Raw genomic sequence first — 57,671 nt, forward strand, 5'->3', positions numbered from 1 at the left:
AGCAAGTGGAGAAAGTGGCTTCGGGTTCTGTCACGCCACGCTCGGTTCCCGCCAGTTTGCTGGTGTAGCCGGACAGAAAATGGTACATGGCTTGCTCCGGTGTCAGTTTGGAGATCGGGGGCAGAACGCCAAAAGCATCGGCGGTTAAAAACAGAATCACGCTGGGATGCCCGCCGCGCCCCTCTTTTACCGCTCCCGGGATATAATCAACCGGATAGGCAGCACGCGTGTTTTCCGTAAGTGTGTCATCCTTGTAATCCGGGGATCGGTCTGCTGTCAGCACCACATTTTCCAGCACTGTGCCAAAACTTACGGCATTCCAGATCTGCGGCTCTTTCTCGGGATTTAAACCGATGCACTTGGCGTAGCAGCCGCCTTCGATGTTAAATACGCCCTGGTCTGACCAGCCGTGTTCGTCGTCTCCGATCAAAAAACGCTCCGGGTCAGCGGACAAGGTGGTTTTGCCGGTGCCGGAAAGCCCGAAGAAGAGAGCGACATCTCCGTCTTTTCCCATGTTGGCGGAGCAGTGCATCGGCATTACCCCGTATTCCGGCAGCAAATAGTTCATAACGCTGAAAATCGACTTTTTCATTTCCCCTGCATATTCCGTCCCGGCGATCAGCACCATGCGACGGGCAAAGCTGATTGCGATGACTGTTTCCGAGCGGGTTCCAAAGACGGCCGGGTCTGCTTTAAAACCGGGGGCGCAGATGACGGTAAATTCCGGGTTATGCTGTTGCAGCTCTTCTTTTGTCGGTCTGACAAACAATTGATGAACAAACAGATTATGCCAGGCGTATTCGTTGATCACGCGTACCGGAAGGCGGTAGGTTGGATCTGCTCCGGCAAATCCGTCGAAAACAAAAACATCTTTTTCCATTAAGTAATCTTGCATGTGTTTGAAAAGAAGTGCAAATGTTTCCGGTTCCATCGGCTGGTTGACCGGTCCCCAGTCAATCTGTTCCTTGATTGATTCGTCCGCTGCGATATATTTATCCTTGGGGGAACGTCCGGTAAAAGAGCCAGTCGTGGCCCGTAAGGCACCGTTCGCTGTGAGAACCGCTTCATTTCGCTTGAGTGCTTGCTCGACCAGTTCGGCGACAGTCAGCTGATAGTGCACTTTGGCGCCAAGCTTAAAGGTTGAGCCGCTGTTTGCGGGAATTACCATACTCATACGTAACATCCACCTTTTTTATTTTTGCAATTTTATGTTGGAATCGCGATTTATGATATACCGAATCAATAAATAGTATAACATAATGGTATACAGATGGTGAATATGTTATTTTTAATTGCCGCTGATTCCGAATCGTGATGAACCAAATGCCGAATCGGGCGATGCTTGAAAAAACGTTTATATTTAATTGGTTTGGGAATAAGATGGAAGTAATATGTGGAGATTGTCATAAAGCTTAAGGAAATTGTTTCTAGGTATTAATACCCATTGACTTTTACAAAAATAAATGGTACCTTTGTACAGAATGAATTCCACTTCGGGAGTGTTATAATGAGCGAGTTAAAGGAAGGGGCCGTCGTACAGGGAGAGGTGATCTCTACCAAACCATTTGGTGCGTTCGTCAAGCTTGAGTCGGGTGAAACCGGTTTGGTTCACATCTCTCAGATCTCGACAAAGTATGTAGAAAAAGTTGAAGACGAATTGCAGGTCGGTGCGGTAGTCAAAGCAAAAGTGCTTTCGATTGATCCGTCAGGAAAGATTTCCTTGTCGATAAAGGCGCTCCAGGATGACCGTCAGCGGGAACGCAGAGGCGGCGATCGTCGCGGTGGACGGAAAAGCCCTGCTGATTTCGAAGATATGATGAAAAAATGGATGAAGAGCAGCGAAGAACGCTTGAGCGCACTTGCGGCGAAGCAAAGAAGAAACCGATAGAAATTAAGAGAGCAACATCTTCCAGAGGGGAAGATGTTTTTTTATGCCTGCATCCTTGCCGGGAGAATCTGAACTTTACATCGGAAGCGCCGCACAACCCCGGATGGAAGTTCAGGCAATCGCAAAAGGGGAAGAGGTGCCTCTCTGCTGACTGACCGTTCGGAACGCAGTGATGTTCAGGGAGGCACCATGACCTGGCCTGCAACATGCTTTCACGGGCCTGGAATGGGAGGGACCGAACTGATTTGCTTCATTTATCGGGTTTACCTCTTTTCGATTATGACCAGCGAAGGGGCTTGCTTCCGATTGATCAGCTGTTGCCACAGCACTTGATAGGATTTCGGACATAAGCCTGTGGCAAAACGGATGACGTGGTCCGCTTCCTCCTGGCCGCCGGGATGTCCGGTATACAGTGCACAGGTGAGAATGCCGCCGGATTTGAGCCAATCCAGTGCCGTTTGCAAGGCGGGAATGGTTGTTTCTTTCCGGGTGATGACGGATGAATCCCCGTGTGGCAAGTAGCCGAGATTAAACATGGCGGCATGAATCTTTCCTTTCAATCGGGGGGGAAGTTCCTCTCCCATCCGATGATGGCTGGCATGAAACAAACGAACCTGTTCCAGCTGTCCCGCTTTTTCCAGACGGCACCTTGCTTGTTGCAGGGCGGCTTGCTGAATGTCAAAGCCGAATACGGCTCCGGACGGCCCGGTTGTTTCAGCCAGAAAAAGGGTATCATACCCGTTGCCGACCGTTCCGTCAATCGCGAAACCGCCGGGAGGCAAGGCTTGTTTTATGTAGTGGCGGGCGCTTTGCAAAATGGAAGGGAGGATCATGACGGATCACTCCCTGATGTTGCCCGGAAGCTGAATGCCCCGCCGCGGCTGTGCTTTTTTCCCTTGCCAGGTATTGCGGCGTTTCAACTCATCGTCGATCGCGTTGAGTACTTCCCATTTTTTTGTGCTCCACATCGGACCGATGAGAAGGTCAGGTGGTCCGTCACCGGTCACGCGGTGAATAATCACGTCGGGAGGAAGGATCTCCAGCGAATCGACAACAAGGCGAACGTACTGGTCTTTTTCCAGGAATTGCACCAGCCCTGCTTCGTATTGCTTCACCATCGGCGTGTTCTTCAACAGATGGAGCAAATGGATTTTAATGCCCTGAATATCCATATGGGCACAGGCTTCCACCGTCTGCATCATCATCTCTTCTGTTTCCCCCGGCAAACCGTGGATGATGTGGGCGCATGTATAAATGCCGTGGCGCCGGAGTTTTTCCACACCTTCGACGAAGCAGGCAAAATCATGACCGCGATTGATGAGCTTTGAGGTGGATTCGTGGATGGTTTGCAGACCCAGTTCGACCCAAAGATAAGTGCGTTGATTCAGTTCAGCCAGATATTTCACGACATCATCCGGGAGGCAGTCGGGGCGGGTGGCAATGGCCAGACCGACCACTCCTTCCTGCTCCAGGATCGGCTCGTACATTTCTTTTAAGACTTCCACCGGGGCATACGTGTTGCTGAATGCTTGAAAATAGCCGATATATTTGGCGTCCGGCCATTTGGTGTGCATTCGGTCTTTCACTTCTTGAAACTGTTTTAATAAATCATCGCGCCGGTTGCCGGCAAAATCACCGGAACCGCGGGCACTGCAGAAGGTGCAGCCGCCGATGGCCACTTTTCCGTCGCGGTTGGGACAAGTGAAGCCGCCATCCAGAGCCACCTTGAACACTTTTTGCCCGAACAGGCTGCGCAGATGATGGTTCCATGTATGGTAACGTTTATCTCCCCACAGACGAGGAGCGGTTGTTGGCATCTCTTCGTGCATGACGATCATCCTTTATTCTTCTGAATCTGTTCCTATTATACATGATTTGCGGCTGGCATGCTTCTTCATCAAGTTCATGATCGTTTTTGGAAATTGAGTTACAATATAGATTCGGGTGACTCACTAACATCGAGGGAGTGAAGAGCGTGGTTAAACTGGTTGTCAGTGATTTGGACGGAACCCTTTTAAATGAGGAAGGAAAAGTCAGTGAGGAAAATAAACGGGCCCTTCGTTTGGCTGAGGAACACGGCGTGCAGGTGATGATTGCGACGGGCCGTCCCTACCGCTCGGCCATGGAAGTGGTCGAGGAAGCGGGATTGAAATGTCCCTTGATCTTCTTAAACGGTGCCTGTATCCAAACCCGGGACGGAGAGAGGATTCAATCGATTCCGCTGGGTCGGGAACAGGCGGAAATGCTGCATCAAAGGTTTGAAGAGATCGGCATTTACCATCAGGCTTATACGGATCAGGGATTATATGCCAGCCGTCGAGGCTTTGATCTTTTAAAAGTGGAACTGGATCGGGTGAAGAGCGCAAACCCTGAGGTTGACCCGGATGTTTTGAAATCAGCGACCATTGACCGCTTGAAACATTATTGTGTGTCCGGGGTACATGTTGAAGATGCTCTGCAAAACCCCGATGCGTCAATCTATAAAATCCTCGCTTTTTCCATGGAACCGGATAAGCTGGAGCAAGCCCGGAAAAAGGCGGAAGAACTAAGCGGCGTCATTGTGACCGCCTCTGCCGAAAATAATATCGAGGTGAACCATCCCGAGGCGCAAAAAGGAAAGGCAGTGGCTCTCTATGCCGAAAAGCTGGGGATTCCGCTTGAACAGGTGATGGTGATCGGAGATAACCGCAATGATTTGTCGATGATGAAGATTGCCGGTTACAGCGTGGCCATGGGCAATGCCGATGATGAAGTGAAACGCGTCTGCAAATACGTAACCAAGTCCAACTCGGAACACGGAGTCGCCTATGCCATCGAAAAGTGGGCGCTTGCCAAAGCGTAAACCATATTGGAACGCAGATACACCACCTGAAAACACTCAAGGCTGGGTCCGCGGGTTCCTGATCCCGGCTGCATTGACTTCACAGAAAAAATTCACACCGCCGACTTCCGGAAACGAGCGATCCGGCGGGCGGCGGTGTTTTATCACTTCACGAGAAAGAGACCTGTGACTTCAGTTTGGGGGATGAGAGAACTTCAGGCGGGGATGTTTCCACTCTCAAAGCCTGACATCCTTGTTCCAAATGACAATGGATAAGATTAAATCTCACCTTCGGTTGTGATTGTGAATTGTGAGATGTATTTATGTATTTATTTACGTTGCCATCATATCTTAACATCAAGAGGAAAATTACCGCCCTGTGTCGTTCGCCGATTGGGGCGGCGATTTCTTTCTTCGAATGAACTGAATCCCATTCAGACGGGTCCTTTTTTGTTTGCTCTGTTTTTGAACAGAGGAAATCAACCAGCCCGGCCCAGAGGCAGAAGGCAGGAATGAATCTTTCTGCCGAAGTTAATATTTTTCTTGTCAGCGTGTTTCTATATAATAGATAGAAAGGTAGATTTTCATCTGCTCCATTTTCATTTTTCATTTGTCTGGGAGGAAGGCAAAAATTGGATGATGTTGCCAGTAGTCTGATACGTTTGTTTTTCGTTGTCCTGCTCGTCTTATTAAACGGTTTTTTTGTGGCGGCTGAATTTGCGATCGTCAAAGTGAGATCAACCAGGATCGCACAGATTGAGAACCGGAGGGGGAGAGTGGCGCAACGGGTTCTGGCCAATCTCGATGCCTATCTGTCGGCTACCCAACTGGGGATTACGCTTGCTTCCCTGGGGCTCGGGTGGATCGGAGAACCGGCCGTCGCCAAACTGATTTCGCCGGTGTTGGCGTATGTGGGCGCCCCGGATTGGCTTATTCATACAATTGCGATTGCGATGGGTTTTTCCATTATTACCTTTATGCATATTGTGCTTGGGGAAATGGCGCCGAAGTCGATCGCGATTCGCCAAGCGGAATCGATTACCCTGTGGACCGCAGTCCCGCTTCATTTATTTTACCGCTTGTTCAAACCGTTTATTTTCATTCTGAATTACAGTGCCAACCTGGCATTAAAAGCGTTTGGCATCGAATTCAACGAAACGCAGCAGGCACATACGGAAGAGGAGATTCGCATGTTGATCGCACAGAGCCACAAAAGCGGTGTGATCGACCAAACAGAGTTGACATTGTTTGATAATGTCTTCGATTTTACGGAACGGGTCGCCCGTGAAGTGATGGTTCCGCGGGTAAAGATGGAGTGTTTGTTTCAGGATAATACGTTTGAGGAGAACTTTAATATTATTAAGAACAGCTATCATACCCGCTTTCCGCTGTGCGGGCGTGACAAGGATGATATACAAGGGATTATTCACATACGGGATGTTTACAATAAATTATCTGAAGGGAAAACACCGAACCTGAAAGAGCTGGCTCGCCCGGTGACGGTTGTTCCGGAAACGATGGAATTGAAGGATATTTTGGTCAACCTGCAAAAGAACCGGGGAGGGATGGCCATCGTCGTCGATGAGTACGGAGGAACGGCGGGCCTGGTGACAACAGAGGATATCATCGAGGAGATTTTCGGGGAAATCCAGGACGAATTTGATAATGAAAAACCGCAGTTCCAGAAGCGAGGGGAGAATACTTCCATTGATTCGCGCCTGCTGATCGAAGATGTGAATGAGTATTTTGATATCAATATAGAAGATCCCGATAATGACACCATCGGAGGATGGCTCTTTTCCGCATTGGGCAAAGTCCCGGAAGTGGGGGACCAAGTGCCCTATGACGGATGGATGTTTACAGTGGAGGAGATGGATCAGTTGCGCATTTCGCGCATTTTCGTTTCTCCGCATCTGACCCGGAACGAGGAGAGCGAGGAAAAGCTGTCGCTGCCGCGATAGATTGATTGGATATATAGGGGGACGATTTGGTCGTCTCCTTCTTTTTATGGTCTTGTAAAAGAAATAAACTCAGGTGTTGGGACCTGAGTCTGCATCAATGAGATTGATGAAAGGAGATTAGCTGCTGGGAGGATCCGCAACAAAACAGCTGTACATCCGGGTCACCTCTTTTAATTTTACTGCTGCCATTTTCGCTTTAAATCATTGTACTCTAAATGCTGAGTTATTTTCAATATAAAGGGTATATTGCTATTGATATAAATATTTTATTAGTTCGTTCCAGTTGAACGATTTGTGTTAAGTAAAAAATATTTTCATAAAAGCTGTGGCCGGGGGGATATAATAGACCGTTAATTCCGTATTTAATGAGAATTTTTATTTTCAATTTTTCATAAAGGGGATTTTGATTCGGGGGTAATATAAAAGAGAATCAACAGCCTGGTTCAAAGAAAGACAGCCAACCATTGGCAGAACGTAAATTTTGAGTGGCGAAATTTGTCCACACCGCGCATTTTCACCGGGTTTCACGGGGAGGAGAGCGATGGTAGGCCAGCGAAATAACCGGAAGGTTCATTGACAAATTTTCGTGGAGTTGTATTATTGAAGAAAGGCCATTTGTTTCATTGGGGAAAGTGTTAATAAAATCAACAGATTTAAAATGATTTGTAACACTGTTTTAAAACAGAACTCATAATTAGTTATAACAGTGAAACGCTTTCACGACCGCTGATACTTATACTGATTGAGGTGAGTAAAACCATGGCCAAAACCAAACAGCGTGAAAAGGGGTATGGAAACGCAGAGGTTCGCCTTGAGCGGATCGAGCCGTTTTCCATCCTGTCGGTAGAAGGGAAAGTAATCAACAAGGATCAAATGCCGAGGCTGAGTGATGAACAGCTTCGGGAATTGATGAGAAGAATGGTCTTTACCCGTGTATGGGATCAACGTGCCGTAGGATTGGCGCGGCAAGGACGGCTGGGCTTCTATGCTCCGGTTTCCGGACAGGAAGCAACCATGATCGGCAGTGAGTTTGCGCTGAACAAAGATGACTACATCCTGCCGGGTTACCGTGACATTCCGCAGCTCTACTGGCATGGTTATCCGATGTATCAGGCGTTTCTGTGGTCGCGTGGCCATCAGCACGGAGGAGAAATCCCGGAAGATGTTCATGTCCTGATGCCGCAAATCATCATCGGGGCGCAATACGTGCAAACCTCCGGTGTGGCAATGGGGCTGAAACGCCGTGGCAAGAAACAGGTGGTCATTACCTTTACCGGTGACGGCGGAAGCTCGCAAGGTGATTTCTACGAAGCGATGAACTTTGCCGGCGTTTACAAATTGCCTGCCATTTTTGTCGTGCAAAATAACCGTTATGCCATTTCCACACCGTTCTCCAAACAGACGGCGGCGGAAACCGTTGCCCAAAAAGGTGTCGCCGCAGGAATCCGCAGCATCCAAGTGGATGGCTTTGACGTATTGGCTGTGTACAAAGCGGTGGCCGATGCCGCTGAACGCGCGCGCAACGGAGAAGGCCCGACCTTGATCGAGGCACTCAACTACCGTCTTGGACCTCACTCGATGTCCGGGGATGACCCGACCCGTTACCGTTCCAAAGATGAACCTTCTGAGTACGATGAACGGGAACCGTTGGTACGTTTCCGCCGCTTCCTTGAAGCAAAAGGCCTGTGGACGGAACAAGATGAAGAAAGTGCGATTGAAGAAGCAAAACAAGCAGTGGCGGATGCGGCGAAGAAAGCGGATAAATTTGAGAAAATGACCATTGCCGGCCTGATCGACAGCATGTACGAAATCACGCCTCCGCATCTGGAAAAACAGAAAGCAGAGTATACGAAGGAGGGCAAATAAACCATGCCAAAGATGACAATGGTAAAAGCAATCAACGATGCCCTGCGCGTGGAATTAAAACGGGATCCGAACGTGCTCGTATTCGGTGAAGACGTAGGGGTTAACGGGGGTGTGTTCCGCGTTACCGACGGCTTGGCCAAAGAGTTCGGGGAAGACCGTGTGTTTGACACTCCTTTGGCTGAGTCTGGAATCGGCGGTTTGGCCATCGGTTTGGCTACCCAGGGATTCCGTCCTGTTGCGGAAATCCAATTCATCGGTTTTATTTTTGAAGCGATGGATTCCATCTGTGTCCAAGCTCCGCGGATGCGTTACCGTTCCGGCGGCCGTTACCAAGCACCAATCGTATTCCGCGCTCCGTTTGGTGCCGGGGTGAAACCACCGGAACTTCACGGGGACAGCTTGGAAGGTTATCTCACGCAAACACCGGGATTGAAAGTCGTTTGCCCGTCCAATCCATATGATGCCAAAGGATTGCTGATTTCGGCCATTCGTGACAACGATCCCGTTTTCTTCCTCGAACATCTGAAATTGTATTTCTCTCTCAAGGATGAAGTGCCGGAAGGAGAATACACTGTTCCGATCGGGAAAGCAAACGTGGTTCGCGAAGGTTCCGATGTGACCATCATCACCTACGGCGCCATGGTTCACACCTCTTTGAAAGCCGCTGAAATTGCGGAAAAAGAAAGAGGAGCCAAAGTGGAAGTAATCGACCTGCGGACGCTCAGCCCGCTCGATACCGAAACCATTATCAACTCGGTTGAAAAAACCGGCCGTGCGATCGTTGTGCAGGAAGCTCCGCGCAGTACCGGTATTGCTGCCGAAGTGATTGCGCAAATTAATGAAAATGCCATTTTGAAACTGGATGCACCGGTCAAACGCGTTGCTCCGCCGGATACGGTCCTCGCCTTCCCGCTGATTGAGGAAGAGTGGATTCCGGATGCTTCCCGCGTTGTGAAAGGCATCTACGAAGTTCTTGATTTTTAATGATTTGTCTTCCCATGACGGCTGTGTAGTTCGGGCGGACACAGTCTATCCGCGGTGACTTCCGGTTTGGTCACCGCCTCCTTTTGCCCGATGATCTGAAGTTAGAACAGGAGGAACTATCGTGGCAGCATATCAGTTTAAGTTGCCGGATGTGGGTGAAGGGATCCACGAAGGCGAAATCGTGAAGTTGCATGTCAAAGAAGGCGATCGGATTCAAGAATTCGATATTTTTGCCGAAGTTCAAACCGATAAGGCGGTAGTGGAAATTCCCTCCCCGGTGACAGGGGTTGTGAAAGAGATTAAAGTAAAAGAAGGCGAGATCGCCTTGGTTCATTCCACCATCGCCGTCATTGATGCCGAAGGTGTAGCAGAAGAAGAGGCTGCCGGGGAACAAGCGGCAGAATCGGTTGAAACGAAAGAGGAAAAACCGGCAGAAGCGAAACAGGAAGCACAAGCGGAAGCGCCTGCCGCCAAACGCGGCAATGTGAGCGCCATGCCGTCCGTTCGCAAACTGGCGCGTGAACTGGGTGTTGACATTACACAAGTGACAGGTTCCGGCAAAAACGGGCGGATTTTGGCCGAAGACGTCAAACGCTTTGCCGAGGGAGGCGCGGTTCAACCGGCTACAGAGCAAAAAGCGGAAGCACCGGCTCCGGAAGTGCCCGCGGCAGCACCTGCGCAAAAAACACCGATCGAAACGACCGGAAACGAGGAACGGATTCCGCTCAAAGGCATTCGCCGCACGATTGCCACGCGCATGGTCGAGAGCAAACATACGGCTCCGCATGTTACCCTGATGGACGAATTCGATGTAACCGAACTGATCGAATTGCGCAAATGGGGCAAATCCGTTGCTCAAGAGCGCAACATCAAACTTACTTATCTACCGTTCTTCATCAAAGCGGTCGTGGCCGCCCTGCGTGAGTTCCCGACTCTGAATGCATCCATTGACGATGAAAAACAGGAGATTGTGATCAAACATTACTATCATATCGGCTTGGCCACGGCAACGGACAATGGCCTTATGGTTCCTGTCATTCGCGATGCCGACCGCAAATCGATGTTTGATCTGGCCAAAGAAATTGCCGACAAGGCTGCACGCGGCCGCGAAATGAAGCTGGATCCGAGTGAACTGAAAGGCAGCACCTTCACCATTTCCAGCCTCGGCGGTTTTGGCGGTGAATTCTTCACACCGATCATCAATTATCCTGAAGTTGCGATTCTCGGTATCGGGGCAATCAAAGAGAAACCGGTTGTTCACAATGGCGAAATTGCCGTTCGTTCCATCCTGCATGTATCTTTGAGCTTTGACCATCGCCTGATCGACGGGGATGTTGCTGCACGGTTTATCGGACGTTTGAAACAAGTCTTGGAAAGCCCGAAATTGTTAATGATGGAGATGTGATAACATGGTAGTGGGAGATCTTGCTCAAGAAGTAGATGTTCTCGTCATCGGCGCGGGCCCCGGCGGATATGTGGCCGCCATTCGCGCCGCCCAATTGGGACGTTCCGTTGCAATCGTGGATAAAGGAAATCTCGGGGGCGTTTGTCTCAATCGCGGATGTATTCCCTCCAAAGCGATCATCTCGGCTTCTGAACGGTATACCGGGATCAAGGAAGCGGGCGAAATGGGGATCGAAGTTTCCGGCGATGTGACCGTCAATATGCCCAAACTGATGGAATGGAAAAACGGAGTGGTGAAAAAGCTGACCGGCGGCGTAAAATCGCTCCTCAAAGGAAACAAAGTGGAGATTTTAAGCGGTGAAGCATTTTTCAGCGGTCCCAATTCCGTTCGTGTCGTAACCGACGATTCCAGCCAAACCTATAAATTCAACGATGTGATCATCGCGACCGGTTCCCGTCCGGCTGAGCTGAAAATCCTGCCGTTTGACGGCAAACGGATTCTCTCCTCGACGGAAGCACTCAATCTGCAAGAAGTGCCGAAGCGTCTGATCGTGGTCGGCGGCGGTTATATCGGATTGGAACTGGGGACGGCTTATGCCAAACTGGGTGCGGAAGTAACCATTCTCGAAGGAACCAAATCTCTCCTTCCGGGAACCGACCCGATGCTGACCAAAGTTGTCAGCCGCAAATTGAAAAAAACCGGTGTGAACGTCATTACCGAAGCGATGGTGCAAGGCGGCGAAAACACGGGCGATGAAGTTGTCGTTCGTGCGCAGGTGAACGGGGAAGAACAAACGTTTACCGCTGACTATTGCCTTGTTGCCGTTGGCCGCAAACCCAACACCAATGAGCTCGGTCTGGAATATGCGGGTGTCGAACTGGATGAGCGCGGATTTATCAAAATCGATAACCAATGCCGCACCAATGTGGAACACATCTATGCCATCGGTGACTGCGCAGGCGGTGCGCTGCTGGCCCACAAAGCGAGCTACGAAGGCAAAATTGCCGCCGAAGCGATTGCCGGGCTCAACAGCGTCATCGATTATCAGGCCATGCCGTTTGTTATCTTCAGTGATCCTGAAATCGCCTATACCGGCTTGACCGAAGCGCAAGCGAAAGAACAAGGTTATAACCCGGTTGTCAGCCGGTTTGCCTTCCAAGCCAACGGACGCGCGTTGTCCATGAATCATGCCGAAGGTTTTGTACAAATCGTTGCTGATTCCGAAACCAAACAAGTACTGGGTGTACAAATGGTTGGTCCGGAAGTTTCCTCGTTGCTCGGCGAAGCAGTATTTGCCGTGGAAATGGGAGCAAATGCCGAAGATCTGGCCCTCACCATCCACGCGCATCCGACCTTGCCGGAAACGATTATGGAAGCAGCGGAAGGCATTCTTGGACATGCGATTCATATGGTAAATAAATAATTTCTTGCAACCCCCCTTAAAACGCTTTTTGAGCATTAAGGGGGGTTGTTTTGTGGAAATATGACAGAAATTTAAAAATAATCTTTCTGCTGTCTGATTTGCCTCCGATTCATAATATAATAGTCGTGTAGTTTGCATGATGACCGCAGTGCTTTTTTATTGCAAGAAGACGAAAGAGCTTTTATCAGGAGCATGCAAATTTTAACAAAAATTATTATTTTAAATTTCGTTAAATTGAAGGAATTTTAAGGGGTTACATGGAAATGATTAAATCCCTCTTTTATAAGTGGCTGCAACCGATCATCGTGATGAGGAGAATGGGGGAGAATGCGTTTGTCACAGGGATGACAGCGTGTTTAAGGAGGCATGGGTTGATGAAAATGGGCGATATCATTCCGGCGTTGAAAAAGATGAATGTCAGTCTTAAGCATGAAAAACCGGGTGATATGACAAACGGGCAGCTTCATGCCGTTTTTCGGATTGTGGGCGAAATTCTGGGAGATCAACCGACGGTTACGATCGAAGATGAAGAAGCGTGGATGAAATATAAAAACAATTTTTTAACGCGGCGGGTGTTGCACGCCTGGGCGAAAGCCCGGTTTAAAATTTATTTGAATTCAACATCTGCAACAGAGAAAACAGAAATTATGGCTGAATTGTTTGAACAGATCAAGCCGGTGCTTTTTAAGTGTTTTATTGAAGAGTACGGGGTGGAAGGGCTGCCGTTAAATCCGCTGACCTTCCGTGCCTTTGTATGGAATCAGGCGTACATTGCCAGGAAGTTTCATTGTTATAAAGATGAACAATACTGGAATGAAATGATAGACATGATCGATACGCTGAAAGAAGAGTGTTTTGCCGACCGGTGGAAAAATATTTATTTAAGCGATGTGTGAACTGGGGAGGGAGAAGATGAAAACCTCAATTCAGATTGAAGTGCGGCCAACGGAAATCGATGTGATGGGGCACGTCAATAATGCAAAATATCTGGAATACATGGAATGGAGCCGTGAGGATTGGTATAACTGTACGGGATTGCCTTTTGACGTGTTTACGGAAATGGGAGTGGGGACCGTTACCGTCAATATCAATATCAACTATCGGAAAGAAGCGAAACTGGGGCAGAAACTGACGATCTCCACGGAGCCGATTCGCAAGGGGCGCACCAGTTTTGTATTGAAGCACGAAATCTATAACGAGCAGAACCAGCTGGTGGCTGATGCGGAAGTGACATGTTGTACCATCGACCTGAAAGCGCGCAAATCCGTTCCGCTCCCCAAAGAACTGGCGGCACACTTTGCCTAGCGGAGCGGGGTACATACTTTTGCGGTGAAAGTGGCTGTGCAGACAAGTCATGGATTGTCAAGAAGACAGCGGGCAAGAAGTGGGACGCTGCTTTATGCCCGCTGCCTTCTCTTATTTTTGCCGCAGATCGCGCAGTTCTTCCAGGATGCCTTCGATCTCCATCATGGTCAGCTTTCCCTGCTTTTTTTCAATCAACTCATAGATCTCACGGATTTCCTCATATTGACCGAGATTGAAATCGTTTGGGTTGATCAGAGCGGCATTGACCAACTTGAGCTTCGCTTTGATCTCATTGATGAGATATTCCAGATTGGCCTCGGTTGCCTTTTCCAAATTCACCGTTTCCATCCTCTCTTTGTATGACATTCCTTATTATTGTAACGAAAAAAGGCCGAAAAACCCAGTATGATCGCAGCAATGCTCCGAAAGGCCGGGTGTTTGAGGAATGTGACTTCCTGCGCCCCGGCAGCATTATCCGGCTATTTTTTTAACAATTGTTGCTTGACCAGCGCCAAGCATTCACGCGCTTTGTGATAGGGAACGAACAGAACCTTCGAGTGAACGGGAGAAGGATCGGCCTTGATCCCGAACCATTTGGCATACTGCAAAGCGCGGTACATATGGTAATCGTGTGTGATGACCGTGATGGATGCAAAGGGTTTCTGCTTCAGAATGGCGGCGGAGTATTGCATGTTTTCCTTGGTGTTGGTCGATCGCTTTTCAAGAATGATCCGGCTGCCCGGAACCCCGTGGGCAACCAGGAATTGTTTCATGCTTTCCGCTTCCGTTATTCCTTCCTCTTCCGGTCCTCCGGATAAGAGAAGATAATCCACTTTTCCTTGTTGGTACAGCATGATGGCCGTTTGGCAGCGCTCCTTTAAAGCGGGGCTTGGCTTGCCATCCCACAGTGCGGCACCCAGTACAATACCGAGCTGATAATGGCCCGTTCCGGGTTGGACATCATCATAGCGCGAGACGCAATTCCAGAATACGGCTACGGGGAGGAGGATCAGGAGCGCCATCAAGGCGGTCGCGAATAAGATCCACTTTTTAAACTGCATGGTTTCTCTTTCCTTTTGCGGAGAAATTGATCTTCTGTTTACCTTCATTCAAAAGGGCATTCCGGCATGGATGGCGGGTGTGGATGAAAGATGGAAAATTTCCCGTTTTCCGGATTGAGGTCGATGATGACCCCGTCCAGCCATTCCCGCTCATCGCCGCGCCAGACAAAGGGGACGCCGTTGACAGAAACGGTTTCCATGCGCGCGTCAGCCTCGGTTATTTCCAAGGCGAACGAAAGGCTGTTGCAACCGGTGGTGAGCGGAATAATGCGAACAGCCAGGGAATGGCCGCCGGATTTTTTTTCTTCATAAAGAAGCAGATGCAGTTTGGCCGCGGCGCGGGGGCTGAGATTGATGTTCATGATTTCATCTCCGTCCAGTGAAATTCCAACGGTTCCGAGCAGAGTTCACAAAGAAATATATCAAAAAACAAGGGGTCTGAAAAGAAAGGCATGACCCGGCCTGCATTCGAGTCTGCGTCATTGCGCTAAATCACTAATACAGTCGCTTGCTCCTTGTTTTTATTCAATGTTAATGTAAAAACGAGAAGTTGTTAAATTAAAAAATTTTATTTTTATCTGTCGCCTTGGTATTTAGCCGGTCGTGAAATATCATTTGCCTTTATCGTTCCGAAAGTTCTAAACCGATGTCAGAAGGGGGACGGGCTATGCGTGACTGGAGCCGGGAAGTGATTCGTGCACCCCGGGGAACGAAGCTGACGGCCAAAGGATGGATTCAGGAAGCGGCACTGCGAATGCTCATGAACAACCTTGATCCGGATGTGGCCGAAAAGCCGCAGGATCTGGTCGTTTATGGCGGCATCGGCAAAGCGGCGCGCAACTGGGAGGCATTTGCGGCGATTGTGGATACGCTGACCAGACTGGAAGATGATGAAACGCTGTTGGTCCAATCCGGCAAACCGGTTGCGGTGTTCCGAACGCACCGGGATGCGCCGCGGGTGCTGTTGGCCAATTCCAATCTCGTTCCGGCCTGGGCAAACTGGGAGACGTTCCGCGAACTGGAGCAAAAAGGGTTGATCATGTTCGGGCAGATGACGGCGGGAAGCTGGATCTATATCGGAACACAAGGAATTTTACAGGGAACGTATGAAACATTTGCCGAAGCGGCCCGGCAACACTTTGGCGGTTCGTTGCGGGGAACCGTCACCGTGACGGCAGGACTCGGCGGAATGGGCGGGGCTCAGCCGCTGGCGGTGACCATGAACGGCGGAGTGATCATCGCTGTTGAATGTGACCCCGCACGGATCGAGCGCCGTTTGGCTACCAGGTATCTGGATATGAAAACGGATTCGCTGGATGAAGCGTTGCAATTGGCCCAAGCGGCAAAACGCGAGGGGCGTCCGCTCTCCATCGGATTGTGTGCCAATGCGGCTGAAATCCTTCCCGAGATGGTCCGGCGCGGATTTATTCCTGATCTGGTCACGGATCAAACTTCGGCGCATGACCCGTTAAACGGCTACCTCCCGGAAGGAATGACTCTGGAAGAAGGGGACCGCTTGCGAGAGATCGATCCCGATGCGTATGTGAAGGCGGCCAAGGCGAGCATGGCCAGGCATGTAATGGCGATGCTGGACATGCAAAAACGCGGCGCTGTCGCTTTCGACTACGGTAATAATATCCGGCAAATGGCTTATGAGGAAGGGGTGAAGGAAGCGTTTAACTTCCCCGGATTTGTGCCGGCTTTCATCCGTCCGCTGTTCTGTGAAGGCAAAGGGCCCTTCCGCTGGGTTGCCCTGTCGGGGGATCCCGAGGACATTTATAAAACGGATGAAGTGATCCTGCGCGAATTTGCCGACAATCAGCATCTGGTGCGCTGGATCAAACTGGCGCAGGAAAAAGTGCAGTTTCAGGGGCTGCCGTCCCGCATTTGCTGGCTCGGCTACGGGGAACGGGCAAAATTCGGGCGCATTATTAATGACATGGTCGCTTCCGGGGAGATTAAAGCACCGATCGTGATCGGGCGTGATCACCTCGATTGCGGATCGGTCGCTTCGCCCAACCGGGAGACGGAAGGGATGAAAGATGGCAGCGATGCCGTTGCCGATTGGCCACTGCTCAACGCCATGATCAATGCCGTCGGCGGAGCCAGTTGGGTTTCCCTGCATCATGGCGGGGGCGTCGGAATGGGTTATTCAATCCATGCAGGCATGGTGATCGTGGCCGACGGAACACCGGAAGCGGGCAAACGGCTGGAACGGGTGCTGACCACCGATCCGGGCATGGGCATTGTCCGCCATGTGGACGCCGGTTATGAACGGGCGATCCGGACAGCGAAAAAACACGGGATTCAGATTCCGATGATGGAGTGAGGAACGATGAACCGATGGCTGATTCACGGCGCGAGCCAGCTCCTCACCTTGAAGGGGGCCAGCGACCGGCCGAAGCGCGGCAAGCAGATGTCCGAATTGGGCATCATAGAGCAGGGCAGTCTGGCCATTGAAAATGAGCGGATTCTCGCGGTTGGCAGCAGGGAAGAGGTGGAGCGGGAGGTCCGATTGCGCTGGGGCGGGCTTGACGGGGTCCGGGTGCTGAATGCCGCCGGCAAAGTGGTGATGCCGGGATTGATCGACCCCCACACGCATCTGGTCTTTGCCGGAACGAGGGAATATGAGCTGGAGATGAGGTTAAACGGCCGCACCTATTTGGAAATTTTGCAAGCAGGAGGCGGCATTCTGGCCACCACGGCCATGACGAGAAGCGCGACGGAAGAGGAACTGACGGAACAGACGCTGAAGCGGTTGGATCGCTTTTTGCTCCACGGTGTCACCACGGTTGAAGCAAAAAGCGGCTACGGGCTGACGCTGCAGGATGAGTTGAAACAATTGCGCGTGGCCAGGCGGGTTCATGAGGAACATCCGGTCGATGTTGTTCCCACTTTTATGGGAGCCCACGCGATTCCAGAGGAATATAAGCATGATCCCGAAGAATATGTGCGCCTGGTGATCGGGGAAATGATCCCCCGTGTTGCCGGGGAAGGTTTGGCGGAGTTTTGTGATGTTTTTTGTGAGAAGGGTGTTTTTTCGCTTGAGCAAACGGAACGCATTTTAACGGAGGCCAAAAGGTGGGGATTGGTGCCGAAATTGCATGCCGATGAGCTGGAACCGATGGGTGGCGCTGAATTGGCCGCGCGGATCGGAGCGATTTCCGCAGACCATCTGCTGAAGGTTTCCGATCGCGGGATTCGCGCCATGGCGGAAGCGGGGGTCGTCGCCGTTCTGCTGCCGGGCACCGCTTTTTTCCTGATGGCTCCCTGTGCCCGGGCTCGCGACATGCTGGAAGCGGGTGTGCCGGTTGCGCTTTCCACCGATTTTAATCCCGGTTCATCACCGACGGTTTCGCTGCCGGTCATCATGAATCTGGCTTGTTTAAACATGAAGATGACGCCGGCCGAAGTGATTGCCGCTGCGACGATCAACAGCGCCCACGCCATCGGCAAAGCGGGAGAGATCGGCAGTCTTGAGCCGGGCAAACAAGCGGATATTTTGATCCTGGATGCTCCGAACTACGCCCATCTTTCTTATCACTACGGAGTGAATTTGACTGATTCGGTCTTTAAAAAAGGGGAATTGGTTGTGCAGGGAGGGAGACGATGCGATCTGCCCATCTGAATCCGCCGCCGTTCATCCATCAAACGGGTGGAAGCGATCCCTTTGATCCCAAGGTGAGCGGTTGGATTTTGCCGTGGGATGGCAAAGAGGAAATGGATGTAGGGTTTATCGGGGTTCCGCTTTCGCGTTCCTCGATCAGCGCTTCTGCCGCCAGTGAAGCGCCGATGGCCGTCAGACAGAGCTGGCGCAGTTTTTCCACCTACGATGTGGATCACGATGTAGACCTGTTTCCGCTTAAGGTGCGGGATCTTGGCGACATTCGCATGCATGTGACGGATATTTCGCTGTGCCACCGCCACATTGAACAAGGGATGAAAGACGTCTATGAGGCGACTGCCCGTTTTCCTGATTTTCTGCCGGTGATCATGGGCGGGGATCACTCGATTACCTGCCCGTCCGTGAAAGCTTTTGCGCAGTTTCATTCGGGAAAAAAGATCGGGCTGTTGCAGTTTGACACCCATTTTGATGTGCGGAGCCTGGAGAGCGGGGGGCCGAGTAATGGCACGCCGATTCGCGGATTGATCGAGTCAAGTACGATTCAGGGGGAAAACATTGTGCAGATCGGCATTCACGGTTTTGCCAACGCAGCGGTTTACCGGCGATATGTCGATGAGCAGGGGATTGTCTTTTTTACCATGCGCGAAGTGCGCAGCCGGGGTCTTTCAGCAATTATGGAAGAGGCGGTTTCCCGGTTGAAGGAAAAGGTTGATCTGATCTATGTGACCGTGGATATCGACGTGCTGGATCTTTCCTTTCTGCCGGGATCTCCGGGCCCTTCCCCGGGCGGAATGTTCTCATGGGAGATGTTCGAAGCGGTGCATCGGTTGGGAAAGGAAGAACAGGTAAAAGCACTTGATCTTGTCTGCCTCGATCCGTTTCGCGATGTGGCCGGAGTTTCGGTAAAAACGGCGATGCACACGATTTTATCCTTCCTGTCCGGGGTTTGTCTGCGGCGGAGAGGGGTAGAAGACAGCCTGTGAGTCAGCTTCTCACAGGCTGTTTGTTTATTCCTGATTGGCATATTTTCGCAAGAGGTATTTCAATGTTTTGCCCATGCTGTTTTTCGGCAGCTCGTCAATAAACTCCACGTCATATAACTTGTAATCGGCCAGGTGTTTGCGCGCATGGGCGAGGATCTTGTCCGCCGTGATTAAGGCCCCTTCCTTTAACACAACATAGGCGCGCGGCAATTCTCCCCAGACCGGATGCTTCACACCGACAACGGCCACATCGCTGATTTCCTCCAACTGCATGAGGATGCTTTCCACTTCGGCCGGAAAAACTTTTTCACCGCTGCAGATGATCATATCACGCAGGCGATCGATGATATACAAAAATCCGTCTTCGTCCAATTTGCCGACATCTTTTGTGTAATACCAGCCGCCATGAATCACTTTTTGCGATTCCTCGTTGTTCTTCCAATAGCCGAGAAATACCTGTTCCCCGCGGACAACCACTTCACCGTACTCTCCCGGCGGCAGTTCTTCGCCAGTAACAGGATCGAGAATCTTGATTTCCGTTAAATAAAGTCCTTTTCCCACTGAATGGCATTTATCCAATCCCATGTTGGGCATCCAGTATGTAATCGCACCCGTAAATTCCGTTGCCCCGTAAACCTGATTGATGGAATAGCCCAATTCGTACATACCCTTGATCAGATGGGGCGGCACCAGTGATCCGCCGCAGACGATGCTCCTGAGCGAGGTGGTGTCGCGGTTGCAGCTTTTGGCTGTTTCCAGCATATAAGTCAGCATGGACGGGACGGACATCATGCCGGTGATTTTTTCGGCTTCGACCAGATCCCAGAGCTGAACCGGATTAAATTGGGGAGCCAGAATTAATGTCATGCCGCGAATGATCGCATTGATAATAAACATCATTCCGCTGATATGAAACAGAGGCGTGACAAACAGAAAACGGTCGGCCAATCGCAAATCCAGCGTATTGATATTGGCAAGTCCGGCGGCATAAATATTTTTGTGCGAGCAGACGACGCCTTTTGGTTTTCCGGTCGTCCCGGAGGTATAGATGATTATGGCCGGGTCATATTCCTCAACCGGGAGGTTTGGCTCCGTGTCGGGATAGTAAGAAAGCAAGTCGGCAAAGGAGTCATGGTTTTCATCCCGGTATATGCGGATCGCTTCTTCCAGTTCCGGCAGGTTGCCGATCTCTGCGATTGCCTGCTGAAACGCATGATCAAAAAACAGCAATTTTGCCCCGGAGTCCTGCAAAATCCATCCGATCTCGGCCGGCTTTAACCGCCAGTTGATCGGGACGGCAATCGCACCGATTTTTGCCGCAGCCAGGAAAATGAGGGGAAAAGGATAATCATTGGACAAGAGAAAAGCGATTCTGTCTCCTTTTCTCACATTGCGCTGCAACAGGAAATTCGCCAGGCGGTTGACGAGGGAAGCATATTCTTTATAAGTGATTCGTTTTCCGGCAGAGACGACTGCTTCAAGATTAGGAGTCAAATAAGTTCGACTGCGCAAAAGTTCACCGAGCGTATTCATGAATGGCCTCCATTTAAAATTTGATGAAGTAAGGGGAGGATGTTTGGATCGAGTAATATAATTTAAAATAAATATTTTATGAAATGATCCAAATCCTCTTTTCATAATAAAGAAGGAAAGCGGTTATTTCAATCTTGTGAATAAGGGAAGCGATGCGAAAGATCGCTCTTGTCAATGAAGGTGAATCTCTTCGGAATCATATGGAATTTAATCCTTGAGACATTGCTGACCAAGCATTTGCGGTTGATCGTGTATGTATGAGAAACGGTGTCCGCTTCGGGAAAAAAGTGAACGGACAGGCGTCGTCCGGGGAGAATTCATCGGAATGGCTTGTTTCCCTTCAAAGGGAACTCATGGTAAGATAGAGAAGAATTCATGAAATAGGAGGCTGGTTGTGATGGCAGTAGAACGTCATGGAGCCGTGACATTTAAAGGCAACCCGGTTACCCTCATCGGCCCGGAGCTCAAAGTGGGCGATCAAGCACCGAACTTCACCGTATTGGCGAATGATCTTTCTCCGGTCACCCTGGAGGACAGCAAAGGGCAGGTTCGCATCATCAGCGTGGTTCCTTCCCTGGACACAGGCGTCTGTGATCTGCAAACCCGCCGTTTTAACGAAGAAGCCGCCAAATTGGACGGAGTGAAAGTTCTTACGGTCAGCGTTGACCTTCCATTTGCACAAAAACGCTGGTGCGGTGCAGCCGGAGTGGAAAATGTGCAAACGCTCTCCGACCATCGTGATCTTTCGTTCGGCACGGCCTACGGGGTGGCAATCAAAGAATTGCGCTTGTTGACCCGGGCTGTTTTCGTTGTCGACCAAAATGACAAGGTGGTTTATGTTGAATACGTAAAAGAAGCAACCAACCATCCTGACTACGAAGCACCTGTTCTTGCCGCCAAAAAAGCGCTGGGTCAATAAGTTACATAAAGCGGGAGAATGATTTATGCGCATAAAGGAAGGGGACCCTGTAACAGATGAGGGTCCCCTTTTTAAATCTTGAAAACAAAGGAAGTGAGCGATTTGCAACGTCAGCCTGAACCGCGATTGTTCATTGCCGTTTCCCTGCCTGCCGGACTGAAACGGATGCTGGCAGACTGGTGTGAAAAACAGAGCGAAACTTGGGCTTTCGGCAAATGGGTGAATCAGGAAGACTATCATATCACCCTGAAATTTTTGGGCAATTGCACTCCGCGGCAAATCAGGGAAATAACGGAGGAACTGCGCGGACTGGCAGCGGTTGCTTCCCCCTTTTCCCTGACGCTTGCGGGACTGGGAACGTTTGGCCGCCCTGCCTCACCGCGAATTTTGTGGGCCGGGGTCAGCGGGGATTTGCCGGCTTTGACATCGCTTGAACAAAAGATCGGAAACAGACTGGCTCCGCTTGGCTTTCCCCGCGAAGAGCGCCCATACCGCCCGCATGTGACATTGGCGCGAAAATGCCAAATGCATGATTTTCCGGCCCCGGAACTGTTACAGGCGGCATGGCCGGAGAGACTGACGCAGACTTGGATCGTCCGGGAATTGATCCTGTATGAAACGAAATTGGGAAAACAGCCCATGTATCACGCAATGGCCCGTTTCCCATTCCGCTGATCGCTTATTTGTAGATCGATGAACCGGATTGTTTGAATTCGGCCGCCTTTTCCTTCATTCCTGCTTCTGCAGCTTCTGCCAGCGCCAATCCGTTTTTCTCCGCGTATTCGCGAATATCCTGCGTGATGCGCATGCTGCAGAATTTGGGCCCGCACATGGAACAGAAGTGAGCCGTTTTCGCAGGTTCGGCCGGCAGGGTTTCGTCATGGAACGCTCTGGCCCGTTCCGGATCGAGCGATAGATTGAACTGGTCGACCCACCGGAACTCAAAACGCGCTTTGGACAAGGCGTCATCGCGAATTTGCGCGCCGGGATGACCTTTTGCCAGATCGGCAGCGTGTGCGGCGATCTTATAGGCGATCACCCCTTCTTTTACATCTTCTTTGTTCGGCAGGCCCAGGTGCTCTTTCGGAGTGACATAACAGAGCATCGCGGTTCCGTGCCACCCGATCAGCGCTGCACCGATGGCCGAGGTGATATGGTCATAACCGGGAGCGATGTCGGTGGTCAATGGACCTAATGTATAGAAAGGAGCTTCATGGCAGATTTTCTGTTCGATATCGATATTTTCTTTGATTTTATGGAGCGGTACATGGCCTGGTCCTTCGATCATTACCTGCACGTCATATTCCCATGCAATTTTCGTTAACTCTCCCAGTGTGTGAAGCTCCGCCATCTGTGCCTCGTCATTGGCATCGGCGATCGACCCGGGGCGCAATCCGTCGCCGAGCGAGACGGAAATATCATAGGTTCTCAGGATTTCGCAAATCTCCCGGAAATGGGTGTACAGGAAGTTTTCTTCATGGTGTGCCAGACACCAGGCAGCCATGATCGAACCACCGCGGGAGACGATTCCGGTCACGCGGTTTGCGGTCAGCGGAACATATCGCAGCAGCACACCGGCATGAATGGTGAAGTAATCGACTCCCTGCTCCGCCTGTTCAATCAGGGTATCGCGGTACACTTCCCATGTCAGATCTTCCGGAACGCCGTTCACTTTTTCCAGCGCCTGATAAATCGGCACGGTTCCCACCGGCACGGGTGAGTTGCGGATAATCCATTCCCGGGTATTGTGGATGTTTTTCCCCGTGGACAGATCCATAATGGTATCGGCGCCCCACAACGTCGCCCAAGTCATTTTTTCCACCTCTTCTTCAATGGAGGAAGAAACGGCGGAGTTACCAATATTGGCATTGATTTTGACATGAAAATTTTTGCCGATGATCATCGGTTCGGCTTCCGGATGGTTGATGTTGGCCGGGATGATGGCGCGTCCGCTGGCCACCTCCTGCCGGACGAATTCGGGATCCAGGTTTTCACGGATGGCGACGAATTCCATTTCCGGCGTGATGATTCCTTTTTTGGCGTAATGCATCTGCGTCACCGTTTTACCGGCTTTGGCGCGCAACGGCCGAACATTGGGATGCGGGAATGTGTCGAGCTGCCGGACTTTTTCTTCCGACCGGTATCCGTTGTCGACCGGTTGTACCTGCCGGCCTTCATATTCCTCTACATCGCCCCGCTCCAGAATCCATTTTTGCCGCAGTTTGGGCAAGCCCTTGCGCAGGTCGATCTTCGCTTGCGGGTCGGTATAGAGGCCGCTCGTGTCATAGACGCGAACCGGATCATTCGGGGTTTCCCCGCGCCAGTCCTTGGTCGGGGACAGTGAAATTTCCCGCATCGGAACGCGGAGATCGGGACGTGATCCTTCGACATACACTTTCTTGCTGTTGGGATAAAAGTAGCGGTTCAATTTGCTTTCCTCCTGTTTTGTGGATAGGGTCCACAAGGAGAAAACGGGAGAGGATAAATGAGGGAAGAGAAATAAAATAGCCATACACCAAGCGCGTATGACTGGAAAATGGAGAAAATTTGCGAAAAGGAGATGCAATGATCCCTATTCATCCATTCCTACGCTGGCATTACCCAGATCAGGTTCACCGGTCGGCGGCAGAGTTCTCCGCCCTCTCAGCCTGGCTCACTCCAAGCTCCCGTTTCTCGCATATGGAATTCTACACTTTCAACCTATCACAGAAGGAGGATGGGGTCAATCCATTCCTTTGCCAAAACAGAATGTCACCCAATTGAAAAAAGATTCTCCTTTAAATCGTCCACTTGGATTTTATTGTAAGTTATACTAGAATTAATAAAGAATATAAAGGTCAGAATTTATCACGTATTTGGACAGATGGATGTTTGATCCTCTCACTCAGGCTTTTTAATAACCCCATGAAAATCAAGATCTTTTCTTACATAAAAACATTTGTCTGACACAGCGCCGGAAGAAAAATTTTTTGAAAAATCAGGAGGGGGGATGGCGGCCTGCTGACTGATCAGCAGAAACGCTGGGTCAGGGGGGCGCAACCCGAAAACCATGCCTTTCACAGAACACTTGATTTGGACAGACTTGCAATTCGGCCGGAAAGGGTGACGTTACCGTTGCGTATAGATTGGTTCCATTTGAGAAAAACATTTGATTCTTACGATGCGTCAAGACGATCCTTCCGTTCGCCCTGCCTGGGATTGCTCGATTTTTCCGCTTCGATCCGGGCCGGAGTTACCGTTATATTGGGCCCGAAAGGCGCGGGCAAAACCACGCTGTTGCGTTTAACCGCCATGGTTTCTGTCCCGGATGACGGACGGATTATTTATCAATGGGGTGAGCAAAAATCGTACGTTTGGTCGAAGGGAAATGCGACGGCCGGCTCATCCTTTTTGACGGAGCTGAAGGGAAAAATCAGTTATGTTCCCGTTCACTGCAGATGGGAGACGGACATGACCGTTGAAAAAGCGTTTTTGTATGAAGCGCAGTTGAAGCGCGTGATGAATCCGCGAAGAAAGAGTGCTGAAATCGTGGCCAAATGGGGGTTGGCCGGTTTTCGCCGCTCGTTTGTCAGTGAGCTGTCCGGAGGAGCTTTTAAACGCTTTTTATTGGCTCACAGTTTGCTGGTCGATCCCTCCATCTGGATTTTGGATGAACCGACCGAGGGATTGGATGAATTGGGCAAAAAACTTTTGTGGCGGGAGTTGCGATCCAATCCGCAAGGCCGGATTACCATGATCGCCACGGAAAAGGACATGGAGCTGGCGGAGGCGGCTGATGACTTGATCTTGATGGAGGCAGGGGCATGCCGCCGGATCGGCAAAAAGAAATACCTCGCAGCCAGTGTGCCGGAAGGAACCGTGGCTGCCTGGTACCAGGCGATGCAGGCATTTGCCAACCTGCGCCATTTCCGGTAGCGTCGCAAACCTCAGATTATGGAAAGCAACATACCTGATGAAAAGGGGAGTCAACAGCATGACGAAAACTATCATCCGCGCCCCCGAATCGGGTGAAGAGCAGGAGTGGTTGCGGCGCTTGTGGCAGAAGGAATGGGGCGGAGCAAAGATGGTTTCCAAAGGGAACGTTTTTCATCTGCATGAGTTGTCCGCCCTGATCGCGATTCAGCGAGGGAAGCCGGTGGGAGCCGTCACGTTTGCGATTCGGGCCGATGCGGCGGAGATCCTGAGCCTCAATGCGCTGATCCCAAACTGCGGGGTGGGCGGCAGCCTGCTCCGGGCGGTTGAGCAAAAGGTGAGAGAGCAGGGCGGGAAGCGCATCTGTCTGATCACAACCAACGACAATCTGAATGCTTTGCGTTTTTATCAAAAACGGGGGTACCGGATGGTTGCTCTTTACCCGGGAGCGGTTGACGAGGCGCGCAAACAAAAACCCTCCATTCCGCTGGTCGGAAATGAGGGCATTCCGCTGCATGATGAGATTGAATTGGAAAAGCGCTTGCCGGGAGCAGAGGATTCTTCTCTTTAAAACAGAAAATGCAGCCAATCGCTCATGGCATTAATTGTACCGGGGATGAAAAAAGAGAAGTAAGGGGCCAAGACAAAGTTTCCGAGTGGAGTGACCGCCAGAATGATGAACAGGAGCCAGCCGTACGATTCATATTGATGCATTTTCGCCCGCGTTTCATTGGAAACCAGATCTTCGATGAAGCGATACCCGTCCAGGGGTGGAAACGGCAGAATGTTGAAGAAGAAAAGAAGGATATTGAAATGGACCATGATGGAAAAAAAGGTGGTCATGATGCCGATCATGTTCGGAGTAAGGCTGGCATACCAGGAAAACTGCTGCAACAGGTCCCAGATGAACAGGGACAGAAAGGCCAGGAGAAGGTTGCTCAAGGGGCCGGCGATCTTAATGAGCGGACCGACCAGTTTGCGATTGCGCAGATAAAAACGATTGACCGGCACGGGTTTTGCCCAGCCAAATCCGGCTATGATCACCAACAGCGCCCCGAGCGGATCAAGATGGGCCGCCGGATTTAATGTGAGCCTTCCTTCATTTTTGGCTGTCGGGTCTCCAAAGCGGTAAGCGGTATAGGCATGAGCGAATTCATGGACGGTAAAAGCGATCAGGAGCGTGACCAGGATGAAGGGAAGCTGGGATAGCGGATAGGCCAGCCAGGATGAAAAATTCACAGGGCATCACCTTTTTCGAGATAATCAAAAAGCAGTGCCGAGTGGGTGGCACTGCTTTCATCATAACATTTGGATCAATTCAATGCGATTGCCAAACGGATTTAGAAATTCAAAACGGGCATGCCCGGGGATGGAAACGGAAGGCTTAACCGGGATACCAGGAACGGTGAGCCGTTCTTCCCATGCGCCCGGGTCATCGAAGAGATCATTCCTGACCGGGATTCTTACCCGCTTTAACCGTTGAGGATTTGGCGCAAGACCGTTTGCAAAATACCGCCGTTGCGGTAATATTCCACATCGACCACGCTGTCCAGGCGCACGTCGACATCGAATTCAACCGTGCTTCCGTCCGGTTTGGTCGCTTTCACTTTCAGGGTTTGACCCGGAGCGATTTGATCGTTCAAACCGATGATATCAATGGTTTCTTTTCCGGTCAGGCCGAGCGATTTCCAGCTTTGGCCATCTTTGAATTGCAGCGGGAGCACGCCCATGCCCACGAGGTTGCTGCGATGGATGCGCTCAAAGCTTTCGGCGATCACGGCTTTGACCCCGAGCAGGTTGGTTCCTTTTGCGGCCCAGTCACGGGAGCTGCCGGTGCCGTATTCCTTGCCGGCGATGACGACGAGCGGGGTGTTTTCCTCTTTGTATTTCATCGCCGCATCGTAGATGGACATCACTTGACCGCTCGGAACGTGTTCCGTCACGCCGCCTTCCGATCCCGGTACCACCTGGTTGCGGATGCGGATGTTGGCAAAGGTGCCGCGGGTCATAACACGGTCGTTTCCGCGCCGTGAACCGTAGGAGTTGAAGTCTTTTACGCTGACGCCGTTTTCTTGCAGGTAGCGTCCGGCCGGGCTGTTGGTGGCGATGCTTCCTGCCGGCGAGATGTGGTCGGTGGTCACGGAATCACCGAGGAGAGCCAGGATGTGTGCGCCGGAAATCGGTTTAATCTCTTCCACTTCCGGTGACAGGCCGACAAAGAAAGGCGGTTCCTGGATATAGGTCGATTTTTCATCCCACTCATACAGAACGCCTTTTGGTGTGGGCAGTTGGTTCCAGCGTTCGTTGGCATCAAACACTTTGGCATACTGTTTGCGGAATTGTTCCGCGCTGATGGCGCTGGCCATCACATCGCTGATCTCCTGCGAAGACGGCCAGATATCTTTTAAATAAACCGGCTGTCCGCTCGGATCGTGGCCGATCGGCTCTTTTTCAAAATCGATGTTGACTGTTCCGGCGAGGGCATAAGCGACAACCAGCGGCGGGGAAGCCAGGTAGTTTGCTTTCACCAGCGGATGGATGCGCCCTTCAAAGTTACGGTTACCGGAGAGGACAGAGGCGACGGTCAGGTCGTTTTCCTCAATCGCTCTGCTCACATCATCAGAGAGAGGGCCGCTGTTTCCGATACAAGTGGCGCAACCGTAACCGGCCACGGTGAAGCCGAGTTTTGCCAGCGGTTCAATCAGGTTCGCCTTGGTCAAATAGTCGGTTACGACTTTGGAACCGGGGGTTAAGCTGCTTTTCACGTAAGCAGGTACGCTCAGGCCTTTTTCGACCGCTTTCTTCGCCACCAAACCGGCGCCGACCATCACGGACGGGTTGGATGTGTTGGTACAGCTGGTGATGGCTGCAATCACAACCGAGCCTTGTTTCAGTTCATAAGTGGTTCCGTCGGGACGGGTAACGCTGACCGATTTGCTGATTTCCTGGTCGGACAGGCCGAATCCGCGCTCATCAATCGGTTTGCGCAAGGTTTCATTCCAGGATTCTTTCATTTTGCTCAGCTCAATGCGGTCTTGCGGGCGTTTTGGTCCGGACAAGCTTGGAACGACGGTCGACAGGTCGAGTTCGATCGTATCGGTGTATACCGGATCAGGTGTTTCATCCGTACGGAAGAGGCCTTGTGCCGTGTAGTATTCTTTTACGAGCCGCACGAGGCTTTCATCGCGCCCGGTGTTGCGCAGGTAGTTGAGCGATTCTTCGTCAACCGGGAAGAAACCGATCGTGGCACCGTATTCCGGAGCCATATTGGCAACCGTCGCACGGTCGGCCAGGCTCAGATTGGACAGACCGGAACCGTAGAACTCGACGAACTTGCCGACAACGCCTTTTTTGCGCAGCATTTCGGTGACGGTGAGGGCGAGGTCGGTTGCAGTGGCTCCTTCAGCCAGTTTTCCGGTCAGTTTAAAGCCGATCACTTCTGGGGTGATGAAGTAGAGCGGTTGCCCGAGCATGCATGCTTCGGCTTCAATGCCGCCAACGCCCCAGCCGACAACGCCGAGCCCGTTGATCATGGTGGTGTGGGAGTCGGTACCGACAAGCGAATCCGGGAATACCACTTTTTCGCCGTCCACTTCCCGGGTTACGGCCACATTGGCCAAATATTCCAAGTTTACCTGGTGGACGATGCCGGTTGCCGGAGGAACAGCGCGGAAGTTATCCAGGGATTCGGCAGCCCAGCGCAAGAGTCGGTAACGCTCTTCGTTGCGTTTGAACTCCAGGTCCATGTTGTACTCCAAAGCATCGCTAGTTCCGGCTTTATCGACCATCACGGAGTGGTCGATGACCAGATCAACGGGAATGAGCGGGTTGATGCGTTTGGGATCACCGCCGACGCGCGCCATGGCTGAGCGCAGTGCAGCAAGGTCCACAACGGCCGGTACCCCGGTGAAATCCTGCAGCACGATCCGCGCGGGTTTGAAGGCGATTTCTTTGTCGGAACGCTTTTCTGCCCAGGTGGCCAATTGTTCGATATGTTCTTTTGTTACGGATTTTCCATCAAATTGGCGTACGGCTGCTTCCAGCAGCACTTTAATGGAGAATGGCAATTTGGAGACAGAGCCGACTCCTTGTTCTTCCAATCCGCTTAAACGGTAGTACACATATTCCTGATTTTCAACGGTCAGTTTGGAGCGGACGTTGAACAAATCCTTTGCCATGCGGGCAACCTCCTTTGCGGGTTGGTTTCGTCTGGTGAAACAAGGTTCTAAATTCGATACCATTATACAATGGTTTTGAAATATTGTATAGGCTTCCACTTAAAAAAAATGAGAAAACAATGGAAAAAAGCAGGCTTTGATCAACCAGGAGCGGGGGCTGTCACTCCAACATCCGGAAAAAACCATTCGCTTCTTTGGCGCAACCCGGAGACGAAAGCCGGGAATCTTGTGCGGCCTGCAACAATATAAGCGGTTTTCCCCGACGGACATCCCCTGTCTTACTATATGTGTGGTGAGCAGCGGTTTAGATCATGACAAGGTTAATGACTCTTATAAAAACTTCGGCCGGGCTTCGGCTTCTCTCTCAGGAGGAAAAGGAGAAATACCAAACCGAGTGAGACAAGCAACAGGCAGCCGATCATTTCGGTCACCCCGAACCAACCAAACCGGCTCCAGAACCAGCCTCCCGCTGAACCCGCCAGACTGGAACCGGTGTAATAGAAAAAGAGATAAAGGGAAGATGCTTGTGCTTTGCTGGCGGCAGCAAGTTTTCCCACCCCGCCGCTGGCCACGGAATGACTGCCGAAAAAGCCGAAAGTAAAAATTGCGACCGCGATTATTTTGCTGATGAGATGGGGATAGAGACTGAGTCCGTCGCTGATCAGCATCAGGAAGATTCCAAAGCCCAAAACTTTCGCCTGCCCCCATTTGTCGGCAAGACGGCCCATCCAGGCCGAACTGAATGTTCCGGTCAAATAGACGATGAAGATCAGGCTGACGGCAAAAGAACTCAAGTGATAAGGCGAGGCCATTAGATCGTAACCGATATAATTGTACAGGGAGACAAAACTGCCCATCAGGGCAAAACTGATTCCGTATAATAAGAGCAAACCCGGATTTTTCAAGCAATTGACCAGGGAAAAAAACAAGCTGCGGAGCTTCAGCCGTTTTGGATGGAAATGAGCGGTCTCCGGCAGGTGTTTCCAAAACCAACAGCTGAGCAACAGGTTGAAGAGACCCATGCAGGTAAGAGCCGTTTGCCATGAAAACAGATCGGACAAAATGCCGACGGCGATACGCCCGCTCATTCCGCCAATGGAAGTGCCGGCGATGTAAATGCCCATCACCCGCCCCAGGCTTTGGGGATGAAACTCTTCATTAATATAGGTCATGGCGATCGAGGGTAGACCGGCCAGTGCTGCTCCGGTCAGCGCCCGGAAGATGAGCAGGAGAGTGAAATTGGGCAGAAAAGGAAGCAGCAAAGCGAGAACCGAAGAACAAAGAAGCGACAGGTTCATCATTTTTTTTCTGCCCCAGCTATCGGAGAGAGAAGCCGCCAAGAGCATGAAGACGGCGAGCATCCCCGTTGACAGTGATACGGATAGACTTGCGGTTACGGGCTTTACGTGAAATTCATGTGAGAAAAGGGGTAAAAGAGGCTGGGTGCTGTAAAGGATGGAAAAACTTACGAATCCCCCGGCGAAAAGGCAAGTCAGCGCTTTGGCAAAGGCGGGGGATCCCGGAACAATTTTGTTCAATGTTTATGCCTCCTTCAAGGATGGAAAACATTCATCTTTCTTTTTGGTGCAACCTGAAGGTGGAAACGGGAGCAAAACCGGAGAGGGTGGGCATACCAAGGCCCGGCTTGAAATATAAAAAAAGGGGGCATCTCCCCTCTTTCTCTTATCGTAGCGCTATCCTTTGCTGGTCGTAAAATTTCATTTTTGCATTAAATCAATGTTTTTCTGTTATTAAATGAACAGAAAGAGGGATCGGGATGGAATGGCAACAGCTCGAATATTTCAGGGTCGTCGCCCGTCTGGAACATTTCACACGCGCCGCCGAGCAGCTTGCGATCTCCCAGCCCGCGCTCAGTCGCTCCATCGCTGCGCTGGAAGAGGAAATCGGCGTTCCCTTTTTTAAACGGGAGGGAAGATCAGTGCGCCTGAACCGCTATGGACATCTGTTTCTTCAGCATGTGGAGCGGGCGCTGGCTGAGATTGAAAAAGGAAAAAAGAAAATCGACGATCTTCTTAATCCGGAGAGGGGACTGGTCTCACTCGCTTTTTTGCATACGCTGGGTGCGCAGCTTATTCCGTCCTTGCTGCGGGAATTTCGAGAGGCCAATCCCTTCGTTCGCTTTCAGCTTTACCAGAATTCAGCCCAGCATATTTTGACACAGCTGGAGGCGGGGGAAATCGATTTGTGTTTTACCTCCCCCCCGGTGCGGCGTCCCGGTTTCGGCTGGGTGGATTTGCTTGAGGAGAAACTGGTTCTTCTGGTTCCGCGACACCATCGTTTGGCCGGGCGAGGAACCGTTCGTTTGGATGAGGTGGCAAACGACCCGTTCATCTGCATGAAACATGGATACGGATTGCGCTCAATCACCGAAAACCTGTGCCGGGAAGCCGGTTTTCGCCCGCAAGTCGCTTTTGAGGGGGAAGAGGTGACAACCGTGGCCGGATTGGTCGCGGCGGGACTGGGCATCGCTTTGATCCCGGAGGTTTCCGGACTGAATCAGGAAAAAACTGTTTGTCTGGAAGTGAGTGAACCCCGTTGCCGCAGGATGATCGGGATGGCCTGGCGGGAAGGCGGATTCATGCCGCTTCCGGTCTTGAAATTTCGGACGTTTGTGATGCAGCGCTTGGGGTGAACCATGTTTGCACGATATTTTTATTTCATCTTTTAGCCTGGAAGAGTATAATGTTTGAAAAACGAAATAAGTTTCATAGAATGAAACGCGGAGGGGCTAAACCTTGAGTGAAGCGAAAAAAGCAACAGTGCGGGCAGCCGAGCGGGCTTTGGATATATTGTTGTGCTTTGCAGATGCATCCCAACTCGGAATGATGGAGATCGCCGAGAAGACGGGACTGAATAAAAGCACGGTCTTTCGCCTTTTGGCTACATTGGAGGCAAAGGGATTTGTAAAACGCGATCCTCAGTCGGAGAAGTACCGCCTCGGTTTTCGCGTCTGGGAGCTGTCGGCCAATCTTGATCAGTCCGATGACCCGGCTGTGCTCTTCTTGCCGGAGATGGAGCGGTTGCGTGATGAACTGGATGAAACGGTCAGTTTATATATTCGCGACGGAGGGGAGCGCGTGCGGATTCAGGCGGTGGAAAGCAGGCAGGCGATCCGGCGCGTGGCTCCGGTTGGGGCGCGGATGCCGCTTGCCGTTGGTGCTTCCAGCAAAGTCCTCATGGCATATGCCGGGGAAGAAGCGGTATCCAAATTACTCTCTTCCCCCGACTGGCCGGAAAATCTCGAGCGTGAACAGTACCTTGAACAATTGCAGAAAATCAGGGAAGAAGGGTTTGCCATCAGTGTGGAAGAACGGGAAGCAGGAACCGCTGCCGTTTCCGTCCCTGTTTTTTCCAAGCGGGGCGATTTGGTGGCTGCTTTGGCCGTATCCGGTCCGGTTTCCCGCATGAATATCGACAAGATGATTCAGTTTGTCCCGCGGATGAAAGAGGCGGCGGTGCAAATGGGCAAAATGATCCGCTCGTAGGCCGGAAGAGAGAATGGGAAAAAAGACATTGGCTGATACTATGGATGCAAGCCTCAGGAACAAGGAGGAAAAGTTGATGCTTTTTTCCCCGGAAGAGATGAATTTTCTTTCCACAAGACTGGAAGAAGAAGCAGTCCGGTTGCGTCAGGGGCAGTCTGATGAGCTTGCGGCGACCCCGGAAGAGAGGCAACGGGAATTGCGCCTGATCAGTGAATTGCAGCGGAAACTGCGCGATTTAAAGAGCGAGATGACGCAGGAAGAGAAAGCGTTGGTGGCCCGTTTGGCCCGCGATGAAATCCATCATATTCATGGGCACGGGACCGGCGTTTATCAATCGATCTTGCAAAAAGTAGAGCAATGAAGGATGATTCCCCGCCGAGGTGTGGGGATTTTTCTTGTGAAAAGGAGGAAGGACCGATGGGGAAATTCAGCGGTCAAGTGGTGATTGTCACCGGGGCAGCCCAGGGAATCGGCAGGGCTGTTGCCGAGGGTTATGCGCGTGCAGGGGCTAAGGTGGTCATGGCTGATCTGAACCGGGATCTGTTGCTCAAAGCAGCAAGCCGCCTGCAATCGTTGAATGGAGAAGTGATTGCGGTGCCCGCTGATGTGCGCAAAGAAGAGGAGATTGTCCGATTGGTGCAAAAAGCCGTTGATGCCTTCGGAACGGTGCATATTTTGATCAACAATGCGGGGGTATCACGTTGGAAATCGCCTTATGACCTGACGGCCGAAGAGTGGGATGACGTGATTGACACCAATTTGCGCAGCGTCTTTTTATGCTCGCGCGAAGCGGCAAAAGTGATGCGAACGCAAAAGAGCGGCGTGATCATCAACCTCGCTTCAACCCGCGCACTCATGTCTGAACCCAACACAGAGGCTTATGCCGCATCCAAAGCGGGGATCGTCGGGTTGACCCATGCACTTGCCATTTCATTGGGCCCGGACGGGATCAGGGTGAATGCGATTGCCCCGGGCTGGGTTGAAACGGGTGATTACGGAGCGTTGCGGGCGGTTGATCATGAACAGCACCCGGCAGGACGGGTGGGGAAACCGGAAGACATTGTAAAAGCCTGTTTCTACCTGAGTGATCCCGAAAATGATTTTGTGACGGGGATTCAGCTGGTGGTCGACGGCGGAATGACGCGCAAAATGATTTATGAAGAGTGATGAGAGTCCCGGGGATGTTGGTCCCGGGACTTTTCCCATTGCCATCACGCCCTTTCGGCAGGTTACGCTGGCAACCGGGAGTGGCAGGATCAAGGGGATACCGGTGGTTGATTTTCCCTCTCTCCTATCCTCAATCTACCTTGCCGGATCGCAAAAAGCAACGTTAAAATTAAGCAATAGTAAGTGTTTATTGTTTTTATTGGTGATAAATGCTTAACTTTGCTTAAAAATGCTTAAACGGAGGCGAATCATGTACCAGGAGGAACGAATGCTGGGGATATTACAATATTTGAGAGAACACGGCCGGATCCGCGTACAGGACATTTGCGAGCAATTTAACGTCTCCCGCGACACGGCGAGAAGGGATCTGGTCAAATTGAGCGAGCAAAAACTGATCATCCGAACCCGGGGTGGCGCGGTTCTCCCTACCTTGAACCAGGAAATTGAAAGTTATAAGGAACGGCTGGATCTGAAAGGGGAGAGCAAAGAGCGAATCGGGAGGGAAGCGGCGAAGTGGATTCAGGATTATGACACGATTCTGCTGGATACTTCCACGACGGTTCAATATGCCGCCCAGGCAATAACGGCGCAAAACATTGTGGCGGTCACCAATTCGATCGACATCGCCGATATCCTGTCCGCGAAACCGGGAGTGAAGATTCACGTCTTGGGCGGGATACTCCATGCGCGGGACCGCTATTTGTACGGATCGGAGACGACCCGAAAGCTGCAGGAATATAAAGTGAACAAATTTTTAATGGGCGCGGGCGGAATTACCGATGAAGGCATTTTTTTTAAAAGCGAAGAGGACGGGCAGGTTGTGCGGGAAATGATCCATCGCGCTGAACAGGTGATCGTGCTCGCTGATCATACAAAATTCGGGAAGCCCTTGTTTTACAAAGTGTGTTCGCTGGACCAGGTTGATTTTTTGATTGCCGACCGGATTCCGGAGCGTTGGAAGCCGGTGTTGGACAGATTGGAGATCGAAGCGCTGGAGACAGGGGAAGGACGGGATTAATATGGAGAAACGCGGGCAAGCCTGCACCCGGTCTGTATCGTCAGGAAGAACTGCAACGGCATTGCCCGCACACGGAGGTGACTGCTTTTTTGTTATTCGTCCGGGAGAATTTCAAACTTCTGGATTAACAGCCTTCTCATTTTTTTCAGTTGTTGCTGGTGCCATTCGTCCTCATAGTTTTTTAATCGCTTGTAAGTATCAAGCAGGGCAAATTCAATGATGGCGCATTCTTCGGCATCAAAGATGCGCATATAGGAATCATCCGTCAGCTTCTTACTCATCATTTCCCTCCTCCTTTTTCATTTTCGACAAGGAAAAGGGGAATTAGCCGCTCGATTTTCCTGTCCCGGAACCTGGCAGGTTGGTTTGTGTTTTGATTCTCCGGCTTGGCGCTCAAAAATAAGGAATCAACAGCTGAAAAGTCGGTTTTTTATCTGTATGCGGATGTGAACCCGCTTATGACCGGGGAAATATTTGTCTTTCCCGCACCGTTCCAGGCGCAGGTTTCGCAAAAATAACATAAAAATTCAAGCAGAATCAGGATTATAATGAAAAAAGACGCTTGAGCGCGACATGGCCGATCCGGCATTTTGATGATTCCACCAATCCACACGCTTGATGGCAGACAGATAAACAGAACTTATTGGGGGTTTTCACAATGGGTGAATCAATTGACGAAATCCGCGTCGTTGTAGGGGCGGGAAAAACGATCAACAACCCGGGCTGGATTCACACTAATGAACATGAATTGAATTTGCTGAAACCGGAAGATTGGGAAGCGCGATTTGCTGAAGAATCGATTACGGCCATTTTGGCGGAACATGTGTGGGAGCATCTGACTTTTGAAGAAGGAGTGAGGGCTGCCCGTATTTGCCGCCGTTTTTTATTGCCGGGAGGATGGATTCGCTGTGCCGTGCCGGACGGGTATTTTCAAAACAAAGAATATCAGCAACTCGTCAAATCGGGGAGAGCGGGAAATGCGGATAACCCGGCTGCTTTGCATAAAATCGTCTACAATTATCAATCGTTCACCCGGATGTTTGAGGAAGCCGGTTTTTTGGTGAAGCTGCTTGAATACTGCGATGAAAACGGTCATTTTCATTATGTGGACTGGGATCCCCTCGATGGTTTTATCTACCGCTCCCGCCGCTTTGATCACCGCAATCAGTCGGGTGAGCTGAAAAGTGTTTCCCTGATCGTCGATGCGGTAAAGCCGTTTTGAACCGCTGATTGCAGGCAACCCTTACCTTTGAATTCCACGATATCTGCCCGGCTTTTCCGAAACGATGGCCGGGTTGCTCTCCGCTCTTTTGAATCCCTGATTTTCCCTTTTTTAAGACCGATCTTGTGAAACAAGGCGAATTTCGCTATGATTTTTGGATGTGCGGTATTGTCTGTCCGCGCCTGCTTTTGATAGCATGGGTTTAGTCCGGATCCTGAGCGAAACGCTTTTCAGATAGAGAAGAGGTGCGTTCTTTTGCAGAAAGAACGATTGACGGAAGATCCGAAACTTCCGATGGTCGAAGTATTTCAAACAGTGGAAGGAGAAGGGACGAAAGCGGGGTATCCGACCACGTTCGTACGGGTGTACAATTGCAATCTGCGCTGTACGTGGTGTGATACACCCTACAGTTATGCCCCCGCCAAACCGGAGTACTTTGCCACGGTATCAGAAATTGTCGGGCAGGTGAGGGAATACGGCAATCGGCACATCTGCCTGACCGGGGGTGAGCCGCTGATGCACGGGAATAAGTCCCTTCTTTTGATGGCGGCCCTTGCCGGAATCGAAGAGGTGGATGACGTGCATGTGGAAACCAACGGCGCCATCCACCTCGGGCCTTTTGATGAATGGCGCAATAACAACGGAAAAATCGGGCAAAAGGTCCGGTTTATTTTGGATTACAAACTGCCGGCCAGCGGAGAAAACGACAAGATGATTGAAGAGAATTTTGCCTTTTTGCGTGACACGGATGAGGTGAAGTTTGTGATCGCTGATGAGGAAGATTTTTGCCTGGCGGCGTCCGTGGTAAAGGAAAAAATGAAGAAGGGCGTCCCGCTGTTCAGCCCGGTCTGGGAAACGATGAAACCGGACCGTCTGGTGGATCTGATCCTCGAACAGCGATTGACTAAGGTCAAACTCAATTTGCAGATTCACAAAATCATTTGGGACCCCGATGCGCGGGGCGTTTAAGGGGGAGAAAACGCATGAGCAATCGAGCGGTTGTCGTATTGAGCGGCGGTTTGGACAGTACCACGTGCATGGGGATTGCCAAAGAGGCAGGCTATGAATTGTATCCCATCACTTTTTATTACCAGCAGCGGCATGACAAAGAAGTGGAGCATGCCAAAAAAGTGGCGGCTTTCTATGGAGTGGAACAACGGCATAAAATCGTGAACGTTTCCTTTTTGGGGGATATTGGCGGCAGTGCCCTGACCGACGAGGCGATCGAGGTGCAAACAGGCGGAGTGCAGGATGGGATTCCCGACACCTATGTGCCGGCGCGAAATTTGATTTTCTTGTCACTGGCGACCGCTTATGCCGAAGTGATCGGGGCGGAAAAGATTTATACAGGAGTGACTGCGGTTGATTACAGCGGTTATCCGGACTGTCGGCCCGAGTTTATCGCTGCGATGACGGAGACGATTAATCTTGCGACCAAAATGGGGGTTACATCGGAGGGAAAATTGAGCATTGAGACACCGCTCATTCATTGGTCCAAAGCGGAAATCATCAGGCGCGGCTTGGAACTCGGCGTACCGTATGAACTGACCACTTCCTGCTACCTCGGCGGGGAAGAAGCCTGCGGGGAATGCGACAGCTGCCTGCTCAGGCTCAAGGGTTTTGCGGAAAACAACGCAACTGATCCGATCCCCTATAAAAAAATTCCCTCACAATTCAGGTGATGAACGATGCGCGGCAAGTATACACTCGTCAAGCATTTCTGGATTTCCTGTGCCCATAGCGTCCCGGGTGCGGGCAAGTGCGAACGGATTCACGGTCATAACTACAAAGTGACTTTTTGCGTGGAGGGGCAGGAACTGGACGAGCAGCATATGTTGATTGATTTCCGTCAGGTAAAGCATGCATTGGAAAAAAAATATGACCATTATCTGCTTAACCAGTTTCCCGAATTCGATCCCGAGCAAGGAGGGGCTGCCCCCACTACGGAAAAAGTGGCTGAAGTCTTTTTCTCGATCATCGATGGCCTTTGCCGGCAAAAGAAAAACCAGCCGCTGGTCAAATGGGTCGAAGTGCAGGAAACGAATGAAGCCTATGCGCGTTTTGAGCGTTTATGATCATGTGTGGAGGAAAGAACATGAACGAGCAAAAGAAGGAAGACTTGAATCTGCATTTGCTTGGCAGCAAGACGGACTATGAATTTGAATATAATCCCGGTTTGCTCGAAGCGTTTGATAACCGTCATCCGGACCTCGACTACTTTGTCAAGTTTAATTGCCCGGAATTTACCAGCCTTTGTCCGATTACCAACCAGCCCGATTTTGCTACAATCTATATCAGTTATGTTCCGGATCAAAAGCTGGTGGAGAGCAAGTCGCTCAAGCTTTATCTCTTCAGCTTCCGCAATCACGGGGACTTTCATGAAAACTGTGTGGTTGTCATCATGAAAGACTTGATTAAAAAATTGGATCCCAAATATATCGAAGTCTGGGGAAAATTTCTCCCGCGCGGCGGGATCAGCATTGATCCTTATGTCAATTATGGAAAACCAGGGACAAAATGGGAGAAAATTGCGCAGGAGCGCTTGGCCAAGCACGACCTCTACCCGGAGCGGGTGGATAACCGGTAAGGAATATACAGCTGGCGAACACGATAGAAGCGCGGGTGTACCTCTGATCGACCATTTGAAACGCTGGGAACGAAGGGGTGCACCCGTTTTCACAAAAAAACCTTAACGAATTTGTTTTTCAAATGAGAACCAGAAACATGTAAAACATTTCTGATTATTGTTTGCTGAATTTGATTATTTTTCTTATACTTTGGTTAAGAAAAAACCCTATAAAGTATAGAGGTGTGTTAAATCCATGTCTTCACAAGGCGAGCACTGGCTCCAAAAGAGGTTTGGCACCGAAAAACGGGCCAACACATTTTATGAAAATCAGATGCTTGATCACCTGTCGCCTGCCATGCAGGATTTTCTCCTGAAACAGGAAATGATGTTTCTTGCCACAAGCGACCGCCAGGGGAATTGCGATATGTCCTTTCGTGCCGGTAAACCAGGGTTTATACATATAATAAATAAAAAAAACGTGATATACCCGGAGTATCGTGGAAATGGTGTATTGGCAAGCCTTGGGAACATGTTGGAAAATCCGCATATCGGAATGTTGTTTATCGATTTTTTTACCCACAGAATCGGTCTGCATATCAACGGGACAGCGGGAATCATTGAAGATGAAGCACTGACGCGATGCATTCCGAGACCGATTGCGCTTCATCTGCAGCAGACAGTGGAAAAACAGGTGGAGGCTTGGGTTTTGGTGAAAATTGACGAAGCTTATATTCATTGTTCCAAAAACATTCCCTTGCTGAAAAAGGTGGAACCGGCTGTGCAGGCAAATCAAATGTCCACGGCCAGCGGGGACTTTTTTGGGACAAAGATGTACAAGCAGCAAATGACGTGACAAAGGCCTCAAGCATGATTGGTAGACTCTTGCTTTGAAAATGGGATAAAATAGATGCGAAGGAGGGATGACAGTGTCCATGAACTTTTATGTCCAACAAATGCAAGCTATGGTTCAACATATGCGTGATGAGTTGACCAACGTCGGATTTAAGGAATTGCGCACACCCGAAGAGGTGGATGCAGCCTTGACCGGCGAAGGCGCAAAAGGAACGGCCCTGGTGGTGGTCAACTCCGTTTGCGGATGCGCAGCCGGCCTGGCCCGCCCCGCAGCTGCCTTTTCGCTGAAACACGATAAAGTGCCGGATCATTTATATACCGTTTTTGCCGGGCAAGATCGGGAAGCAACCGCCCGGGCACGCGAGTATTTTGAAGGTCAACCGCCTTCTTCCCCGTCTTTTGCCCTTTTAAAAGACGGCAAGTTGGTGCATATGATTCACCGTCATGAAATCGAGAATGTGCCGCTGGAAGAGATCGCTGCCAACCTGACGGCTGCTTATGACCGGTATTGTGACTAATTGCAGAATGACGGCCCTTGAACTCCCTCCCAATTCTGAGGGAGTTTTTTCTGTGAAATAGCGGCGGGGGATGCCACGCCCCTCCCGATTGTGTCCAGCTTTCATCCCTGTTTTTCTGCCGGTGAGAAGGTGTCATTTCTTTGGCTGATGAGCGGCAAGGGTGCATTTCTCTTCATCGATTGATTACAATGGTAGAGAGAGGAGAGATGGCGGGGAATGGAAATCATCGCTGGTTTGTTGCTGGTGTTTTTCATTGGAATGAGCATCGTGGTCAATGTTCTCTATCGGTTGGCCAAGAGAAAGAAACACCGGCTTTTATACGTTTTGCCCGATCTTGGCATGCAGGATCATGGCGAAGAGTTTCGGGGAAACTTCCGGGCATTGTTGCGCCACTTGGAACAATCGCTTTCCGAACGCTATGTGGAACGGGTTAAGGAACGCGTCATTCGCGAACACCAAATCAGTCTGACTGAATGGGAAAACCGCTGGTTTGAATGGAAACGTTATTTGATCATGGCCGCGCTCCTGAAAAGTGTTCCGATGTTCAGCCGGGAAGTCGATGAAATCTGGCACGAAAAATTGATGTTTACCCGCGAATATGAGGATTTTTGCAGACGTTACCTTAAAACGGCATTGCACCATGCCCCGAACAAAACGGATGCGCCTTTTAATCCGCAAGAACGCGCGTGGTTCGATCTCGTGTATGTCCTGCTGTTCAAACCGACCCGGTACAGTTTGCAAACCTGGGGACCCTTCTTGCGACACTCGTTATCCAGGGAATTCCTCGAAGAATTCAAAAAGGAAGACGAGGATCGGTTGGCAGAGAAATATTTCAACACTCGGGCGCAAAATGATCTTCCCGGAGCTGGAGTGCTTGTTCGCCATTTGATTCAATACATAAAAAAACTGCTGAGAGAAGTTGAACATCACGCTTTCCGATTTGGCACGGATGTTGATTCATTTCGGAAGAACGCCGCGTTTCAGCCGCAAAACAAAGATTTGGCTCTTTCAATGGTTAAGGGTGTCATCTTTTTGTCCAGTTATTTTCCGGAAAGTTTTCGCCAGCGTTACCAGGAGTTGTTTGGCAAAGATCCGGGGTCGGAGGATGAGCTTGGATGTTTTGCCGCTTCAGGCAGTGACGTGGAAACAGCGGACGGAAAAAAGGAGTTTTTGGATTAGCAACCATCCGCAGGGGGCCGAAGCCTCTGCGGATGATTTTTATGTAGATCACTCTGTGCCAAAGAAAGTTTGCAGGGCACGGGGCAGGTCCCGTTGCCAGAAGCCCCAGGTGTGGTCTCCCTCATCTTCAATGTAGTGAACTTGCGCGTTTTTTTCCTTCAGGCTGCGATAAATTTCGCGATTGCGCGCAACGAGATCGAACGTGCCCAGATGCGTGGGAACGGCCGTTTCCGATGTTCCGACCGATTGATACAGTTTAAGGCGGGAGAGCGAAGGCTGACGCAGGATTTGCTCAGTCGTCGCTTCCATGAACGCGCCGGATTGGGAGAGCACTTGGTCACATACCTCGGGATAAGTCAAGGCGATATGCAGGGAGACTGTTCCGCCGAGGGAGGAACCGCCGATCACGAGATCCTCTTTTTTCCGGCTGGCGGGATACTTTGTGCGAATCAAAGGGAGAAGTTCTTCGACGATCATGTTCATGTGAAGCGGCTGACGCTGGCCGATGGGTGAGTATTCCGACGTGCGTTTTTCCTTTTGCACGGGTACGGCCGCCATCATGAACGGTATGATTTTTTTCTGCTCCATCATGCGGGTGGCCTGGGTTACTATCCGGCCAAGATTAAAGTAATCCGGCCCGTCATGCAATACGAGCAGAGGATATTCTCCGTTTTTCTCTTCGTCGTCGGGAAGATAAACCAAAATTTCTTTTGTTTCACCCAGATGCTTGCTGTTCAATTCTTCTCTTTTGATGATCCTTTTCAATGTGATTGGCTCCTTTTCCCTTGGTGTAAGACGATTGTACCCATACTATACCTTATTTTTGCTTTATTTACCTGTTGATTATTTATATCACTTTCTTGTATATTTATACTGTTGGTATTGATAGTTTAAAGGTATTTGTGTTCAGGACTCAATAAAATATACAAGAAATCTGTCATTTCTAACGAGTGCGGAAAAATATTGCTTTGCGTTTTTTCAAAAAAATTATAAAATCGAGTTAGAGGGAAATGGCTATAAAAAAAGGGGAGGTCGTCTGTTGAATACGAGTCAAGAGCAGCAAGGACAGCTGAAACAATCGATGAAGAGCCGCCACTTGTTCATGATTGCCCTCGGTGGAGTGATCGGAACGGGCTTCTTCCTCAGTACAGGCTTCACGATCGGACAGGCGGGGCCGTTAGGTGCGGTATTATCTTATATAATCGGCGGAATCTGCATGTACCTGATCATGTTGTGCCTGGGTGAATTATCTGTGGCGATGCCTTCTGCAGGATCGTTCCAGGATTATACCACCAAATTCATCGGGCCGGCCACCGGTTTTGCCGTCGGATGGATGTATTGGCTGGGCTGGGCCGTGACAGTGGCGCTGGAACTCACGTCGATCGGGTTGACCATGAAGCACTGGTTTCCCCATGTCTCGATTTGGGTATGGTGCTTAATCTTTGGAGTCGTGTTATTTGTTGTAAACGCTTTCTCGGCCAAGGGATTTGCGGAGACCGAGTTCTGGTTTGCCAGCATCAAAGTGATTACCATCATTTTGTTCATTATTTTGGGCGGGGCTGCCATGTTTGGATTCATCCACCTGAAGGGTGGAGAAGCGGCTCCCTACTTGAGCCACTTTACTCAGGACGGGTTGTTCCCCAATGGGTTTATCAATGTGCTGGTTACGATGGTGGCCGTCAATTTTTCCTTTCAGGGGACGGAATTGATTGGGATTGCCTCCGGGGAAAGTGAAAACCCGCAAAAAACGATCCCGCGCGCCATCCGGCAAACGGTGTGGAGAACGATTTTGTTTTTTGGACTGGCTGTTTTTGTTTTATGCGGATTATTGCCGTGGAAACAGGCTGGGGTCATGGAGAGCCCGTTTGTGACTGTACTTGATAAAATCGGCATTCCATATGCTGCGGATATCATGAATTTTGTCATCTTGACGGCACTGTTATCCGTGGCGAACTCGGGCTTGTACGCAACGACGCGGATGCTGTACGCCTTGTCCAAAAACGGTATGGCCAGTCCGGTGTTCGGCAGGCTGACCAAACGGGGTGTTCCGTTTAACGCTTTGATTTTGAGTATGGCAATTGCTTGCCTTTCCCTCCTGTCTTACAAATTTGCTGAGGATACTGTCTATATGGTGCTTCTTTCCATCGCGGGAATGACGGCGATTCTGGCATGGATGTCCATTGCTGCATCGCAGTTTTTCTTCCGGCGCCGTTACCTGGCCGAAGGCGGAAAATTGGAAGCACTCCATTTTAAAACGCCGCTTTATCCGGTTGTGCCGATTCTTGCCTTTCTCATTAACCTGATCGCTTTGATCAGCCTGTGGTTTGATCCGACGCAGCGGCCGGCGATCGAATACGGCATTCCGGCATTTATTCTTTGTTATATCCTGTATTTCCTCTTTTTCCGCAAAAAGAGCGAGGCCGCGAGATTGAAAATGGAAACGAAATAAAGATGTGCGGGCTTCCATGTGTTGAGCATGGGAGCTTTTTTTCTGTGAAAGTGTGTATTTTATATCTGAAATATGCAAAGTTTTGACCCAATAATCATAATAGATTTAAAATATAGAGGGATGATTTTATTCAGAAATGGAGTGATCTTTCGATGCACAAGCCAGTATGGTTTCCAAAACAAGAGCAAATGGAACAGACACGCTTGTATCGATTTATGAAACGGCTGGGGTTTCGGGACTATGACCGGTTTTATGAACAATCAATCAAGAATATCGCCTGGTTTTGGGATGAAGTTGTGAATGATCTGGGCTTGCGATGGATGATGCCGTACCGGCAAGTGTTGGATATGTCCGATGGCATCGCCTGGACCCGCTGGTTTGTCGATGGAAAGATCAACATTTCCGATAACTGCCTGGACCGGTTTGTCGAAGAACCCGCTGCCCGGCATCGCCTGGCCCTCATCTGGGAGGGAGATGACGGGACGACGAAAAAATACACCTACCGCGACCTGTGGCTGGAAGTGAACCGGCTGGCATGCGGATTGAAGAAATTGGGGGTGGCTGCGGGGGACTGCGTCGCTATCTACATGCCGATGATTGCCGAAAATGTGATAGCCATGCTGGCGGTTGCCCGGATAGGCGCTATTTTTACTCCCTGTTTTTCCGGATACGGAGCTGAAGCGGTGGCAACCCGGATTCAGGGCTGTCAGGCGAAATGGCTGATCACGGCTGATGGCTATTTGCGCCGGGGAAAAGTGGTTGCGATGAAAGAGGAGGCGGATCGGGCTGCAGATTTGTCGCCGAGTGTGGAGAAAGTGGTTGTGGTCAGCCGGCTGGGAAGAGATTGTCCGTGGAACCCGGACCGGGATGTGAAGTGGGATCAATTGACTGCAGAAATGAAAACGCTTTCTCCTGCGGTGACGGACGCGAATGACCCGTTTATGATTATCTATACCTCCGGAACAACCGGCAAACCGAAAGGAACGGTCCATGTACACAGCGGATTTCCGCTCAAAGCGGCCTTTGATGCGGGTTATGCCTTCGATGTGGGACTGGGGGACATTCTGTTCTGGGTGACCGATATGGGTTGGATGATGGGGCCGTGGATGGTTTTTGGCACTCTGCTGTTGGGAAGCACCATGCTCGTATTTGAAGGTACGCCGGATTATCCGACTCCGGGACGTCTCTGGGAATTGACGGAAAAACACGGCGTTACCCATCTGGGCATTTCTCCCACGCTGATTCGTGCGCTCATGAAACATGGCACATCGTGGTTCAGCCAGCGGGATTTAAGCAGTCTGCGCGTGTTCGGTTCGACGGGGGAACCCTGGAACCCGGAACCTTGGCACTGGCTGTTTGAACAAGTGGGAGGAAAGCGGGTTCCCATTTTCAACTACTCAGGCGGAACCGAAATCTCTGGCGGAATTTTGGGCAACCATTTCTTCAAGCCGATCGTTCCCTGCGGTTTTGCCGGACCGCTGCCCGGAATGGACGCCGAGGTGTTTGATGATCAGGGAAAAACGGTTCGGGGCGAGGTGGGCGAATTGGTGTTGCGGCAGCCGTGGGTAGGCATGACCAGCGGATTTTGGCAGGATGCCAGACGCTATGAGGATACCTATTGGTCGCGCTGGCCCAAAACGTGGCTGCACGGGGACTGGGTCATTGTCGATGAGGGGGGGCAGTGGTTCATCACCGGCCGTTCCGATGATACATTGAAAATCGCCGGAAAACGTTTGGGACCGGCGGAGATGGAATCGGTTCTGGTCGATCATCCGTCCGTGATTGAAGCGGCAACGATCGGGGTTCCGGATGCCGACAAAGGGGAAAGCGCCGTCTGTTTCGTTGTCGTACGCGGCGACGGGGAGGAAGTTCAGTCGCTGACAGAAGAGCTGGTCCGATTCGTCGGAGAGCGGATGGGAAAAGCATTAAAACCGAAACGGGTGCATATCGTGGACGAACTGCCGAAAACGCGTAACGGCAAAATCTTGCGCCGGGTCATTCGTGCCGCCTATCTGGGGGAGAATGCAGGGGATCTTTCATCGCTGGAGAATGCACACGCAGTTGAAAAAATTCGCCGGTTGGCCGGTGTGTGACGGACGGGGGAGAAGGAAGAGGAGGCATCCGCCCGGGGTGATCCTCTTCCTGTTTTGTTTCTTCAAATCATGCAAGTCGACACCTTGCTTTAATTTATACTATTTTTTAAAATAAATTATCTTCAAAAGACGGGGTGCGGGGAACATGGTAAAATGTTGATGGCCTGTGGGGACAAAAACAAGGTTGGCGATGCGAATAAATACATAGGGAGAGGTGTCGGTATTGCATGTTTCGGGGAACAGATTTGGAAATGCGCGTGTTACAGGTGCAAGAAACGCACTCTCCTGAACAGAGAGACGAACTATTGCGTGAACTTGAACCGCACGTGCGCAGAATTGCATCACGGATCTGCAGAAGGGTTGTTACACCTCATGATGATGAATACATGATTGCTTATCGGGCGATCGATGAAGCGATCGGGAGATATAATCCCGAACATCGTGCCACCTTTTTATCATTTGCCTACAAGGTCATCCAGCGCCGGCTGGTAGACTATTTCAGGCAGGAAGGCAGGCATCAACGCTCGGTTCCCCTCTCTGCGCCGGGTGCACGTGAAGAAGAGACGCATAATCAAGAGTTAGTCGCTTTGTCGTTTGAAAGACACAAAAAAGAAGAGACAGACCGATTGCGCCGTTTGGAGATTGAAATTTTTATCCGTTCTTTGGAAAAATACGGAATCACGTTGGAGGAATTGACGAAAAAGAGTCCGAAACATCGGGATACACGGGAAAGTTTGTTGCAAGTTGCCAAAATGTTAGTATCGGACAAAAACTTAATGCAAAAGTTTTTATCCCAGAAAAAGACAGAGAAAGATCTGGCAAAAACACTCGGTTTGCACAGACGAACGCTTAACAGACATCGAAACTACCTTATCGCCCTCACCATTGTTGTGGTCGAAGATCTTACCCTGATCCGCAGTTACATTGGGTTATAGGGGAAGAAGGGAGGTTGGACTGATGCGAAAAGGGATCATTATGGAGGTTCAGGCGAAGCACTGGATCATTTTAACCACCGATGGTGAATTTGTTAAAGTTCCAAAAACCAATGATCTTTCCCAGGTTGGAGAAGAAATTTCCGTTCAGACATCACCCGTGAGAAAGCAGAAGCGCGCTGCATGGATTGCGGCCATTTCTGCTGCGGCTGCGGCGATGCTCGGAACTTTTTTTATTCTGTCCTCGGCGGCACCCGACAAAGCCTATGCCCAAACCTATGTGTATCTTGATGTAAATCCGAGTGTTGCCATCGCTTTAAATAAAGATAGAAAAGTGGTCAAGGTTGAACCGCTGAACAAGTCGGCGGAAAAGCTGCTGAAGCAGGCTGATTTCCATGGGGAAAGCGTCGACGATTTTGCTGTTCAGTTTTTGGAAGCAGCGCGAAGAAACGGATATCTGCACAATCAAGACCAAGTGGTGCTGTCAGGGATTAAAGAGGAGAAAGAGAGCGTCTCCACGATCAATTCCTTGAAAAAGGTGATCAGTGAGGAGAGCGAAGACCGACATCTCGGTTTGCATGTGCACACTTTGGCCATGCCCAAAAAAGTGCAGACAAAAGCGGCGAAGAAAGGTTTGTCGCCGGCGAAATACGCTGTCTGGGTGCTCGCGAAGAAAGAAGGAAAAGAGCTTCCGCTGGAAGAGGTCAATGATACGCCGATCGAAGCTTTGGCCAATGATATCAAACCGGTATCCGAATTGTTGAAAAAGCCTTCTGCTACGGATTGGAATTCGATTATCGATGACGGTTCGGAAACGGATGGGCAAACCCCGCCAAAAGACCAGCCCACGGAAGAACCGGCGGATTCCAATCAGAAATTGAATGGATCGGGAAATCAGACACCCACCGATAACGAAAGTCAGCAGAATACTCCCGATCAGACCAATCAGCCGACTAAAGCCAATCCGGGAACTGACACTTCCACATCAAACAACCCGGGTTCTGCTACGACCAATGTGGAAGGCAACACCCAAACCGACACGGGAACTTCAACTGGGTCAATGACGCAGAGTCCATCAGGTTCCCAGTAGAGATAAACGGTCACAGCGATACCGACAACCTTTTTGTGACGCTCGCTTGTTTGTTGCAAGCTGACACCTCCCGAAACAGCTTTCAACAGTAATGAGAGGAGCCATGGGATGAAAGGAATCGGGATCGTTCGCAAAGTAGACCATTTGGGACGCATCGTTTTACCAAAGGAATTAAGAGATTTGATGAGCATCAATCCCCACGATGGGGTGGAAATTTTTGTGGATAACAATGCGATTGTCCTGAAAAAATATAACCCCAGTTGTATTTTGTGCGGAAGTTCTTACAATCTCTTCTACTTTCGTGACAAGATCATTTGTGAAGAATGCATCTCAGAAACAGCGAAATATGTGTTGGCGAAACAGCCGCAAAAGACCGTTTCACACAAATAAGCGCCTGGAAAAGGGCGCTTTTTCTGTTGAGCGAAGCATGTGGATGCCGGGAATTTCCTGTCTTTACTGCTGTGCTGCTGTACATGAAGGAAATGACAAACAACCGCTTGTTTGGTAAAATAAAATCGTATGATCAGAAAAGAGATTATTTTTATAAAAGATTAAATGTAACCGCTTTCTAACAGAAAAGGAGGAACAAGCCGGATGGACGAGCCGCTGATTCTGGTAGAACGGGAAGGCAGGGTCGGGATTGTCCGCCTCAACAGACCCCGCGTGTTAAATGCATTAAACACATCGTTGATGAAAGAACTGGCAGACGTGTTGGAAGAAATGGACAGGGATGAGAACATCGGCTGCATCATCCTTACGGGTCAGGGCAAGGCGTTTGCCGCCGGAGCGGATATCAGTGAAATGGCCGATGCTGCTCCTTTCCAATTTGTCGGAAACGCCTATTTCGCCGATTGGCAGCGGGTCCGCCGGGTGGAGAAGCCGCTCATCGCTGCGGTGGCAGGCTATGCTTTAGGCGGCGGAAATGAATTGGCCATGTGCTGTGACATCATTATTGCGGCGGAAACCGCCCGTTTTGGGCAGCCGGAGATTTTGCTTGGGGTGATTCCGGGAGCGGGTGGAACGCAGCGGTTGACTCGTTCGGTCGGCAAGGGGAAGGCAATGGAGATGATCTTGACCGGCGATCCGATTACCGCGGAGGAGGCATTGGACTGGGGCTTGATCAACCGCGTGGTTCCTCCGGAACAATTGGAACCGGAAGCGTTGAGCCTGGCGCAAAAGATTGCGGAAAAGCCGCCGCTGGCGGTTAAAATGGCGAAACAGGCGATTCTAAGGGCGCAGGAAATGTCGCTGGAACAGGGACTTCACTTTGAACAGCTGGCGTTTGGCATGCTGTTTTCCACCGAAGATCAGCGTGAAGGCATGAATGCATTTATAGAAAAAAGAAAAGCGCAATTCAAAGGAAAATAGGAGGGGACGTAATTGAGTGAACGCACGGTTCTTTTGCAGAAAAAAGAGGGGGTCGGAATTCTTACGCTAAACCGGCCACAGCTGTATAATGCGATCAATAACCAGCTCAGCCGTGAGCTTCTGGAAAAATTGACAAAGGTAAAAGAAGACAGGGAAATCCGCGCTGTCATTTTGACCGGATCAGGGAAAGCGTTTTGTTCTGGACAAGACTTAAACGACCGTTCCGCCATGCAAAAAAAAGGAGAGCTGATTTCACTCGGTGACAGCGTGCGCAGCCGTTATAATCCTCTGATCAAAACGATGGTCGGGATGGAAAAGCCGATCATTGCGGCTGTCAACGGCGTGGCGGCCGGAGCCGGAGCAAGCCTCGCTTTGGCCTGCGATTTTCGTTTGATCACGCCGAAAACAAAGTTTGTCGAAGCGTTCGTCAGGATCGGACTGGTTCCGGACAGCGGCTCGAGCTACTTTTTGCCGCGGCTGGTCGGGCTGGGAAGGGCGCTGGAAATTGCGATGACGGGACGGGATGTCGAAGCGGAAGAAGCCGTAGCGATCGGACTGGCGAACCGCTTGGTTTCCGAAGATCAGTTGATGGACGAAGCTTTTGCCTTTGCGCGCAAGCTGGCGGAGGGGCCGACGGTGGCGATCGGATTGACCAAACAGGCGATTTACAAGGGGATGGAAGGAAGTCTGGAAGAGGCTCTGGAATCGGAAGCCGTTCTGCAGGAGAGAGCGGGGCAGACACGGGACTTTCTCGAAGGGGTACAAGCTTTTGCAGAAAAGAGGAAACCTTCGTTCAAAGGGGAATAAACGCACACCCCTTCGTTTGGGTCATATGATGAAGCAGGTTGGAGATTTTCAGGCTTGTCTGATCGCTTCAAGCTGGAAAAATGGGGATGAGAGATATGGGAAGCATGAAAATCGATCAGGGAAAAAATCAAGAGCGTGAAGATCAGGCGATGATGCGCGATATTTTTGATCTCATGGATCAGCACGGACACGAGCAGGTAGTATTTTGCCGCCACCGGCCGACCGGATTAAAGGCGATCATTGCCATCCATAACACGACACTGGGCCCGGCGCTGGGCGGTTGTCGCATGATCCCGTATTCCTCCACGGATGAAGCGCTTGAGGATGTGTTGCGCTTGTCCAAAGGGATGACGTATAAATGCGGTTTGGCGGATGCCGATTTTGGCGGGGGGAAAATGGTGATCATCGGGGACCCCCGGACTGATAAGACCCCCGAATTGTTCCGGGCGGTGGGCCGTTTTGTCGAAGGATTGAACGGGCGCTTTTTGACGGGAACGGACATGGGGACTTATGCGGAGGACTTTGTTCATGCCGCCAAAGAATCGAAGGCGATTGTCGGTCTGCCAAAAGAACACGGCGGCAGCGGGGATACCTCGATTCCTACGGCGTTCGGTGTTTTGCAGGGAATGAAGGCGACGGCGAAGTACCTTTGGGGATCACCTGAGCTGCGCGGGCGCAAAGTGGCGGTCCAAGGAGTGGGAAAAGTGGGATACCGCCTGGTTGAACTGCTCGTTGCCGAGGGGGCAAGGGTGGTGATCGCGGATATCAACGAGGAGCGTTGCATGGAATTGGCAGAAAAGTACGGAGGTAATGTGGAATTGACCGGAGTGGATACAATCCATCGCGTGGAGTGTGACATTTTCGCCCCCTGCGCCCGCGGTGGTGTGGTGAACGATGAAACGATCGACCAGCTTCGCTGCCTGGCGATTGTCGGTTCTGCCAACAACCAGCTCGAAGAAACGCGTCATGGCGATTACCTGCATGAAAAAGGAATTCTCTATGCCCCTGATTATCTCGTCAATGCGGGCGGATTGATTCAGGTAGCCGATGAAGTGGAGGGTTACGAAGAGAAACGGGTTCTGGCCAAGACGAAAGCGATTTATGACATGTTGTTAGCCATTTATGAACGTTCGCATGCCGAGAATATTGCCACGAGCAGGGCAGCCGATCAACTGGTGATGGAGCGCATCGAGAAAGTGGCGGATCTTCGCCGGATTCTGCTCGGTTTTCATTTGTCGGAAAGAGGGAGGTAGGGTTTGTGCTTACTGACCAGCGTCAAGAAAATCTCGTTCAATATCTCCTGCCGGACGGCACGCTGTCGGGACGGGGGATGGAGATATGGACACGGCTGAACCGGGAGACGAAACTTCGATTTTACCGCGAGATGACGCTCGTCCGCATGTTTGACCGCCGGGCGATTTTGTTGCAGAGGCAGGGGAGGATCGGCACCTATGCGCCGCTGGAGGGCCAGGAGGCGGCACAGATCGGCAGTGCGATGGCGCTGAAGGAGGAAGACTGGATTTTCCCCAGTTATCGTGAACACGGGGTAGCGATGATCGCCGGAATGCCGATCGCCAATATTCTGCTTTATTGGATGGGACGGGTGGAGGGATGCAAGCCGCCCGAAGGGGTTCGCTTGCTTCCGCCTTCCGTTCCCATCGCCACTCAGATTCCGCATGCGGTCGGGGCGGCTTGGGCGGCAAAACTGCGCAGAGAATCGTCGGTTGCTGTTGCCTATTTTGGAGATGGAGCCACCTCGGAGGGCGATTTTCATGAAGCATGCAACTTCGCAGGCGTTTTTCGCGTGCCAGTGATTCTCTTCTGCCAGAATAACGGCTACGCCATCAGTGTTCCTTTTTCGCGCCAATCCGCGTCGGAAACGGTGGCGGAACGGGCCGCTGCCTATGGGTTTCCGGGAGTCCGCGTTGACGGCAATGATGTGCTTGCCGTTTATGATGTGATGACGGAAGCGGTGAAACGGGCCCGGTCAGGTCAAGGGCCGACCTTGATTGAAGCGGTAACCTATCGCAAAGGTTCCCATACCACAGCCGATGATGCGAAACGCTACCGTCCCGATGCAGAAGTGGCAGAGTGGGTGCAAAAGAAAGACCCGCTCAAGCGCTACATTCACTTGTTACGAGCGGAAGGCCTTCTGAATGAAGCAGAGGAAAAAGAGTGGGAACAGGAGTGCAAGCGGCGAATCGATGAGGCGATCCGGGAAGCGGAAAGCCGTCCTCCCGCCCCGCCCACCCATCTGTTCGCACATGTGTATGCGCAGCTTTCTCCCAATGAAAGGCGGCAACAAAAGCAATTGGAACAGGATAAGGGGGGAGTAGGATGACGAAGATGACCATCGTGCAGGCGATCTGTGACGGAATGCGCGTCGCCTTGAAGACCGACCCCAGTGTAATCGTTCTCGGGGAAGATGTGGGCAAAAACGGAGGGGTATTTCGGGCGACGGACGGATTGTGGGAAGAGTTCGGCGATGAGCGCGTGATTGATACGCCTCTCGCGGAAGCGGGGATTGTCGGAACGTCGATCGGCCTGGCGGTCAACGGGTTTCGACCGGTGGCGGAAATTCAGTTTATGGGTTTTATCTATCCCGCTTTTGAACAAATCGTCACGCATGCCGCCCGCCTGCGCACCCGGACACAGGGAGTGTTTCCCGCCTCGCTGGTCATCCGGGCCCCTTACGGAGGCGGAATTCGCGCTCCCGAACTGCATTGCGATTCGACAGAAAGCTTGTTTGTGCATATTCCCGGTCTGAAAGTCGTCGTGCCTTCCACCCCGTCCGACGCGAAAGGGCTGTTGCTCGCAGCGATCAAAGATCCGGATCCGGTCATTTTCCTGGAGCCGATGCGAATTTATCGCTCCGTCAAAGAAGAGGTCCCCGAGGGCTGGTTCGAAGTGCCGCTTGGAAAAGCGCGACGGGTGAGAGAAGGGGATGATCTCAGCGTATTTGCTTGGGGGGCGATGGTGCCGATTGCGGAAAAAGCGGCCCGGGAGTGGGAGCAAAAAGGGGTCAGCTGTGACGTTATCGATTTGCGCACGCTCTATCCGCTGGATGAAGAGACGATCATCGAATCGATCAAAAAGACCGGCAGAGCCGTCATCGTTCATGAGGCTCCGAAAACGGCGGGCCTTGGCGCCGAACTGATTGCCCTGATCCAAGAACACGCCTTTTTGTATTTGGAGGCTCCGATCGCCCGCGTGACCGGATATGATGCTCCGGTTCCGATGTTTGCTTTGGAAGACCATTTTCTTCCCGGAGTGGAGCGCGTTTCACAAGCGATCGGTCAGGTTGCATCATTTTAAGAAAGCGAGGAGGGAAATGGGATGTCAGTGGCATTTCGCTTGCCGGATATCGGTGAAGGCGTGGCAGAAGCGGAAGTGGTGCGCTGGTTGGTGGCGGAAGGAGAAGAGGTGGAAGAAAATCAGCCTGTGATTGAAGTGCAGACTGATAAGGCTGTGGTCGAACTGCCTGCCCCCGCGGCCGGACGCATTGCCAGCCTTTGCTGGAAAATCGGGGATGTGGTTCCGGTGGGAGAAGTATTATACAGGCTCGCAGGTCAGGAGGAAGAGAAACCGGATCCGCCTCCAACACCGGGAGCTTCCGGCGGGGACGAAAAGAATCTGCGGGAGGCGACAGGGGCAAAGAAGCGGAAAAGGGTGTTGGCCGCGCCGTCCACCCGCCGTCTGGCACGGGATTTGGGAGTTGATTTGCTGCAAGTGGAGGGGACAGGCGTTCACGGCAGGGTGACTGATGATGATGTGAGGAAGGCAGCCCGATCGAATCAGTTGTTATCCGCCGGCGAAGACGGGCAAACCGGGATTGTCGATGCCCCTTCGCATGCCCGGGAGTGGGTGGAAGAATCCCTCACCCCCACCCGTCGCAAGATCGCTGACCGGTTGTTGTTTTCGGTGACGCGCAAACCCCACGCGACCCACTTTGATGAGCTGGCCGCTGACGGATTGGTGGAGTGGCGCAAGAACCGGCTTCACGACCCCGAAGGGCCCCGTCTGACCTACATGGCGATTCTGGCCAAACTGGTTGCCGTCACTTTGAAACACCATCCTCATTTCAATGTCCATTTTTTGGAAGAGGAACAGAAAGTAAGGCGTTTTTCTTCCGTTTCTCTGGGGATTGCCACCGATACGCCGCGCGGTTTGCTGGTTCCCGTAATCCATCAGGTGGAAAGAAAGAGTATGGAGAGAATCGCTGAGGAATTGGGACAATTGACAGAGTGGGCGAGAGAAGGAAAACTTTTGCCCAAGCATATGAAAGGGAGCACATTTACCATCAGCAACGCCGGTGCGCTTGGCGGCAGCTGGGCTACACCGATTATCAATCCCCCGGAAGTGGCCATCCTGGCTATTCATCCCATTGAACAAAAGCCGGTCGTTCGGGAAGGCGTTCTCACGGCTGGCTGGCAAATGAATGTTTCGCTCAGTTTTGATCATCGCGTCCTGGATGGGGCGGATGCGATTCGCTTTACAAAAACCCTGGGAGAATATGTTTCCGACCCTGGCAGGCTGGTGAAAGAGTTAGTGTGAAAGCCGGTAGAATCAACCGGCTTTTTTTCATGGCTTGCGAAAATATCAGGAAGAAGAAGGATGGTTTACAATAATAAGGAGAAGCACCAGGTGTGTGATTAAACAAACACTGGAGATGTGCGCCTGAGCCTTTTTCGATGTGTCATTTTCCAGGAAGGAAGAATGGCGAGATGAGGAAAATACGAATCAGGACAGCGGTGAATGAAGATGTTCATATGATCCGGGGACGCTTCTGTTTTTTTCGCAGTCCTTTATCTTTTTGTTGTTACATTGTGGACGGTCTGTTAATCGACACCGGGCCGGTTCGTGCAAGATCAGAACTCCTTCCTTATTTAACTGATAAAAATCCGCGCCAGATTGTTCTCACTCATTTTCACGAAGATCACGCCGGCAACGCCGATTTTTGGGCCGCTTACTTTCGCATTCCCTTGTACCGGTCACCTGAGACAAAATCGGAATTTGACCGATTGGAAATGCCAGCTTACCGTCGGATCATCTGGGGGAATAAGCGGGGGGAAATGGGGGGCGTCGATGTACCCGAATGGCTGGAGACGCCGAACCATCGATTTCGGATTGTTCGCACCCCGGGGCATTCACCTGACCATATTTGCCTGCTCGAAGAAGAGAAAAAATGGTTGTTCGTAGGTGATTTATTTTTGGGAACCCGCCTCGATTACGGGATGAAAGGAGAATCGGTTCCCCGGATGATCGATTCGATCAAGCGGATTCTGACTTTCCCGGTCGAAACCGTTTTTTGCGGCCACGCAGGCATTGTAGAGGACGGCCGTTTCAAATTGGAAAAGAAGCTTCGTTTTTTGGAAGGGTTACAGGAGAAAACGCTGGAATTTCATGAGAGAGGGTTGGATGAAGCCGAGATCGCCAAAAGATTGCTGCCTTCCAAGCAATGGGTATCCTTGTTTACGGGCGGGGAGATGTCGCCGGTTCATCTCGTTCATTCGATTGTGCGTGAGAGAATGAACGGCCGTTGAGAAAAAGATGACGAAAAGTTGTATTTTGCTTTTTTCTTTTCCCAGTGAAAGCATAGTATGGTATAAGCAGAAGAAGAGGATTCTCAATGATGGGAGGGAAGAAATGGAACGCAAAACGATCAGAGGGTGGGCTGCCGTCCTTGCCTGTTCGATGTTGCTCAGCGGTTGCAGCTATTTATCACTGGCGGGCGAGCCAGACAAAAAAGAGGCTGATTTTAAACCGCCGATTTCAAGCACGGATGCCAAATTGATCGTCCGGGATCATGGACAGGGCCTTTATGCATCCAAGCGTTATAATGTGCAGAAGCTGCGGGCAGCGTTGCAGACTTTCCCGAAAAATTTGAAGGCGGAAGAGATTTATGGCCGGTTGCTGGCACTGTTGGGGGAAAACTATGCAGAATATGAAGAGCAATTTACGAAATTGGAGAATCCTCAATACAAGGCGACTTTGCTCCGTTTAAAATCCGAGGCTGAGCCGACTGCTCTAAAGGATGCGACAAAGCCGAAAATGAAGGAGAATGTTGTCATTCTTCTTGATGCAAGCGGGATGATGGCAGGAATGATGAACGGGGAAAGCAAAATGGCCCTTGCTCGTCAGGCCATTAAACAATTTGCGGCCAAACTTCCCAAGGAAACGAAAGTGGCCCTGCTCCTTTACGGACAGACCGGTTCAGAGCAAACCAAGAACCAGGCTCCTTCCTGCGGGAATGTTGAGACAGCGTACCAATTGTCCGCTTATGATGCTAACCGCTTTGACCAGGCTTTAAACGGAGCTCAGCCTGCCGGCGGAATACCGCTTGCCTTGGCGATCAAACAGACAGCCCGCGCATTTTCTGAAAAGCCGGGGGCCACAGGCAAGAACCGGATCTACATCGTCAGCGGGGGAAGCGATACCTGCGGTGGAAACCCTGTTGCCGAAGTGAAGCAATTACATAAATCCAATCCACAAACGATCGTCAACATCATCGGGCTCAGTCTGGATGAAAAAAGCCGGCAGACATTGGATAGCGCCGCGATTGCCGGGGGAGGCACGTTTGTGCCTGTCATGGATGAGCAGGGACTGAAAGAGGCCTTTTCCCGTTTTGCCGGCGAATTGGATGCTGAAAATGAAAATTGGTACACAAAAACGCTGCAAGCGATCAATCAACAATATACCAGTGATAATCAAAAACTGGATGAGACTTACCAAAGCATGGATGCCCGCGTGACACTGGAAGACAGGCATTTGAATGAAGCCTTGGACGATTTGTACCGCATGAAGAAAATCGATCTGAATCACTGGCGGGATACGGGCGATCTGCTGGATGAGCGCTGGTACAATTTGCGCACCTATGCCAAGCAGAGGTACAGTGATGTGGGCGGGAAACTGGATCAGGAATGGGTCGCCCAGAACGATGAAGTGAACCGGTTATGGGTGGAAAATGGAGGGGAAATCGCCGAACTCAAACGGATTTCTCACATGACAGTCTCTCTTCCCAATCCTAAATTAAACCT

At 51.0% G+C, this 57,671-nt stretch carries 55 protein-coding genes (2 of these 55 running past the window's edge); 42 read left to right on the plus strand and 13 right to left on the minus strand.

Going from position 1 to position 57,671, the window contains the following annotated elements:
- On the minus strand, positions 1 to 1,174 hold the 5' portion of the coding sequence (gene pckA, locus I8U19_RS10560) for a phosphoenolpyruvate carboxykinase (ATP) (protein ID WP_198055874.1). The gene continues 410 nt to the left of window position 1, outside the view; the window shows 1,174 of its 1,584 coding nt (coding positions 1-1,174); it begins with the start codon at positions 1,172 to 1,174; its stop codon lies off the left edge, out of view.
- 333 nt (positions 1,175 to 1,507) lie between these two features.
- Between pckA and I8U19_RS10565 the strand changes: the two genes are divergently transcribed.
- Entirely contained in the window at positions 1,508 to 1,888 is a 381-nt protein-coding gene (locus I8U19_RS10565) for a S1 RNA-binding domain-containing protein (protein ID WP_033100113.1), read from the plus strand.
- A 263-nt stretch (positions 1,889 to 2,151) separates the two neighbouring features.
- Here I8U19_RS10565 and mnmM read toward each other — a convergent pair whose 3' ends face one another.
- Together mnmM and mnmL are read right to left on the minus strand one after the other, a co-directional pair.
- Positions 2,152 to 2,721 carry a tRNA 5-(aminomethyl)-2-thiouridylate-methyltransferase MnmM gene (gene mnmM, locus I8U19_RS10570; protein ID WP_033100114.1) on the minus strand — a complete coding sequence of 190 codons (570 nt, stop codon included), beginning with the start codon at positions 2,719 to 2,721 and terminating at the stop codon, positions 2,152 to 2,154.
- A gap of 6 nt (positions 2,722 to 2,727) precedes the next feature.
- The gene (gene mnmL / locus I8U19_RS10575) at positions 2,728 to 3,717 is read right to left on the minus strand and encodes a tRNA modification radical SAM protein MnmL/YtqA (protein WP_052154031.1); all 990 of its coding nucleotides are present in this window, start codon (positions 3,715 to 3,717) and stop codon (positions 2,728 to 2,730) included.
- Between the two features lie 146 nt (positions 3,718 to 3,863).
- Here mnmL and I8U19_RS10580 point away from each other — a divergent pair, with 146 nt between their 5' ends.
- From I8U19_RS10580 to I8U19_RS10615, 8 genes are all read left to right on the plus strand, one after another.
- The gene (locus I8U19_RS10580) at positions 3,864 to 4,730 is read left to right on the plus strand and encodes a Cof-type HAD-IIB family hydrolase (protein WP_033100115.1); all 867 of its coding nucleotides are present in this window, start codon (positions 3,864 to 3,866) and stop codon (positions 4,728 to 4,730) included.
- A 611-nt stretch (positions 4,731 to 5,341) separates the two neighbouring features.
- The gene (locus tag I8U19_RS10585) at positions 5,342 to 6,670 is read left to right on the plus strand and encodes a hemolysin family protein (RefSeq protein ID WP_232330913.1); all 1,329 of its coding nucleotides are present in this window, start codon (positions 5,342 to 5,344) and stop codon (positions 6,668 to 6,670) included.
- Positions 6,671 to 7,429: 759 nt separating this feature from the next.
- Positions 7,430 to 8,536, plus strand: a complete 1,107-nt coding sequence (gene pdhA, locus I8U19_RS10590; RefSeq protein ID WP_198055875.1) for a pyruvate dehydrogenase (acetyl-transferring) E1 component subunit alpha — start codon at positions 7,430 to 7,432, stop codon at positions 8,534 to 8,536.
- A 3-nt stretch (positions 8,537 to 8,539) separates the two neighbouring features.
- Positions 8,540 to 9,520, plus strand: a complete 981-nt coding sequence (locus tag I8U19_RS10595) for an alpha-ketoacid dehydrogenase subunit beta (protein ID WP_033100116.1) — start codon at positions 8,540 to 8,542, stop codon at positions 9,518 to 9,520.
- Positions 9,521 to 9,641: 121 nt separating this feature from the next.
- The gene (locus I8U19_RS10600) at positions 9,642 to 10,925 is read left to right on the plus strand and encodes a dihydrolipoamide acetyltransferase family protein (RefSeq protein WP_198055876.1); all 1,284 of its coding nucleotides are present in this window, start codon (positions 9,642 to 9,644) and stop codon (positions 10,923 to 10,925) included.
- Positions 10,926 to 10,929: 4 nt separating this feature from the next.
- Entirely contained in the window at positions 10,930 to 12,348 is a 1,419-nt protein-coding gene (gene lpdA, locus I8U19_RS10605) for a dihydrolipoyl dehydrogenase (protein WP_198055877.1), read from the plus strand.
- Between the two features lie 263 nt (positions 12,349 to 12,611).
- Complete coding sequence (locus I8U19_RS10610; RefSeq protein ID WP_198055878.1) at positions 12,612 to 13,244, plus strand: hypothetical protein; 633 nt, start codon at positions 12,612 to 12,614, stop codon at positions 13,242 to 13,244.
- Between the two features lie 16 nt (positions 13,245 to 13,260).
- Positions 13,261 to 13,653, plus strand: a complete 393-nt coding sequence (locus I8U19_RS10615; RefSeq protein ID WP_033100120.1) for an acyl-CoA thioesterase — start codon at positions 13,261 to 13,263, stop codon at positions 13,651 to 13,653.
- Between the two features lie 111 nt (positions 13,654 to 13,764).
- Here I8U19_RS10615 and I8U19_RS10620 read toward each other — a convergent pair whose 3' ends face one another.
- The 3 genes from I8U19_RS10620 to I8U19_RS10630 form a co-directional block, all read right to left on the minus strand.
- Positions 13,765 to 13,992, minus strand: coding sequence for a DUF1128 domain-containing protein (locus I8U19_RS10620; protein ID WP_160173818.1), 228 nt, complete (start codon positions 13,990 to 13,992; stop codon positions 13,765 to 13,767).
- A 140-nt stretch (positions 13,993 to 14,132) separates the two neighbouring features.
- Entirely contained in the window at positions 14,133 to 14,714 is a 582-nt protein-coding gene (locus tag I8U19_RS10625; protein WP_198055879.1) for a YdcF family protein, read from the minus strand.
- Between the two features lie 44 nt (positions 14,715 to 14,758).
- A complete protein-coding gene (locus I8U19_RS10630; RefSeq protein WP_052154035.1) occupies positions 14,759 to 15,076 on the minus strand; it encodes an iron-sulfur cluster biosynthesis family protein in 318 nt (105 codons plus the stop codon).
- A gap of 305 nt (positions 15,077 to 15,381) precedes the next feature.
- Here I8U19_RS10630 and hutU point away from each other — a divergent pair, with 305 nt between their 5' ends.
- The 3 genes from hutU to I8U19_RS10645 are packed head-to-tail and all read left to right on the plus strand — an operon-like array spanning position 15,382 to position 19,322.
- Positions 15,382 to 17,043: a urocanate hydratase gene (gene hutU / locus I8U19_RS10635; RefSeq protein WP_198055880.1), complete on the plus strand. Its 1,662-nt coding sequence runs from the start codon at positions 15,382 to 15,384 to the stop codon at positions 17,041 to 17,043.
- A gap of 6 nt (positions 17,044 to 17,049) precedes the next feature.
- The gene (hutI, locus tag I8U19_RS10640; RefSeq protein ID WP_198055881.1) at positions 17,050 to 18,342 is read left to right on the plus strand and encodes an imidazolonepropionase; all 1,293 of its coding nucleotides are present in this window, start codon (positions 17,050 to 17,052) and stop codon (positions 18,340 to 18,342) included.
- The gene (locus I8U19_RS10645) at positions 18,324 to 19,322 is read left to right on the plus strand and encodes an agmatinase family protein (RefSeq protein WP_198055882.1); all 999 of its coding nucleotides are present in this window, start codon (positions 18,324 to 18,326) and stop codon (positions 19,320 to 19,322) included. Before hutI ends, I8U19_RS10645 begins: the two co-directional genes overlap by 19 nt.
- A gap of 24 nt (positions 19,323 to 19,346) precedes the next feature.
- Here I8U19_RS10645 and I8U19_RS10650 read toward each other — a convergent pair whose 3' ends face one another.
- Entirely contained in the window at positions 19,347 to 20,855 is a 1,509-nt protein-coding gene (locus tag I8U19_RS10650) for a class I adenylate-forming enzyme family protein (RefSeq protein WP_198055883.1), read from the minus strand.
- 397 nt (positions 20,856 to 21,252) lie between these two features.
- Here I8U19_RS10650 and tpx point away from each other — a divergent pair, with 397 nt between their 5' ends.
- Positions 21,253 to 21,774 (plus strand): thiol peroxidase, encoded by a 522-nt coding sequence (gene tpx, locus I8U19_RS10655; RefSeq protein WP_033100126.1) that lies wholly within the window; start codon positions 21,253 to 21,255, stop codon positions 21,772 to 21,774.
- A 102-nt stretch (positions 21,775 to 21,876) separates the two neighbouring features.
- Positions 21,877 to 22,449 carry an RNA 2',3'-cyclic phosphodiesterase gene (thpR, locus tag I8U19_RS10660; protein ID WP_152568491.1) on the plus strand — a complete coding sequence of 191 codons (573 nt, stop codon included), beginning with the start codon at positions 21,877 to 21,879 and terminating at the stop codon, positions 22,447 to 22,449.
- Positions 22,450 to 22,453: 4 nt separating this feature from the next.
- Here thpR and thiC read toward each other — a convergent pair whose 3' ends face one another.
- Complete coding sequence (thiC, locus tag I8U19_RS10665; protein ID WP_198055884.1) at positions 22,454 to 24,286, minus strand: phosphomethylpyrimidine synthase ThiC; 1,833 nt, start codon at positions 24,284 to 24,286, stop codon at positions 22,454 to 22,456.
- A gap of 602 nt (positions 24,287 to 24,888) precedes the next feature.
- Between thiC and I8U19_RS10670 the strand changes: the two genes are divergently transcribed.
- Positions 24,889 to 25,689, plus strand: a complete 801-nt coding sequence (locus I8U19_RS10670) for an ATP-binding cassette domain-containing protein (RefSeq protein WP_160173819.1) — start codon at positions 24,889 to 24,891, stop codon at positions 25,687 to 25,689.
- A 58-nt stretch (positions 25,690 to 25,747) separates the two neighbouring features.
- On the plus strand, positions 25,748 to 26,257 hold the full coding sequence (locus tag I8U19_RS10675; protein ID WP_232336362.1) for a GNAT family N-acetyltransferase: 510 nt from the start codon (positions 25,748 to 25,750) through the stop codon (positions 26,255 to 26,257).
- On the opposite strand, the gene I8U19_RS10680 is transcribed toward I8U19_RS10675, so the two are convergent.
- The 3 genes from I8U19_RS10680 to I8U19_RS10690 all read right to left on the minus strand — a co-directional run bounded on the left by I8U19_RS10680 (position 26,254) and on the right by I8U19_RS10690 (position 31,402).
- On the minus strand, positions 26,254 to 26,925 hold the full coding sequence (locus tag I8U19_RS10680; RefSeq protein WP_198055886.1) for a site-2 protease family protein: 672 nt from the start codon (positions 26,923 to 26,925) through the stop codon (positions 26,254 to 26,256). The two genes, I8U19_RS10675 and I8U19_RS10680, sit on opposite strands and share 4 nt — an antisense overlap.
- Before the next feature lie 233 nt (positions 26,926 to 27,158).
- On the minus strand, positions 27,159 to 29,864 hold the full coding sequence (acnA, locus tag I8U19_RS10685) for an aconitate hydratase AcnA (RefSeq protein ID WP_198055887.1): 2,706 nt from the start codon (positions 29,862 to 29,864) through the stop codon (positions 27,159 to 27,161).
- A gap of 320 nt (positions 29,865 to 30,184) precedes the next feature.
- Positions 30,185 to 31,402 carry an MFS transporter gene (locus I8U19_RS10690; RefSeq protein WP_198055888.1) on the minus strand — a complete coding sequence of 406 codons (1,218 nt, stop codon included), beginning with the start codon at positions 31,400 to 31,402 and terminating at the stop codon, positions 30,185 to 30,187.
- Positions 31,403 to 31,641: 239 nt separating this feature from the next.
- On the opposite strand from I8U19_RS10690, the gene I8U19_RS10695 reads away from it, so the two are divergent.
- The 5 genes from I8U19_RS10695 (at position 31,642) to I8U19_RS10715 (ending at position 35,555) form a co-directional block, all read left to right on the plus strand.
- On the plus strand, positions 31,642 to 32,517 hold the full coding sequence (locus I8U19_RS10695) for a LysR substrate-binding domain-containing protein (RefSeq protein WP_198055889.1): 876 nt from the start codon (positions 31,642 to 31,644) through the stop codon (positions 32,515 to 32,517).
- Between the two features lie 103 nt (positions 32,518 to 32,620).
- On the plus strand, positions 32,621 to 33,370 hold the full coding sequence (locus I8U19_RS10700; protein ID WP_033100131.1) for an IclR family transcriptional regulator: 750 nt from the start codon (positions 32,621 to 32,623) through the stop codon (positions 33,368 to 33,370).
- Positions 33,371 to 33,446: 76 nt separating this feature from the next.
- Positions 33,447 to 33,731, plus strand: a complete 285-nt coding sequence (locus I8U19_RS10705; protein ID WP_152568492.1) for a hypothetical protein — start codon at positions 33,447 to 33,449, stop codon at positions 33,729 to 33,731.
- A 56-nt stretch (positions 33,732 to 33,787) separates the two neighbouring features.
- On the plus strand, positions 33,788 to 34,537 hold the full coding sequence (locus I8U19_RS10710; protein ID WP_033100133.1) for an SDR family NAD(P)-dependent oxidoreductase: 750 nt from the start codon (positions 33,788 to 33,790) through the stop codon (positions 34,535 to 34,537).
- A gap of 268 nt (positions 34,538 to 34,805) precedes the next feature.
- The gene (locus I8U19_RS10715; protein WP_232330915.1) at positions 34,806 to 35,555 is read left to right on the plus strand and encodes a DeoR/GlpR family DNA-binding transcription regulator; all 750 of its coding nucleotides are present in this window, start codon (positions 34,806 to 34,808) and stop codon (positions 35,553 to 35,555) included.
- A 92-nt stretch (positions 35,556 to 35,647) separates the two neighbouring features.
- On the opposite strand, the gene I8U19_RS10720 is transcribed toward I8U19_RS10715, so the two are convergent.
- Positions 35,648 to 35,836: a hypothetical protein gene (locus tag I8U19_RS10720; RefSeq protein WP_152568493.1), complete on the minus strand. Its 189-nt coding sequence runs from the start codon at positions 35,834 to 35,836 to the stop codon at positions 35,648 to 35,650.
- A gap of 377 nt (positions 35,837 to 36,213) precedes the next feature.
- Between I8U19_RS10720 and I8U19_RS10725 the strand changes: the two genes are divergently transcribed.
- From I8U19_RS10725 to I8U19_RS10760, 8 genes are all read left to right on the plus strand, one after another.
- Complete coding sequence (locus I8U19_RS10725; protein ID WP_198055890.1) at positions 36,214 to 36,777, plus strand: class I SAM-dependent methyltransferase; 564 nt, start codon at positions 36,214 to 36,216, stop codon at positions 36,775 to 36,777.
- Between the two features lie 255 nt (positions 36,778 to 37,032).
- Entirely contained in the window at positions 37,033 to 37,746 is a 714-nt protein-coding gene (locus I8U19_RS10730) for a 7-carboxy-7-deazaguanine synthase QueE (protein WP_232336361.1), read from the plus strand.
- Between the two features lie 14 nt (positions 37,747 to 37,760).
- Positions 37,761 to 38,459 carry a 7-cyano-7-deazaguanine synthase QueC gene (queC, locus tag I8U19_RS10735; protein ID WP_033100138.1) on the plus strand — a complete coding sequence of 233 codons (699 nt, stop codon included), beginning with the start codon at positions 37,761 to 37,763 and terminating at the stop codon, positions 38,457 to 38,459.
- 6 nt (positions 38,460 to 38,465) lie between these two features.
- On the plus strand, positions 38,466 to 38,852 hold the full coding sequence (locus I8U19_RS10740; RefSeq protein WP_033100139.1) for a 6-pyruvoyl trahydropterin synthase family protein: 387 nt from the start codon (positions 38,466 to 38,468) through the stop codon (positions 38,850 to 38,852).
- Positions 38,853 to 38,872: 20 nt separating this feature from the next.
- Entirely contained in the window at positions 38,873 to 39,364 is a 492-nt protein-coding gene (gene queF, locus I8U19_RS10745) for a preQ(1) synthase (RefSeq protein ID WP_033100140.1), read from the plus strand.
- Positions 39,365 to 39,599: 235 nt separating this feature from the next.
- Complete coding sequence (locus I8U19_RS10750; protein WP_033100141.1) at positions 39,600 to 40,199, plus strand: pyridoxamine 5'-phosphate oxidase family protein; 600 nt, start codon at positions 39,600 to 39,602, stop codon at positions 40,197 to 40,199.
- Between the two features lie 79 nt (positions 40,200 to 40,278).
- Entirely contained in the window at positions 40,279 to 40,716 is a 438-nt protein-coding gene (locus I8U19_RS10755) for a BrxA/BrxB family bacilliredoxin (protein WP_033100186.1), read from the plus strand.
- Positions 40,717 to 40,932: 216 nt separating this feature from the next.
- On the plus strand, positions 40,933 to 41,895 hold the full coding sequence (locus I8U19_RS10760; RefSeq protein ID WP_052154039.1) for a glycine-rich domain-containing protein: 963 nt from the start codon (positions 40,933 to 40,935) through the stop codon (positions 41,893 to 41,895).
- A gap of 48 nt (positions 41,896 to 41,943) precedes the next feature.
- Here the strand turns inward: I8U19_RS10760 and I8U19_RS10765 are convergent, their stop codons facing one another.
- Positions 41,944 to 42,660 carry an alpha/beta hydrolase gene (locus I8U19_RS10765; RefSeq protein WP_220184974.1) on the minus strand — a complete coding sequence of 239 codons (717 nt, stop codon included), beginning with the start codon at positions 42,658 to 42,660 and terminating at the stop codon, positions 41,944 to 41,946.
- 274 nt (positions 42,661 to 42,934) lie between these two features.
- Here I8U19_RS10765 and I8U19_RS10770 point away from each other — a divergent pair, with 274 nt between their 5' ends.
- The 13 genes from I8U19_RS10770 to I8U19_RS10830 all read left to right on the plus strand — a co-directional run.
- Positions 42,935 to 44,344 carry an amino acid permease gene (locus I8U19_RS10770; RefSeq protein ID WP_198055891.1) on the plus strand — a complete coding sequence of 470 codons (1,410 nt, stop codon included), beginning with the start codon at positions 42,935 to 42,937 and terminating at the stop codon, positions 44,342 to 44,344.
- A 152-nt stretch (positions 44,345 to 44,496) separates the two neighbouring features.
- Positions 44,497 to 46,437, plus strand: coding sequence for an AMP-binding protein (locus I8U19_RS10775; protein ID WP_198055892.1), 1,941 nt, complete (start codon positions 44,497 to 44,499; stop codon positions 46,435 to 46,437).
- A gap of 227 nt (positions 46,438 to 46,664) precedes the next feature.
- Positions 46,665 to 47,372: a sigma-70 family RNA polymerase sigma factor gene (locus I8U19_RS10780; protein WP_198055893.1), complete on the plus strand. Its 708-nt coding sequence runs from the start codon at positions 46,665 to 46,667 to the stop codon at positions 47,370 to 47,372.
- A gap of 22 nt (positions 47,373 to 47,394) precedes the next feature.
- On the plus strand, positions 47,395 to 48,459 hold the full coding sequence (locus I8U19_RS10785) for an anti-sigma factor domain-containing protein (protein ID WP_198055894.1): 1,065 nt from the start codon (positions 47,395 to 47,397) through the stop codon (positions 48,457 to 48,459).
- Between the two features lie 108 nt (positions 48,460 to 48,567).
- The gene (locus I8U19_RS10790; protein WP_052154041.1) at positions 48,568 to 48,849 is read left to right on the plus strand and encodes an AbrB/MazE/SpoVT family DNA-binding domain-containing protein; all 282 of its coding nucleotides are present in this window, start codon (positions 48,568 to 48,570) and stop codon (positions 48,847 to 48,849) included.
- 204 nt (positions 48,850 to 49,053) lie between these two features.
- Complete coding sequence (locus I8U19_RS10795; protein WP_033100146.1) at positions 49,054 to 49,827, plus strand: enoyl-CoA hydratase-related protein; 774 nt, start codon at positions 49,054 to 49,056, stop codon at positions 49,825 to 49,827.
- 12 nt (positions 49,828 to 49,839) lie between these two features.
- Positions 49,840 to 50,634, plus strand: a complete 795-nt coding sequence (locus tag I8U19_RS10800; protein ID WP_033100147.1) for an enoyl-CoA hydratase-related protein — start codon at positions 49,840 to 49,842, stop codon at positions 50,632 to 50,634.
- A gap of 152 nt (positions 50,635 to 50,786) precedes the next feature.
- Positions 50,787 to 51,887: a Leu/Phe/Val dehydrogenase gene (locus I8U19_RS10805; protein WP_370589773.1), complete on the plus strand. Its 1,101-nt coding sequence runs from the start codon at positions 50,787 to 50,789 to the stop codon at positions 51,885 to 51,887.
- 5 nt (positions 51,888 to 51,892) lie between these two features.
- A complete protein-coding gene (gene pdhA / locus I8U19_RS10810; protein ID WP_370589213.1) occupies positions 51,893 to 52,975 on the plus strand; it encodes a pyruvate dehydrogenase (acetyl-transferring) E1 component subunit alpha in 1,083 nt (360 codons plus the stop codon).
- On the plus strand, positions 52,972 to 53,949 hold the full coding sequence (locus tag I8U19_RS10815) for an alpha-ketoacid dehydrogenase subunit beta (protein WP_033100149.1): 978 nt from the start codon (positions 52,972 to 52,974) through the stop codon (positions 53,947 to 53,949). Before pdhA (I8U19_RS10810) ends, I8U19_RS10815 begins: the two co-directional genes overlap by 4 nt.
- A 21-nt stretch (positions 53,950 to 53,970) precedes the next feature.
- Positions 53,971 to 55,188 (plus strand): dihydrolipoamide acetyltransferase family protein, encoded by a 1,218-nt coding sequence (locus tag I8U19_RS10820; protein ID WP_198055896.1) that lies wholly within the window; start codon positions 53,971 to 53,973, stop codon positions 55,186 to 55,188.
- A gap of 170 nt (positions 55,189 to 55,358) precedes the next feature.
- On the plus strand, positions 55,359 to 56,177 hold the full coding sequence (locus I8U19_RS10825; RefSeq protein WP_198055897.1) for an MBL fold metallo-hydrolase: 819 nt from the start codon (positions 55,359 to 55,361) through the stop codon (positions 56,175 to 56,177).
- Positions 56,178 to 56,280: 103 nt separating this feature from the next.
- A protein-coding gene (locus tag I8U19_RS10830) for a vWA domain-containing protein (RefSeq protein WP_198055898.1) crosses the window boundary here: on the plus strand, positions 56,281 to 57,671 show its 5' portion. The gene runs 58 nt beyond the window's last position; the window shows 1,391 of its 1,449 coding nt (coding positions 1-1,391); it begins with the start codon at positions 56,281 to 56,283; its stop codon lies beyond the right edge, outside the window.

Source organism: Thermoactinomyces sp. CICC 10523 (assembly GCF_016055105.1).
Classification (GTDB): domain Bacteria; phylum Bacillota; class Bacilli; order Thermoactinomycetales; family Thermoactinomycetaceae; genus Thermoactinomyces_A; species Thermoactinomyces_A daqus.

Excerpts from the sequence above, each read along its gene's own strand:
- I8U19_RS10565 (WP_033100113.1), top strand. The coding sequence starts at position 1,508 with ATGAGCGAGTTAAAGGAAGGGGCCGTCGTACAGGGAGAGGTGATCTCT.
- mnmM (WP_033100114.1), bottom strand. The coding sequence starts at position 2,721 with ATGATCCTCCCTTCCATTTTGCAAAGCGCCCGCCACTACATAAAACAA.
- mnmL (WP_052154031.1), bottom strand. The coding sequence starts at position 3,717 with ATGCACGAAGAGATGCCAACAACCGCTCCTCGTCTGTGGGGAGATAAA.
- pdhA (WP_198055875.1), top strand. The coding sequence starts at position 7,430 with ATGGCCAAAACCAAACAGCGTGAAAAGGGGTATGGAAACGCAGAGGTT.
- I8U19_RS10595 (WP_033100116.1), top strand. The coding sequence starts at position 8,540 with ATGCCAAAGATGACAATGGTAAAAGCAATCAACGATGCCCTGCGCGTG.
- lpdA (WP_198055877.1), top strand. The coding sequence starts at position 10,930 with ATGGTAGTGGGAGATCTTGCTCAAGAAGTAGATGTTCTCGTCATCGGC.
- I8U19_RS10610 (WP_198055878.1), top strand. The coding sequence starts at position 12,612 with ATGATTAAATCCCTCTTTTATAAGTGGCTGCAACCGATCATCGTGATG.
- I8U19_RS10615 (WP_033100120.1), top strand. The coding sequence starts at position 13,261 with ATGAAAACCTCAATTCAGATTGAAGTGCGGCCAACGGAAATCGATGTG.
- I8U19_RS10625 (WP_198055879.1), bottom strand. The coding sequence starts at position 14,714 with ATGCAGTTTAAAAAGTGGATCTTATTCGCGACCGCCTTGATGGCGCTC.
- I8U19_RS10630 (WP_052154035.1), bottom strand. The coding sequence starts at position 15,076 with ATGAACATCAATCTCAGCCCCCGCGCCGCGGCCAAACTGCATCTGCTT.
- hutU (WP_198055880.1), top strand. The coding sequence starts at position 15,382 with ATGCGTGACTGGAGCCGGGAAGTGATTCGTGCACCCCGGGGAACGAAG.
- hutI (WP_198055881.1), top strand. The coding sequence starts at position 17,050 with ATGAACCGATGGCTGATTCACGGCGCGAGCCAGCTCCTCACCTTGAAG.
- I8U19_RS10645 (WP_198055882.1), top strand. The coding sequence starts at position 18,324 with ATGCGATCTGCCCATCTGAATCCGCCGCCGTTCATCCATCAAACGGGT.
- I8U19_RS10650 (WP_198055883.1), bottom strand. The coding sequence starts at position 20,855 with ATGAATACGCTCGGTGAACTTTTGCGCAGTCGAACTTATTTGACTCCT.
- tpx (WP_033100126.1), top strand. The coding sequence starts at position 21,253 with ATGGCAGTAGAACGTCATGGAGCCGTGACATTTAAAGGCAACCCGGTT.
- thiC (WP_198055884.1), bottom strand. The coding sequence starts at position 24,286 with ATGGCTATTTTATTTCTCTTCCCTCATTTATCCTCTCCCGTTTTCTCC.
- I8U19_RS10675 (WP_232336362.1), top strand. The coding sequence starts at position 25,748 with ATGACGAAAACTATCATCCGCGCCCCCGAATCGGGTGAAGAGCAGGAG.
- acnA (WP_198055887.1), bottom strand. The coding sequence starts at position 29,864 with ATGGCAAAGGATTTGTTCAACGTCCGCTCCAAACTGACCGTTGAAAAT.
- I8U19_RS10695 (WP_198055889.1), top strand. The coding sequence starts at position 31,642 with ATGGAATGGCAACAGCTCGAATATTTCAGGGTCGTCGCCCGTCTGGAA.
- I8U19_RS10705 (WP_152568492.1), top strand. The coding sequence starts at position 33,447 with ATGCTTTTTTCCCCGGAAGAGATGAATTTTCTTTCCACAAGACTGGAA.
- I8U19_RS10710 (WP_033100133.1), top strand. The coding sequence starts at position 33,788 with ATGGGGAAATTCAGCGGTCAAGTGGTGATTGTCACCGGGGCAGCCCAG.
- I8U19_RS10715 (WP_232330915.1), top strand. The coding sequence starts at position 34,806 with ATGCTGGGGATATTACAATATTTGAGAGAACACGGCCGGATCCGCGTA.
- I8U19_RS10720 (WP_152568493.1), bottom strand. The coding sequence starts at position 35,836 with ATGAGTAAGAAGCTGACGGATGATTCCTATATGCGCATCTTTGATGCC.
- I8U19_RS10725 (WP_198055890.1), top strand. The coding sequence starts at position 36,214 with ATGGGTGAATCAATTGACGAAATCCGCGTCGTTGTAGGGGCGGGAAAA.
- queC (WP_033100138.1), top strand. The coding sequence starts at position 37,761 with ATGAGCAATCGAGCGGTTGTCGTATTGAGCGGCGGTTTGGACAGTACC.
- I8U19_RS10740 (WP_033100139.1), top strand. The coding sequence starts at position 38,466 with ATGCGCGGCAAGTATACACTCGTCAAGCATTTCTGGATTTCCTGTGCC.
- queF (WP_033100140.1), top strand. The coding sequence starts at position 38,873 with ATGAACGAGCAAAAGAAGGAAGACTTGAATCTGCATTTGCTTGGCAGC.
- I8U19_RS10750 (WP_033100141.1), top strand. The coding sequence starts at position 39,600 with ATGTCTTCACAAGGCGAGCACTGGCTCCAAAAGAGGTTTGGCACCGAA.
- I8U19_RS10755 (WP_033100186.1), top strand. The coding sequence starts at position 40,279 with ATGAACTTTTATGTCCAACAAATGCAAGCTATGGTTCAACATATGCGT.
- I8U19_RS10760 (WP_052154039.1), top strand. The coding sequence starts at position 40,933 with ATGGAAATCATCGCTGGTTTGTTGCTGGTGTTTTTCATTGGAATGAGC.
- I8U19_RS10775 (WP_198055892.1), top strand. The coding sequence starts at position 44,497 with ATGCACAAGCCAGTATGGTTTCCAAAACAAGAGCAAATGGAACAGACA.
- I8U19_RS10780 (WP_198055893.1), top strand. The coding sequence starts at position 46,665 with ATGTTTCGGGGAACAGATTTGGAAATGCGCGTGTTACAGGTGCAAGAA.
- I8U19_RS10785 (WP_198055894.1), top strand. The coding sequence starts at position 47,395 with ATGCGAAAAGGGATCATTATGGAGGTTCAGGCGAAGCACTGGATCATT.
- I8U19_RS10790 (WP_052154041.1), top strand. The coding sequence starts at position 48,568 with ATGAAAGGAATCGGGATCGTTCGCAAAGTAGACCATTTGGGACGCATC.
- I8U19_RS10795 (WP_033100146.1), top strand. The coding sequence starts at position 49,054 with ATGGACGAGCCGCTGATTCTGGTAGAACGGGAAGGCAGGGTCGGGATT.
- I8U19_RS10805 (WP_370589773.1), top strand. The coding sequence starts at position 50,787 with ATGCGCGATATTTTTGATCTCATGGATCAGCACGGACACGAGCAGGTA.
- I8U19_RS10815 (WP_033100149.1), top strand. The coding sequence starts at position 52,972 with ATGACGAAGATGACCATCGTGCAGGCGATCTGTGACGGAATGCGCGTC.
- I8U19_RS10820 (WP_198055896.1), top strand. The coding sequence starts at position 53,971 with ATGTCAGTGGCATTTCGCTTGCCGGATATCGGTGAAGGCGTGGCAGAA.
- I8U19_RS10825 (WP_198055897.1), top strand. The coding sequence starts at position 55,359 with ATGAGGAAAATACGAATCAGGACAGCGGTGAATGAAGATGTTCATATG.